The organism is Paenibacillus sp. S29 (genome assembly GCF_049319765.1).
Lineage (GTDB): Bacteria > Bacillota > Bacilli > Paenibacillales > Paenibacillaceae > Paenibacillus > Paenibacillus polymyxa_B.
The window spans coordinates 346,030-403,700 of record NZ_JBMOUI010000003.1 but is presented as its reverse complement, the minus strand read 5'-3'; the positions used below and the strand labels follow the sequence as shown (position 1 = coordinate 403,700).

The 57,671-nt window shown below is 45.9% G+C and carries 59 protein-coding genes (2 of these 59 only partly in view); all 59 read right to left on the bottom strand.

The window, feature by feature from the left end:
* Window positions 1–945 carry the 5' portion of an aspartate kinase gene (gene dapG, locus ACL9RM_RS07350; protein WP_013309940.1) on the bottom strand. 273 nt of this gene lie to the left of the window's left edge, so the window shows 945 of its 1,218 coding nt (coding positions 1–945); the start codon lies at window positions 943–945; the stop codon falls past the left edge of the window.
* A 23-nt stretch (window positions 946–968) separates the two neighbouring features.
* Window positions 969–2,006 carry an aspartate-semialdehyde dehydrogenase gene (locus tag ACL9RM_RS07345; RefSeq protein WP_165175626.1) on the bottom strand — a complete coding sequence of 346 codons (1,038 nt, stop codon included), beginning with the start codon at window positions 2,004–2,006 and terminating at the stop codon, window positions 969–971.
* A gap of 134 nt (window positions 2,007–2,140) precedes the next feature.
* A complete protein-coding gene (locus tag ACL9RM_RS07340) occupies window positions 2,141–2,734 on the bottom strand; it encodes a dipicolinate synthase subunit B (RefSeq protein ID WP_029517031.1) in 594 nt (197 codons plus the stop codon).
* A complete protein-coding gene (gene dpsA, locus ACL9RM_RS07335; protein ID WP_250261595.1) occupies window positions 2,731–3,630 on the bottom strand; it encodes a dipicolinate synthase subunit DpsA in 900 nt (299 codons plus the stop codon). Before dpsA ends, ACL9RM_RS07340 begins: the two co-directional genes overlap by 4 nt.
* 184 nt (window positions 3,631–3,814) lie before the next feature.
* A complete protein-coding gene (gene dut / locus ACL9RM_RS07330) occupies window positions 3,815–4,261 on the bottom strand; it encodes a dUTP diphosphatase (RefSeq protein WP_013309936.1) in 447 nt (148 codons plus the stop codon).
* Window positions 4,239–5,504, bottom strand: coding sequence for a M16 family metallopeptidase (locus tag ACL9RM_RS07325; protein ID WP_250268113.1), 1,266 nt, complete (start codon window positions 5,502–5,504; stop codon window positions 4,239–4,241). The genes dut and ACL9RM_RS07325 overlap by 23 nt, the downstream gene beginning before the upstream one ends.
* Before the next feature lie 66 nt (window positions 5,505–5,570).
* Window positions 5,571–6,575 carry a polysaccharide deacetylase family protein gene (locus tag ACL9RM_RS07320; protein ID WP_250268112.1) on the bottom strand — a complete coding sequence of 335 codons (1,005 nt, stop codon included), beginning with the start codon at window positions 6,573–6,575 and terminating at the stop codon, window positions 5,571–5,573.
* Window positions 6,576–6,805: 230 nt separating this feature from the next.
* Entirely contained in the window at window positions 6,806–8,908 is a 2,103-nt protein-coding gene (gene pnp / locus ACL9RM_RS07315; protein ID WP_250268111.1) for a polyribonucleotide nucleotidyltransferase, read from the bottom strand.
* Between the two features lie 214 nt (window positions 8,909–9,122).
* Window positions 9,123–9,392, bottom strand: coding sequence for a 30S ribosomal protein S15 (rpsO, locus tag ACL9RM_RS07310; RefSeq protein WP_007430074.1), 270 nt, complete (start codon window positions 9,390–9,392; stop codon window positions 9,123–9,125).
* A 132-nt stretch (window positions 9,393–9,524) separates the two neighbouring features.
* Window positions 9,525–10,463: a bifunctional riboflavin kinase/FAD synthetase gene (locus ACL9RM_RS07305; RefSeq protein WP_250268110.1), complete on the bottom strand. Its 939-nt coding sequence runs from the start codon at window positions 10,461–10,463 to the stop codon at window positions 9,525–9,527.
* A gap of 58 nt (window positions 10,464–10,521) precedes the next feature.
* Window positions 10,522–11,457: a tRNA pseudouridine(55) synthase TruB gene (gene truB, locus ACL9RM_RS07300; protein WP_250268109.1), complete on the bottom strand. Its 936-nt coding sequence runs from the start codon at window positions 11,455–11,457 to the stop codon at window positions 10,522–10,524.
* Window positions 11,454–12,431, bottom strand: coding sequence for a DHH family phosphoesterase (locus ACL9RM_RS07295; RefSeq protein ID WP_061829438.1), 978 nt, complete (start codon window positions 12,429–12,431; stop codon window positions 11,454–11,456). The genes truB and ACL9RM_RS07295 overlap by 4 nt, the downstream gene beginning before the upstream one ends.
* A 51-nt stretch (window positions 12,432–12,482) precedes the next feature.
* Window positions 12,483–12,833, bottom strand: coding sequence for a 30S ribosome-binding factor RbfA (gene rbfA / locus ACL9RM_RS07290; RefSeq protein ID WP_010346342.1), 351 nt, complete (start codon window positions 12,831–12,833; stop codon window positions 12,483–12,485).
* Between the two features lie 20 nt (window positions 12,834–12,853).
* Window positions 12,854–15,409, bottom strand: coding sequence for a translation initiation factor IF-2 (gene infB / locus ACL9RM_RS07285; protein WP_061829439.1), 2,556 nt, complete (start codon window positions 15,407–15,409; stop codon window positions 12,854–12,856).
* Window positions 15,402–15,725, bottom strand: a complete 324-nt coding sequence (locus ACL9RM_RS07280) for a L7Ae/L30e/S12e/Gadd45 family ribosomal protein (RefSeq protein ID WP_025720915.1) — start codon at window positions 15,723–15,725, stop codon at window positions 15,402–15,404. Before ACL9RM_RS07280 ends, infB begins: the two co-directional genes overlap by 8 nt.
* On the bottom strand, window positions 15,718–16,026 hold the full coding sequence (gene rnpM / locus ACL9RM_RS07275) for an RNase P modulator RnpM (RefSeq protein WP_007430067.1): 309 nt from the start codon (window positions 16,024–16,026) through the stop codon (window positions 15,718–15,720). The genes ACL9RM_RS07280 and rnpM overlap by 8 nt, the downstream gene beginning before the upstream one ends.
* Before the next feature lie 23 nt (window positions 16,027–16,049).
* Complete coding sequence (gene nusA, locus ACL9RM_RS07270; protein WP_013309927.1) at window positions 16,050–17,147, bottom strand: transcription termination factor NusA; 1,098 nt, start codon at window positions 17,145–17,147, stop codon at window positions 16,050–16,052.
* 100 nt (window positions 17,148–17,247) lie between these two features.
* Window positions 17,248–17,709 carry a ribosome maturation factor RimP gene (rimP, locus tag ACL9RM_RS07265; RefSeq protein WP_061829440.1) on the bottom strand — a complete coding sequence of 154 codons (462 nt, stop codon included), beginning with the start codon at window positions 17,707–17,709 and terminating at the stop codon, window positions 17,248–17,250.
* 312 nt (window positions 17,710–18,021) lie between these two features.
* Entirely contained in the window at window positions 18,022–22,338 is a 4,317-nt protein-coding gene (locus ACL9RM_RS07260) for a PolC-type DNA polymerase III (RefSeq protein WP_250268108.1), read from the bottom strand.
* A 202-nt stretch (window positions 22,339–22,540) separates the two neighbouring features.
* The gene (gene proS / locus ACL9RM_RS07255) at window positions 22,541–23,989 is read right to left on the bottom strand and encodes a proline--tRNA ligase (protein ID WP_069291738.1); all 1,449 of its coding nucleotides are present in this window, start codon (window positions 23,987–23,989) and stop codon (window positions 22,541–22,543) included.
* A gap of 51 nt (window positions 23,990–24,040) precedes the next feature.
* Window positions 24,041–25,312, bottom strand: a complete 1,272-nt coding sequence (rseP, locus tag ACL9RM_RS07250; RefSeq protein ID WP_061829443.1) for an RIP metalloprotease RseP — start codon at window positions 25,310–25,312, stop codon at window positions 24,041–24,043.
* 106 nt (window positions 25,313–25,418) lie between these two features.
* Window positions 25,419–26,558 (bottom strand): 1-deoxy-D-xylulose-5-phosphate reductoisomerase, encoded by a 1,140-nt coding sequence (locus ACL9RM_RS07245; protein ID WP_250268107.1) that lies wholly within the window; start codon window positions 26,556–26,558, stop codon window positions 25,419–25,421.
* Between the two features lie 145 nt (window positions 26,559–26,703).
* Entirely contained in the window at window positions 26,704–27,495 is a 792-nt protein-coding gene (locus tag ACL9RM_RS07240) for a phosphatidate cytidylyltransferase (RefSeq protein ID WP_250268106.1), read from the bottom strand.
* Window positions 27,496–27,512: 17 nt separating this feature from the next.
* Window positions 27,513–28,280, bottom strand: a complete 768-nt coding sequence (locus ACL9RM_RS07235; protein WP_023988210.1) for an isoprenyl transferase — start codon at window positions 28,278–28,280, stop codon at window positions 27,513–27,515.
* 84 nt (window positions 28,281–28,364) lie between these two features.
* Window positions 28,365–28,919: a ribosome recycling factor gene (gene frr / locus ACL9RM_RS07230; RefSeq protein ID WP_029517013.1), complete on the bottom strand. Its 555-nt coding sequence runs from the start codon at window positions 28,917–28,919 to the stop codon at window positions 28,365–28,367.
* On the bottom strand, window positions 28,919–29,647 hold the full coding sequence (pyrH, locus tag ACL9RM_RS07225; RefSeq protein ID WP_013309918.1) for a UMP kinase: 729 nt from the start codon (window positions 29,645–29,647) through the stop codon (window positions 28,919–28,921). The genes frr and pyrH overlap by 1 nt, the downstream gene beginning before the upstream one ends.
* Before the next feature lie 121 nt (window positions 29,648–29,768).
* The gene (tsf, locus tag ACL9RM_RS07220; protein ID WP_013309917.1) at window positions 29,769–30,419 is read right to left on the bottom strand and encodes a translation elongation factor Ts; all 651 of its coding nucleotides are present in this window, start codon (window positions 30,417–30,419) and stop codon (window positions 29,769–29,771) included.
* Window positions 30,420–30,550: 131 nt separating this feature from the next.
* Window positions 30,551–31,249 (bottom strand): 30S ribosomal protein S2, encoded by a 699-nt coding sequence (gene rpsB / locus ACL9RM_RS07215; RefSeq protein WP_013309916.1) that lies wholly within the window; start codon window positions 31,247–31,249, stop codon window positions 30,551–30,553.
* Window positions 31,250–31,502: 253 nt separating this feature from the next.
* A complete protein-coding gene (locus ACL9RM_RS07210; RefSeq protein ID WP_250261632.1) occupies window positions 31,503–32,150 on the bottom strand; it encodes an endolytic transglycosylase MltG in 648 nt (215 codons plus the stop codon).
* Window positions 32,147–32,779: a hypothetical protein gene (locus tag ACL9RM_RS07205; RefSeq protein WP_250261633.1), complete on the bottom strand. Its 633-nt coding sequence runs from the start codon at window positions 32,777–32,779 to the stop codon at window positions 32,147–32,149. The genes ACL9RM_RS07210 and ACL9RM_RS07205 overlap by 4 nt, the downstream gene beginning before the upstream one ends.
* A 41-nt stretch (window positions 32,780–32,820) precedes the next feature.
* Window positions 32,821–33,141, bottom strand: a complete 321-nt coding sequence (locus ACL9RM_RS07200) for a hypothetical protein (protein WP_061829447.1) — start codon at window positions 33,139–33,141, stop codon at window positions 32,821–32,823.
* A 79-nt stretch (window positions 33,142–33,220) separates the two neighbouring features.
* Entirely contained in the window at window positions 33,221–34,630 is a 1,410-nt protein-coding gene (locus tag ACL9RM_RS07195) for a DUF342 domain-containing protein (RefSeq protein ID WP_250261643.1), read from the bottom strand.
* A gap of 44 nt (window positions 34,631–34,674) precedes the next feature.
* Window positions 34,675–35,463, bottom strand: coding sequence for a FliA/WhiG family RNA polymerase sigma factor (locus ACL9RM_RS07190; protein ID WP_016820968.1), 789 nt, complete (start codon window positions 35,461–35,463; stop codon window positions 34,675–34,677).
* A 14-nt stretch (window positions 35,464–35,477) separates the two neighbouring features.
* Window positions 35,478–35,891: a hypothetical protein gene (locus ACL9RM_RS07185; protein WP_025722357.1), complete on the bottom strand. Its 414-nt coding sequence runs from the start codon at window positions 35,889–35,891 to the stop codon at window positions 35,478–35,480.
* 2 nt (window positions 35,892–35,893) lie between these two features.
* Window positions 35,894–36,391: a chemotaxis protein CheD gene (locus ACL9RM_RS07180; RefSeq protein WP_010346358.1), complete on the bottom strand. Its 498-nt coding sequence runs from the start codon at window positions 36,389–36,391 to the stop codon at window positions 35,894–35,896.
* On the bottom strand, window positions 36,384–37,010 hold the full coding sequence (locus ACL9RM_RS07175; protein ID WP_250268105.1) for a chemotaxis protein CheC: 627 nt from the start codon (window positions 37,008–37,010) through the stop codon (window positions 36,384–36,386). The genes ACL9RM_RS07180 and ACL9RM_RS07175 overlap by 8 nt, the downstream gene beginning before the upstream one ends.
* A 3-nt stretch (window positions 37,011–37,013) precedes the next feature.
* Entirely contained in the window at window positions 37,014–37,475 is a 462-nt protein-coding gene (locus tag ACL9RM_RS07170) for a chemotaxis protein CheW (protein ID WP_007430046.1), read from the bottom strand.
* Between the two features lie 62 nt (window positions 37,476–37,537).
* Window positions 37,538–39,634, bottom strand: coding sequence for a chemotaxis protein CheA (locus ACL9RM_RS07165; protein ID WP_250268104.1), 2,097 nt, complete (start codon window positions 39,632–39,634; stop codon window positions 37,538–37,540).
* Window positions 39,635–39,667: 33 nt separating this feature from the next.
* Window positions 39,668–41,212, bottom strand: a complete 1,545-nt coding sequence (locus tag ACL9RM_RS07160) for a chemotaxis protein CheB (RefSeq protein WP_250262087.1) — start codon at window positions 41,210–41,212, stop codon at window positions 39,668–39,670.
* Window positions 41,213–41,242: 30 nt separating this feature from the next.
* Window positions 41,243–42,130 (bottom strand): MinD/ParA family protein, encoded by an 888-nt coding sequence (locus tag ACL9RM_RS07155; protein WP_250261647.1) that lies wholly within the window; start codon window positions 42,128–42,130, stop codon window positions 41,243–41,245.
* On the bottom strand, window positions 42,127–43,569 hold the full coding sequence (flhF, locus tag ACL9RM_RS07150; protein ID WP_250268103.1) for a flagellar biosynthesis protein FlhF: 1,443 nt from the start codon (window positions 43,567–43,569) through the stop codon (window positions 42,127–42,129). Before flhF ends, ACL9RM_RS07155 begins: the two co-directional genes overlap by 4 nt.
* Window positions 43,566–45,599, bottom strand: a complete 2,034-nt coding sequence (gene flhA / locus ACL9RM_RS07145; RefSeq protein WP_016820963.1) for a flagellar biosynthesis protein FlhA — start codon at window positions 45,597–45,599, stop codon at window positions 43,566–43,568. The genes flhF and flhA overlap by 4 nt, the downstream gene beginning before the upstream one ends.
* Before the next feature lie 23 nt (window positions 45,600–45,622).
* Window positions 45,623–46,735: a flagellar biosynthesis protein FlhB gene (flhB, locus tag ACL9RM_RS07140; RefSeq protein ID WP_250261653.1), complete on the bottom strand. Its 1,113-nt coding sequence runs from the start codon at window positions 46,733–46,735 to the stop codon at window positions 45,623–45,625.
* Window positions 46,735–47,520: a flagellar biosynthetic protein FliR gene (gene fliR / locus ACL9RM_RS07135; RefSeq protein WP_061829455.1), complete on the bottom strand. Its 786-nt coding sequence runs from the start codon at window positions 47,518–47,520 to the stop codon at window positions 46,735–46,737. Before fliR ends, flhB begins: the two co-directional genes overlap by 1 nt.
* A gap of 10 nt (window positions 47,521–47,530) precedes the next feature.
* The gene (fliQ, locus tag ACL9RM_RS07130) at window positions 47,531–47,800 is read right to left on the bottom strand and encodes a flagellar biosynthesis protein FliQ (protein ID WP_007430038.1); all 270 of its coding nucleotides are present in this window, start codon (window positions 47,798–47,800) and stop codon (window positions 47,531–47,533) included.
* Window positions 47,801–47,837: 37 nt separating this feature from the next.
* Entirely contained in the window at window positions 47,838–48,593 is a 756-nt protein-coding gene (gene fliP, locus ACL9RM_RS07125) for a flagellar type III secretion system pore protein FliP (RefSeq protein WP_061829456.1), read from the bottom strand.
* The gene (locus ACL9RM_RS07120) at window positions 48,590–49,123 is read right to left on the bottom strand and encodes a flagellar biosynthetic protein FliO (RefSeq protein WP_023988197.1); all 534 of its coding nucleotides are present in this window, start codon (window positions 49,121–49,123) and stop codon (window positions 48,590–48,592) included. Before ACL9RM_RS07120 ends, fliP begins: the two co-directional genes overlap by 4 nt.
* Before the next feature lie 12 nt (window positions 49,124–49,135).
* Window positions 49,136–49,501, bottom strand: coding sequence for a response regulator (locus ACL9RM_RS07115; protein ID WP_010346372.1), 366 nt, complete (start codon window positions 49,499–49,501; stop codon window positions 49,136–49,138).
* A 29-nt stretch (window positions 49,502–49,530) separates the two neighbouring features.
* Window positions 49,531–50,841 (bottom strand): flagellar motor switch phosphatase FliY, encoded by a 1,311-nt coding sequence (gene fliY / locus ACL9RM_RS07110; protein WP_069291729.1) that lies wholly within the window; start codon window positions 50,839–50,841, stop codon window positions 49,531–49,533.
* Window positions 50,831–51,829 (bottom strand): flagellar motor switch protein FliM, encoded by a 999-nt coding sequence (fliM, locus tag ACL9RM_RS07105; protein ID WP_029516998.1) that lies wholly within the window; start codon window positions 51,827–51,829, stop codon window positions 50,831–50,833. Before fliM ends, fliY begins: the two co-directional genes overlap by 11 nt.
* 43 nt (window positions 51,830–51,872) lie before the next feature.
* Entirely contained in the window at window positions 51,873–52,346 is a 474-nt protein-coding gene (locus tag ACL9RM_RS07100; RefSeq protein ID WP_023988194.1) for a flagellar basal body-associated FliL family protein, read from the bottom strand.
* On the bottom strand, window positions 52,343–52,567 hold the full coding sequence (locus tag ACL9RM_RS07095; RefSeq protein ID WP_013309896.1) for a flagellar FlbD family protein: 225 nt from the start codon (window positions 52,565–52,567) through the stop codon (window positions 52,343–52,345). Before ACL9RM_RS07095 ends, ACL9RM_RS07100 begins: the two co-directional genes overlap by 4 nt.
* A gap of 60 nt (window positions 52,568–52,627) precedes the next feature.
* Window positions 52,628–53,437 carry a flagellar basal-body rod protein FlgF gene (gene flgF / locus ACL9RM_RS07090; RefSeq protein ID WP_250268101.1) on the bottom strand — a complete coding sequence of 270 codons (810 nt, stop codon included), beginning with the start codon at window positions 53,435–53,437 and terminating at the stop codon, window positions 52,628–52,630.
* Between the two features lie 103 nt (window positions 53,438–53,540).
* The gene (locus tag ACL9RM_RS07085; RefSeq protein WP_061831868.1) at window positions 53,541–53,921 is read right to left on the bottom strand and encodes a TIGR02530 family flagellar biosynthesis protein; all 381 of its coding nucleotides are present in this window, start codon (window positions 53,919–53,921) and stop codon (window positions 53,541–53,543) included.
* The gene (locus tag ACL9RM_RS07080; protein ID WP_250268100.1) at window positions 53,918–54,451 is read right to left on the bottom strand and encodes a flagellar hook capping FlgD N-terminal domain-containing protein; all 534 of its coding nucleotides are present in this window, start codon (window positions 54,449–54,451) and stop codon (window positions 53,918–53,920) included. Before ACL9RM_RS07080 ends, ACL9RM_RS07085 begins: the two co-directional genes overlap by 4 nt.
* A gap of 19 nt (window positions 54,452–54,470) precedes the next feature.
* Window positions 54,471–55,928: a flagellar hook-length control protein FliK gene (locus ACL9RM_RS07075; protein WP_250268099.1), complete on the bottom strand. Its 1,458-nt coding sequence runs from the start codon at window positions 55,926–55,928 to the stop codon at window positions 54,471–54,473.
* Window positions 55,929–55,954: 26 nt separating this feature from the next.
* Window positions 55,955–56,938 (bottom strand): magnesium transporter MgtE N-terminal domain-containing protein, encoded by a 984-nt coding sequence (locus tag ACL9RM_RS07070; RefSeq protein WP_069291726.1) that lies wholly within the window; start codon window positions 56,936–56,938, stop codon window positions 55,955–55,957.
* Window positions 56,939–56,985: 47 nt separating this feature from the next.
* Entirely contained in the window at window positions 56,986–57,429 is a 444-nt protein-coding gene (gene fliJ, locus ACL9RM_RS07065; RefSeq protein WP_013309890.1) for a flagellar export protein FliJ, read from the bottom strand.
* Between the two features lie 10 nt (window positions 57,430–57,439).
* On the bottom strand, window positions 57,440–57,671 hold the 3' portion of the coding sequence (fliI, locus tag ACL9RM_RS07060; RefSeq protein ID WP_069291725.1) for a flagellar protein export ATPase FliI. Its footprint extends 1,088 nt past the window's final position; the window shows 232 of its 1,320 coding nt (coding positions 1,089–1,320); its start codon lies beyond the right edge, outside the window; it ends in the stop codon at window positions 57,440–57,442.

The window sequence follows — 57,671 nt, the reverse complement described above, 5'->3', positions numbered from 1 at the left end:
CACAGTATAAACTGCCCCCGATGGCGTTACGTTAATAAAGTCAACGCTAATTCCATGTTCAGCCATAGATTTGAATACTTGTAATTGCAAGTGCTCCAAACCCGGCTTTAATTCAACATTAATCTGAGTGACATTGCCGACATACGCAATACCGGTCACGAAACGGTCTACGATGTCTGCCTGCACGTCTTTAAAGCCTTCCGGGTGGGTAACTAACGTACCTTCTCCTTCGGAGAAGGTAGAGCGAACACGGACCGGGATATTAGCCTGCATGGCGATTTCAACAGCACGAGGATGGATAACCTTTGCTCCCTGATGAGCCATATTACAAATCTCCGTATAGCTAACATGTGTAAGTGGCTTTGCGTTTTCCACAATGCGCGGATCGGCAGTCAATATACCATTTACATCCGTATAAATATCAACCATATCCGCATGTAGAGCAGCACCCAGAGCAGTAGCTGACGTATCGCTGCCTCCCCGACCCAAGGTAGTCATATCACCGTCTGCTGTTTGTCCCTGAAAACCTGTCACAATGACAACTCTGCCTTGGTTCAACTCTTCAACAACACGGTCTGGCTTTATATCCAAAATACGAGCATTGCCGTATTGATCATCCGTAATAAAGCCCGCCTGTGCCCCAGTTAGCACCGTAGCAGGAATACCTTCCTTCTCCATCAGGCTGCATAATGTAGCAGCAGAAATGATTTCACCACAGCACAGCAGTAAATCCCGTTCGCGCTTCGGAAGACTGTCGCCGTTAGACGCCGCCCAATCCAGTAGCGTGTCGGTGGCATAAGGCTCTCCTTTTCTCCCCATGGCCGACACAACAACAACCAATTGAAGATTTTGTTCCAGCTCCCGCTTCACATGTGCCAGCACAAGTTGACGTGCTTCAGGTGTGGACAGCGAGGTTCCCCCAAATTTCTGCACCAAAATACCCATTATTCTTCCCCCATATCGGAACGTTACTCCGCGTTTGCAGCAATAATTTCCGCGATTTGCACCGCGTTCCATGCTGCTCCTTTGAGCAGGTTGTCGGATACGACCCACAAATTCAATCCACGGCTATTGCCCAAATCACGGCGTACACGCCCCACAAATACGTCAGGTTTTCCTGCAGCATCAGATGCCAGTGGATAAAGCTGAGCAGCAGGATCGTCCACCAGCGTTACTCCTGGTGCCGAAGCCAGCAGATTGCGGATTTCTTCTAAATCATAATCTTTTTTAAGTTCTACATATACAGATTCCGAGTGACCGTATACAACAGGAATACGCACACACGTTGCTGTTACGTCCACAGATTCGTCACCCAGTATTTTTTTCGTTTCACGTACCATTTTCATTTCTTCCAGTGTATAACCATTGTCCTGGAATTTATCGATTTGCGGGATAGCATTGAAAGCAATCTGATGCTTTACTGGCAACGAGCCTACTGGCAACAGATCAGGCTGAACTTCATCTCCGTTCAGAATCGCTGCGCTTTGACGATTCAATTCATCAATAGCTCGGCTTCCAGCGCCGGAAACGGCCTGGTATGTGGATACAATGATACGAGAAATGCCATACTGATCATATAATGGTTTCAAAGCAGCTACCATCTGAATGGTGGAGCAGTTCGGGTTCGCAATAATTCCTTGATGCTCGGCAATTTTGTCGCTGTTCACCTCAGGCACTACAAGAGGAGCTGTCGGATCCATTCGGAATGCGTTGGTGTTGTCAATGCAAACTGCCCCATGACGAACAGCATGCGGCGCCAATTCCTTACTTACGTCTCCACCTGCACTAAACAAAGCAATGTCGATTCCTTCAAAGCTGTCGGGGGTAGCAATCTCTACTGGAATTTGCTGACCTTTAAAGCTAATTAACGTGCCGGCAGAACGAGGCGAAGAAAGAAATTTGATTTTGTCCACAGGAAAATCCCGTTTTTCCAGCAGATTTACGATCTGTTCTCCTACAGCGCCTGTCGCTCCAACGACAGCTACATTAAACTTTCTATTGCTCATCTGGTGTATCTCCCCTTCTCGACTAAAAAACCATTTTTTATTCTGAAAGCATCCACCGCCAACAAGAAATTAGACCCGATACAATATCGAATCATCTTCTAGGCGAGGGATGCTCAGCAGTTAACTATAATACTTCATGGGGTCTTGCGTTCCACAATCATCGGCTGAAGCTGTTTGCCCTGCAATGCTTCATAAGCAGCCTCCGGAATCAACTCCATGTTAGCTACAAGCGAGTTCGGCTTTTTAACTGGATTGTCCTGTCCGAACGGCACAAAAAAGATATTTTTGGCTACGAGTAATTTGGCGATATTGGCAGCATTTAGACCCAGTCCATCATTAGTAGATATAGCTAAAAGAAGTGGACGACCGTTGCGCAATTGCGCCTTGGCAGCCATCAAAACTGGACTGTCTGTCATTGCATTCGCTAACTTACTCATCGAATTCCCCGTCAAAGGTGCAATCACCAACACATCGAGTATTTGGGAGGGACCCAGTGGCTCAGCCTCCACAATTGTAGAAATGATATCATTCCCTGTTATATCTTTCAACTGTTTTTGCCAACTTTGCGAAGTACCAAAGCGCGTATCCGTTGTTAGTACTGTATTGGATATAATAGGAACGACCTTCGCACCCTCATCAACAAAGCGCTGTATAACAGGCATTACCTCTTCAAATGTGCAATGTGAGCCTGTAATTGCATAACCTACTGTTTTCCCTTGCCAACTCATTGTGCATCCCCCCGATCAGGATTATCTTCCATTAACAACTGCACCAGCGTATTCGCTATAATGGCACCAGCAGTTTTGGGAGCAACTATACCGGGAAGACCAGGGGCAAGCATAGCCTTGATTCCACGCTTTTCCGCATAACGGAAATCACATCCGCCCGGGGCGGAAGCAAGATCTATAATCACGGTGCTCAATGGCAATTTAGACAGGATTTGCGCTGTGATAATCATAGAGGGTATCGTATTAAAAATCAAGTCAACTCCCTTTGTCTCATGCGCCAAATCCCTTGTCATAAAAGGCTCCCAACCCATTTCCACGGCTCTTGCTGCATCCTCTGCCCGCCGTACTCCAACCTTCACTCTGGCTCCCAACCCCTGTAGTGCTCTTGCCATGGTAAATCCAGTCCGTCCCATGCCTAGAACCATACAATCTGCACCGTGAATCGTAAAATCAGTATGCTGAATGGCCATCATCAGTGCGCCTTCGGCCGTAGGTATAGAGTTGTATATGGCCACATCATCTCTCTCCAGCAGCTCTACTAGCTTTAACTCATGTCTGGTACAAATTTCTTTTAAGTACGTCCGCGCCATCCCTGTATATACAACGCAATGCGGTGGAAGAGCAGCAGCATGTTCATTCAGAAACTGGAGCTTCTGTGCTCCGAAAAGTGCATTTACGTTGCCTTCCTCATCGCATCCCACCACCGGCAAAATCAGTGCGTCTGACGATTCCAGCAGCTTGACAGACATTGGTTCTAGTGTCACTCCTTTGAGTGGTACTTCAAGCTTGTCAAAACCGACCACACTGACGGTAGCATCCATGTCCACACATTTGCGGATTACCTCAAGCTGCCTCGCATCGCCACCCAAAACAACGACGCGTATTCCTGTTAGCATCCGGATCACTCCTTTCCGAGACACGATATGCTTTTAGTCTATGCGAGTGCCCGGAGAGGGGTGAAAAAACACAAAAAAAAGCCGCCCCTTGATGAGGCGACCTTTATATGCATACTTACTCTTAAGCAAGTAAATTTGAAGCTTTTACAAAATAGACATTCTTACATTGCAAACCAACCATAGCTCAGCGTCCTGTATGGCCAAAGCCTCCAGCACCACGCACTGTTTCAGATAATTGGTCTACTTGTTTCAGCTCTACCTCAGGTACAACCTGAAATACCATTTGTGCAATTCGCTCATTGCGCGTAATCGTGAACGATTCTTCGCCCAAATTAATAAGAAGTACCTTGATCTCCCCACGATAATCCGCATCAATCGTTCCCGGTGTATTGAGACAGGTAATACCATGCTTAAGAGCCAGTCCACTTCGCGGACGGATTTGTGCCTCCAATCCCGCTGGCATAGCTATTGCAAATCCAGTTGGAACGAGGCAACGTTTGCCGGGTTCCAGTACCAGATTTTCCTGTACTGCTGCATACAAGTCAAACCCTGATGCAAGCTCTGACATTTTGCGGGGCAGCTCAATATCTTCATTGCCCGCAAGTCTGTTAATTTCCACGTAAGTTAACAAAATAGTCCCTCCTCATATCCTTTACCGCTGAATCACTCGCTCCCACCATCGACAGGGCAAACGGCTCCGAGAACATCCGATCCAGCACTTTGTTCACATCATTTGCCGTCACATGCTCGATATGTTCGATCATTTGATCCAGCGTATAATGCTGACCGAGCATTAATTCATTTTTTCCAAGCCGATTCATCCGGCTACCTGTACTTTCAAGGCTTAAAATCAAACTTCCTTTTAATTGTTCCTTACCTTTACGAAGCTCATTAGCGTCCAAACCGTTGACAGCCACTTCTCGTAAAAGCTCCAGCGCCAAATCCAGCACGTCCTTTGTTTGCTTAGGAGCCGTACCTGCATAGATCGTGAACAACCCACTGTCCGCATGAGAGCTATGATAGGAATAGACCGAATAAGCCAGTCCACGCTTTTCCCGAATTTCTTGAAACAAACGTGAACTCATGCCGCCGCCGATCGCGTTATTCAGCAAAACCATAGCATACTGGAGCTCGTCACCCGCTGCAAATCCAGGCAGGGATAAACAAATATGATTTTGCTCCGTTGCTTTCTCATGATACAACAGCTCACCGTTAAACACAGGTACTGTCAGCGGCGAAACGGTTCCATGATTATCAAAATGTCCAAAATGTCGCTCCAACAATTCTACCAAGCGATCGTCAACATTACCAGCCACACTGATAACTGTATTGTCGATTGTATAATGCTCCTTCATATAATGACTGAGGTGTGAGCTATCCATAGCAAGCAGGTGATCTTCGGTTCCGAGAATCGGATAAGCCAGTGGATGTTCACCATAGGCCGCGCGAGATACAAGATCGTGCACCATATCATCCGGTGTATCCTCGTACATGGAGATTTCCTCCAAAATCACATTCTTCTCTTTTGCCAATTCTTCCTGATCTAGTTTGGAATTAAAAAACATATCAGACAGCACATCAACTGCGATCGGTAGATGCTCATCCAATACTTTGGCATAATAGCATGTATATTCCTTCGAAGTGAAAGCATTAACATTTCCTCCGATGGCATCGAATTGCTCAGCGATTTCCTTAGCGTTAAAACGCTCTGTTCCTTTGAAAAGCATGTGTTCGATAAAATGAGAAATACCGCTATTGTCCGGCGTTTCATTCCGGGAGCCAGTTTTAACCCAGATACCGAAAGAAACTGAACGTACGGTTGGAATTTTTTCAATGACCACTCTTAGGCCGTTTTTAAGTTGAATTCTTTCCACGATTGGCCCTCCTAAACTGAATTGCATACTTAGCCATAATGTTCAATCCTAACAGAAAAAAGACGTTCACTCAACCGGAGCAGGTAGTTGCCGATCAGGGGAAAGTGTCTGACTGACAGTTCCGAGCACAAGTCCCTTACTACGAATAGCATGAATCATGCCTTTGAGAGCAGCCGATGAGGAATCTGTTGGGTGCATCAATATCAGGGAGCCTGATTCAACCTTACTGCTGATTTTGTTAATCACCGATTCCGGTGACGGATGTCTCCAATCTACAGTGTCCAATGTCCACAACACTGTTTTGAGCCCACGTTCTGCTGCTATATCCACCGTTTGCTGATTAAAATCACCCGATGGAGGGGCAAACCAGTTATTTTTGATACCCAAAGTTTCTTGAAGAAGCACTTGAGTCTTTTCAATTTCTTGTGTGGCTCTGGCCCGACTCAGACGACTCATATTTGGATGAGAGTATGCATGGTTCGAAAGCTCATGCCCTCTTTTTTGAATCTCCTTGGCGAGAACAGGATTTTTTTTCAACCAACTTCCATCAAGAAAAAATGTAGCCTTGACCTTTTCCTGATCCAACGTGTTCAGTATCGGCAGGATAAATTCATTCCCCCATGCTACATTGATCATGAAAGATACCATCGGCTTTTCGGGATTCCCCCTGTAAATTGGAACATTACCAAGCTGATTTAAATGTATTTTAGGTGCCAATTGCCGATATACATATTGAATGGGTCGATCCGGAGATGCAATCGCTTTGCGATAGGTAGCATCCAAATCCACCTCCAGTCCGTTATAGCCTGGAATAGCCTTCCATACCCTGTCGATCTTGGCATCAACTGGTTCCCGCCGCTGACGTGCTGCTTCTGTTCTTAGTCGCTGCATAAGCGCATTGTCGGGCAAAGCTGCTATCGCCATCGTGGTTACAGCCTCTGGCTCTTTAACCCCTGTAACGTCTCCATTGCGTAATTGACTAGCATAGTCACGAACCCCACTAAACTGCCCGATTACGAGTGTGATGGCTAAACTGGCTACCACCCACACTGCTCGTTTTGCCCTACTCATAATTCCTTCATCCCCCCGCCCGTTTGTCCACATTGTATGCGGCGAGGACAAGAACTATGACGTAGCAAGCTCTAGAAGCTCACTTGGGTGCAGCTTGTGCATATGTATGAAAAAAGAGCCAGAAACGTAGCTCTGCCTCTTTCCTAAAGCTTAAACAATGCTATTCAAATCCCTTGTACTGTTAATACGAAAAGCTACTCCTGCCTTTCTAGTCTGCAACATGCAGATACCTAGGATTTTGCAGGTGCTTCTGCAGTCAGAACAGCCTTACGGGACAGATTGACACGACCTTGTTGATCAATTTCGGTTACTTTCACCGTAATTGTATCCCCAATAGCAATTACATCTTCAACTTTGGCTACACGCTCAGTAGACAGTTGAGAAATATGAACCAGACCATCTTTGCCCGGTAAAATTTCAACAAATGCACCGAATTTCTCAATCCGTTTTACTGTACCGATGTAAATCTCACCGATCACGACTTCCTTTACGATACCCTCAATAATGGAACGTGCTTTTTCATTCATCTCTTGATTTGTGGAAGCGATGAACACACGACCATCTTGTTCAATATCGATTTTCACGCCGGTTTCTTCGATGATTTTGTTGATGATTTTACCACCAGCCCCAATAACATCACGGATTTTGTCCGGGTTAATGTGCATCGTCATAATTTTTGGAGCATACGGAGACAACTGCTCACGCGGCTTCTGGATCGCTTCCATCATTTTGCTAAGAATGAACAAACGTCCTTCTTTAGCTTGCTTGAGCGCATCCTGTAAAATCTGGCGGTCAATACCGTTAATTTTAATATCCATTTGAATGGCAGTTACGCCTTCCGCGGTACCAGCAACTTTAAAGTCCATATCGCCCAGGTGGTCTTCCATACCTTGGATATCAGTCAATACGGAAACATGGTCTCCATCCTTAATCAATCCCATGGCTACACCTGCAACCGGAGCTTTAATCGGTACACCTGCATCCATCATAGCCAGTGTACTTGCACAAATACTAGCTTGTGAAGTCGAACCATTCGATTCCAGTACCTCGGAAACCAGACGGATGGTGTATGGAAATTCAGTTTCGGAAGGAATTACTTTGGAAAGCGCACGTTCACCAAGAGCACCATGTCCGATTTCACGACGACCTGGCGCACGCAAAGGACGAGCCTCACCTACGCTGAATGGCGGGAAATTGTAATGATGCATGAAGCGTTTTGTTTCTTCCAGATCAATACCGTCCAAAATTTGTACATCACCCAATGCACCAAGTGTACAAATGCTAAGTGCTTGCGTTTGACCGCGTGTAAATAAGCCCGAACCATGAGTACGCGGCAAAATGCTAGTGTCGCTTTCAATCGGACGAATTTCGTCAAGCTTACGACCATCAGGACGCACTTTATCATGCGTGATCAGACGACGTACTTCTTCCTTAACGATATCATAGAGAACTTCGCTCACGTCGCTCAAAAGCTCAGGTGTCTCTATGTATTGTGCTTCAAAATGGGCAACTGTCTCTTCGTTGACTGCATCAATTGCCTCTTGACGAGCATGTTTTTCTGCAATTTTAACAGCTTGCATTAAACGTTCAGCTGCATAAGCACGTACTTCACTGTTCACTTTTTCATCAACAGCATGCAGTTTAACCTGCATTTTCTCTTTACCTGCTACTTGCACCAATTGTTCAATAACTGCCACAATGTTCTTAATCTCATCATGACCGAACATAATAGCTTCCAGCATAACTTCCTCTGGAATCTCATTGCCTTCGGCTTCTACCATCATGATGGCATCTTTCGTTCCGGCTACAACCAGGTACAGATCGCTTGCATTCTGCTGTGCAATATCCGGGTTAATCACAAATTGCCCGTCTATACGTCCTACAGCGACTCCACCGATTGGCCCATTAAAAGGCACATCCGAAATGCTAAGTGCTGCCGAGGTTCCGATCATTGCTGCAATTTCAGGTTCGCAATCCTGATCGACACTCATAACCAGATTCAACACCTGTACATCATTCCGGAAACCTTCCGGGAACAATGGGCGAATTGGACGGTCTGTCAAACGGCTGGACAAAATCGCTTTTTGACTCGGACGTCCTTCACGTTTAATAAATCCGCCAGGAATTTTCCCCACAGCATACAATCTTTCCTCATAGTTTACGGTCAGTGGAAAAAAGTCCAAATCTTTCGGTTCACGGGAAGCGGTCACGGTACAAAGCACAACTGTTTCTCCGTAGCTCACTTTAACTGCCGCATTGGCTTGTTTCGCAAGACGTCCTGTTTCCAACACCAGCTTTCTTCCGCCGAGCTGCATTTCTACGCGTTGCTCCATGGTATCCCTCCATTTCATTTCATTGTAAAAGTTCTATACATATCCAGTATTTCCTGCGCAGGTCTTATTCATAAGAAGCTAGCAGACAAATCAGGATATGTAATTCAAAAAAAGATTCCTCATTTCAAAAAAGAACCCGGCTGCTGTCCGCCGTCGCCTTAGCAGGGACAAGCGGTGAACAACCAGGCTTCTTTTCTCATTACATGTCTGAAAATTAACGACGCAGTCCGAGACGCTCGATCAACGCACTGTAACGTTTAACATCAGTCTTCTTCAGGTAAGCCAAAAGTTTACGACGCTGACCGACCATTTTCAACAACCCGCGGCGGGAGTGATGGTCTTTCTTGTGCGAACGAAAGTGACTTTGCAAGTTGACGATGTTTTCAGTAAGGATAGCGATTTGTACCTCTGGTGATCCTGTATCGGATTCATGAGTTTTGTACTCCTCGATCAATTGCTGTTTACGCTCTTGAGTCAATGCCATCCTGTTCACCTCCTTCATTATAATCGCCATTAGCCTCGTAGCCGCCGGTGAAAGCGGACAACCAAGCTAAGGTTCATCGTTGTTTACACAACATAAGTCAGTATAACACAGCGCCTGTCTTATGTAAATAAATTAGCCTAATAGCTTTTTAGCCGTTTGTGCATCATTGCCAATTTGGTTGATCAGCTCATCCACCGAAGAGAATTTGCGTTCAGGGCGGATATAGTGGTGAAGCTCCACAAGAACAGACTCTCCATAAATTTGCTGATTAAAATCAAATAAATGTACCTCAAACGACGGATTCAGCACACCTTCATGAAAAGTAGGCTTAACCCCTACATTCATTACACCGTTTATCCAACGATCCCCTACAAGCGCCCGTACAGCGTACACACCCTTAATCGGAATCACGTAAGTGTCATCCAGTTTGAGATTAGCGGTCGGAAAACCGATCGTACGTCCGCGCTTCTCTCCATCCATTACAGTACCCTGGATACGATAAGGACGTCCCAACCAGCGAGAGGCATGTGCTAGATCTCCGGTCTGTAAAGCACGGCGAATGCCAGAGCTGCTCACCTTGTCCCCATCCAGTTCGAACGGTGGTACGGTGTGCACCGACATCAGCTCTCCTCCCAGCTTCCGAAGTGTATCCTCATGCCCGGCTCCCCGGTGGCCAAACCGAAAATCAAAGCCTACTACCGCTGTTCGAATTTGCAACGGAAGCAGCACGTCGCTCATAAACGCCTCAGGGCTGACCTTGGAAAATTCTTCGTTAAAACTCAAAATATAAAGTACGTCCACACCCATATCAGCCAGAATAGTCTGCTTGTCCGCAAGCGGTGTTAAATAACCTTCATAATCGCTTTTTTTCATGACTTCCTTCGGGTGAGGATGAAATGTCATGACAGATACCGGCACCTGCTGTTCACGAGCCAGCGCAACGGCCTTACGTATCACGCTTGCGTGTCCCAGATGAAGACCATCAAACTGACCGATCGCCGTGACCTGTGGACGTCCCCATTGCTGCAAAAGCTCATCACTCAATGGATAAGATAACGATACGGTAATCATTATTAATTCACCTGCATTTCACATCATTTGACTAACTTCGTCAAAATTATAGCACAATTCAAGGTAAAAAAACTTTAATGGGAGCGATCGCGTCTGATTCATCCCGACCATATATGCCTAAAAACGTTTTATCCTCTTTATACAAACGGAAGGGCTGGTTGTCCGTCACAGGTGGTGAAATCATATTCAACGACAGGCGTTGGCCTTGCAGAGCCGCAGTTACCTTGGCTTCAGCCACTATATGCTCAGGCATATAGTCAATCGCCTGATCCGTTGTAATAAGTCGCTCTCCAAGACTGCCATCCGCAACGAAACGCTCTATTTCTTCGAAAGTCAGACAACGTTCCGCAGGAATTCCCGCAGACATGGTTCGCTCCAGCTTGACCATCGTGGAAGGATATCCTAATTCACGACCAATATCAACACATAGTGTACGGATATAAGTACCTTTGGAGCATAAGGCACGAAAAGAAATATCCACATACACCCCCGTCTCCGCGAATCCCGTCATTTCCAACTCGTAAATGCTCACTTCACGACTTTTGCGCTCCACGGTTTTGCCTTCTCGAGCCAGTTCATATAGACGTTTGCCGTCCACTTTTAGCGCGGAGTACATTGGAGGTACTTGGGAAATCATACCAACAAAACGCTTCAGGACCGCTTTGACTTCCACTTCCGTCACCTCTACGGGACGTTCACTCTCTTCCGTGATTTTCCCAGTCAGGTCTTCGGTATCCGTGGCAATTCCTAATCGCAGTGTAGCCCGATATTCCTTGGGCCGCTCCTGCATGTATTCCACCACACGGGTAGCACGTCCCAGACACAAGGGCAAAACACCGGTTACCTGCGGATCAAGCGTTCCAGTGTGTCCGATTCTCTTCATACCTAATAAACGGCGAGCCTTGGCCACCACATCATGAGAGGTAAATCCAGCAGGTTTATAGACAGGTAGAATGCCTTCCCAAGTTGCCTGTTCCTTTTTTATTGTGTTCATAGCTCAGATTTCACCCGCCCTACAACTGTCTCAATGATATCTCCCAGCTTACCCTCTAGCCGGCAGCCAGCTGCACGTACATGTCCACCGCCCCCAAATGATTGAGCCAGCGCAGCTACATCAACATTCCCTGCCGATCTCAAGCTGGCCTTGACCGCTTGATCATTAATAACCTTAAAGAAAATGCCTACTTCAACTCCACGAATATTTCTTGGATAATTCACGATGCCTTCCAAGTCCTCATTTACAGCACCACAATCCGTCATGTCGTCAGGGGTTACTACGACCCAAGCAACTTTTCCATCCTCCGACATCGTGAGCGTTTGCAATGCTTTTGTTAACACCTTCATTTGTGGAAAGGTCATTTCCTCGAGCAATTTCTCGGATAAAGATGGACCATCTACACCGTAAGCAAGTAGCTGTGACACAGTAGACATCACTTTCGGTGAAGTGTTCGAGTAACGGAAACCTCCTGTATCCGTTAGCAACCCTGTATATAAAGCCGTAGCTATTTCGACATCCCAGGTTACTGCAAACTCTTTCAGTAGGTCAAAAAGAATTTCTGCTGTTGCCGCAGCATCCGGCTTAATCACATTAACTGTACCGTAAGCATCATTGGTTGGATGATGATCAATATTCAGGATAATGGCATCTTCCGAAAAAAATTGCTCTGTCAAACCAACACGACGGTAATCCGCACAATCTACACAAATGATCCGGTTGTATTTCCGTTCTGGCGGTTGCTGGCTCATATCCATAATCTCATCGGCATGCCATAAAAAATCCATACGTTTGGGAATAGGCCCCTCATTCAGCATGGTAAATTTCTTCCCCAGACATGAGAGAAGCCAGCCCACCGTTACGGTGGAGCTGACTGCGTCTCCGTCCGGCTGTACATGCGATACGATCAGGTAATCATCATGCTCCAGAATAAATTCCTTCGCTTGTTGAAGCGCCTGTTCATAGGTATGCATTGCCTTCTCCTTTACATTCAGTTCATGGTTCCTTCAGACAAACTAAAAGTTTTATTTTTCATCCTTGTCGATATCACTCAGCAGTTTTTCAATTCGACTGCCGTAAGCAATAGATTCGTCAATTTTGAAAATCAACTCAGGGATATGGCGCAGCCGTATCCGTTTGCCGAGTTCAGAACGAAGATAACCGTTCGCTTTGTCCAATGCCTTCAGGGAAGAATTTTTCTGTTCTTCATCCCCGAGCACGCTCAAGTATATTTTCGCTTGGGACAAATCATTTGTAAGATCGACACCCGTTACGGTGATAAAACCGATGCGGGGGTCTTTTAATTCAGTTTGTATGAGTTGGCTGAGCTCCTTCTTGATCTGCTCGCCAACCCGACCTGTACGTATTTTAGCCATGGATGCTCACCTCTCTGCCGTTAGCGCTCCACTGTTTCCATGACGAACGCTTCAATAATGTCGAGTTCCTTAACATCATTATAGCCATCAAGGGTAATACCGCATTCGTAACCTTGGGCAACTTCTTTTGCGTCGTCCTTAAAGCGTTTCAGTGAGTCGATTTTACCTTCAAAAATGACGATGCCGTCACGAATCAGACGTGCTTCTGCTGAACGGGTAATTTTACCGGATGTCACCATACAACCAGCGATCGTACCGACTTTAGTAACTTTGAATACGTTACGTACTTCAGCATGCCCAATCACATTTTCTTTATATTCAGGATCCAGCATGCCCTTCATGGCTTGCTCTATTTCTTCAATGACATTGTAAATGACACGGTGTAGACGAATGTCCACTTTTTCAGCTTCCGCTGTAGATTTCGCCTGGTTATCCGGACGAACATTAAAACCAATGACAATAGCATTGGAAGCTGCGGCCAAAATAATATCGGATTCGGTGATTGCTCCTGCACCACTGTGAAGAATTTTAACGCGCACACCTTCGACTTCAATCTTGTTCAAGGAACCTTTCAACGCCTCGACGGAACCTTGTACGTCACCTTTAATAATGACGTTCAGATCCTTCATTTCGCCATCCTTGATGTGTTGGAACAGGTCATCCAGTGTTACGCGGGTATTACTGCCCAGATCAGATTGGCGTTGCGTGATCGCACGTCTGTCAGCAATAGCACGAGCTTTGCGCTCATCCTCAAACACCATGAATGGATCGCCAGCAAGTGGAACTTCTGTCAAACCAGTAATTTCAACTGGAGTGGAAGGACCCGCTTCCTTAAGACGACGACCTTTATCGTTGACCATGGCACGCACACGTCCGAAGCAGTTACCCGCTACGAAAGCATCGCCGACTTTCAGTGTACCGTTCTGAACGAGGATACGGGCTACAGAACCGCGGCCTTTATCCAGTTCTGCCTCGATGATGGTACCACGTGCCCGTTTGTTCGGGTTCGCTTTGTACTCGTTCACTTCAGCTACGAGCAGAATCATTTCGAGCAGGTCTTCCAGACCCATTCTTTGTTTCGCGGAAACGTTGACGAAAATCGTATCGCCGCCCCACTCTTCAGGTACCAATTCATATTCAGTGAGTTCTTGCTTCACTTTATCCGGGTTGGCATCCGGTTTGTCGATCTTGTTCACAGCTACGATAATTGGCAGACCTGCTGCCTTCGCATGGTTAATAGCTTCGACCGTCTGTGGCATAACACCGTCGTCAGCTGCAACCACGATAATCGTCATATCTGTCACTTGAGCACCACGTGCACGCATAGCGGTAAAGGCTTCGTGACCCGGTGTATCCAGGAAAGTGATTTTTTTGCTATTAATTTCAACTTGGTATGCACCAATATGCTGTGTAATACCGCCAGCTTCGCCACCGGTTACATTAGTCGAGCGAATGGCATCCAGCAAAGTTGTTTTACCATGATCGACGTGACCCATAATCGTTACAACTGGTGGACGTGTTCTCAGATCTGCAGGATCATCATTTTCTTCCACGGTTTCAAAACGATCTTCTTCGACCGGAATTTTCACTTCTACCTCGACGCCAAAGTCTCCGGCAAGCAAGAGGATGGTATCCATATCCAGTTCCTGGTTAATGGTCGCCATCGTTCCGAGCATAATCAGCTTTTTGATGACTTCTGATGCATCCTTATGAAGAAGCTTGGCTGTTTCGCCTACGGTCATCTCACCACGCACAATAATTTTCTTAGGCGTGTTGTCGATTTTCTCGCGACGTTCCTGTTGTTGACCTTTACCACGATTGTTAAATTTCCCGCCACGATTACTGCCACCGCGATTATTGCCTCCACGACCACCGTTACCACCGCGTCCGCCGCCTTGACGGTTATCGTCAAAACGTCCTTGACCGGAACGGTTACCACCGTTGTTGGAGTTACTGCCTGTACGGTTGCCACCACTACGGTTCGCATTGTTGCTACCTGTGGAGGATGATGTTCTTACAGCCGTACCACCCTGACTACTTCCCTGAGGGCGTGAGTTAGTGCTTTGGTTACCTTGAGGACGTGAACCTGTGTTGCCACTAGGACGCTGTTGTCCTCCCTGTTGTTGACCATTACTGCGGTTTTGTGTACTTTGCTGACCAGTGGGTCTGCTAGTACTTTGTTGACTGCGGTTTTGACCGCCCTGCTGACTGCTTTGCGCTTTAGGAGCGCTGCTTCGGTTACTGTTTTGGTTGTTGTTTGTCCTATTCATACTTACCTGCTTTTCCTGTTGATTTTTGGTTTGCTCAGTTGAATGATTACTATTCTGGCTTGAACCGGCCTGATTCGAGCTTACTTGCGCCGTACCTGCTCCGCCTTGCTTGGCCGCAGCATTGGATTTAATATTCTTAAAAAAACTTTCCACTTTACCTACGGCATCATGTTCCATGACGCTCATATGGTTGTTCACGGGAATATCCAGCCGTTTAAGAATGGTGATAATTTCTTTGCTGCTCATGTTCAACGATTTGGCGTATTCGTATACCCGCACTTTGTCTTTGCTTTCTTGTTTACTCAATATACTCCACCTCCGACATTATCCCCGCATGTTTCTTGATCAATTTCGCGAATCCTTGATCCGTCACAGCCAGCACAACCCGTTCAGGTTTGCCGATACTGCTTCCCAAGCTTTCCCGGTCAAATCCTATCAATAAGGGGATTTTGTACGTCCCGCATTTGTCGCGGAATTTCTTTTGAGTATTCATTGAAGCATCTTTCGCAAGAATGACCAGCTTGGCTTCTGAAGACCTGATCGCTTTAAAAACGATCTCATCACCTGTTAGCAGCTTGCCAGCTCTCATGGCAAGACCCAATCCAGACAGCGCCTTATTCATCCTGCACGCTGCCTTGTGCCGCCAGGAATTCTTCCTCGACGGCAGCAAAATCACGACTTAGCTGCTCATAAATATCAGGATGAACCGAGTGCTTCAATGCTCGATCCAGTGCCTTGCTCTTTTGAGCCAGCTTGAAGCAGGCGGCTTTGCCGCACAAGTAAGCGCCGCGTCCCGACTTTTTGCCAGTCAAGTCAATCAACACTTCGTCTTCAGGGGTTTTGACGACACGGATCAACTGCTTCTTTGGCATCATTTCATGACAGGCCACACATTTGCGCAAAGGTATCTTTCTCTGTTTCATGCATTAACCCCCCTACACTCCGCTTAATCTACAGAAACGGAATCCTGATGCATTTCATCGGTGGATGTTCTCGGTCTGCCGAGTTCTTCCTCCGCCTGTGTTTCACTCTTAATATCAATTTTCCAGCCCGTAAGCTTAGCAGCAAGACGAGCATTTTGCCCTTTGATACCAATAGCAAGAGAAAGCTGATAATCAGGCACAATAACACGCGCCATTTTCTCTTCTTCAAATACTTGCACTTCGAGCACCTTGGATGGGCTCAGCGCATTAGCCACGTATTCATCAACATTATCGGAATAACGTACAATGTCGATTTTTTCGCCACGCAGCTCATTTACAATAGTCTGTACACGTGTTCCTCTAGGACCCACACAAGAGCCAACCGGGTCAACCTCGGCGTTACGGGAATGAACCGCGATTTTAGAACGGAAGCCTGCTTCACGCGCTACGGAACGAATCTCTACAACACCATCAAAAATTTCAGGCACTTCGAGTTCGAACAAACGCTTAAGCAGACCCGGATGTGATCGGGACAGCATAATTTGCGGTCCTTTGGTTGTGTTTTCTACTTTGGTAATATAAGCCTTGATTCGATCCAGATGGCTAAATTTCTCATTAGGCATCAATTCACCTAACGGGAGAACCGCTTCCACCTTACCAAGATCAATATAAATGTTACGCGGGTCTTGGCGCTGTACAGTTCCTGTTACAATATCTTCTTCCTTGTCCACAAACTTGTTGTAGATCAGTCCCCGTTCCGCTTCGCGGATACGCTGGGTCACGACTTGCTTCGCAGTTTGTGCAGCAATCCGTCCAAAATCACGTGGTGTGACTTCGATTTCAGCGATATCTTCCAACTGAAAATGCGGGTTAATCTCACGGGCCGCAGGCAACGAAATCTCGGTGCGAGGATCCAATACCTCCTCAACGATCAACTTGCGGGCATATACCTTAATGACTCCCGAGTTGCGGTTCATATCAACACGCACGTTTTGTGCGGTATTGAAATTCCGTTTGTAACTGGAAATCAAGGCTGCTTCAATGGCCTCAAACAGCACATCCTTGCTGATCCCCTTTTCTCTTTCCAACTCGTTCATTGCTTCAATAAAATCCATACTCATGGATTACTGCTCCCCCTTTCAAATGATGCACCTGCGTACTGGTCGGCACACGAGGCAAAAAACATGTAGTACATGTCAAACAGCAACAGTCAAATCTGAATTAAAATATGATCGCGAGCCTTGCACCAGCTACCTTGTCATAAGGTATGGCATGCTTCTTTTGTCCGCTTTGAACGGTAAGTTCCCCGTCTTCAAAAGAAAGCAAACGACCTTCGAATTCCTTCAGGCCGTTGATCGGCTCGTATGTAGTAACGAATACGTTTTTGCCTACCGCTTTAGTAACGTCCTCCGCTTTTTTCAGCGGTCTTTCGGCGCCTGGTGAAGACACTTCCAGAAAATATGCTGTAGAAACAGGGTCATTTTCATCCAACTTTTGACCCAGATATTCACTGATCATACTGCAGTCGTCCAGATCAATTCCTCCGTCTTTGTCCACAAAAACGCGAAGAAACCAATTGCTGCCCTCTTTGACATACTCGACATCGACCAGTTCAAAACCATGCTCATCGAGGAAAGGTTGGGCCATTTCTTCTACTACTGATTTGATCTTTGGTGTGCTCAAAGATTATAACCTCCAAAAGTGAACTTTCCTGTGGTGAAAAAAAGACGCCCTATTACCATGGACAATGCTTCTCCATCACCGGCTTTTTCATTTTCATTTGATGTAATGTTCATTTCGGGCTCACTGCAAATAAACCGGCGTACCGGTTTCGTGCCCAAAAATAACCTTTTCACGTTGTAACTGTATATCAAACAGTAAAGAGTGGGTTTCCCCACTCTTTTAGCAACGGTTTTATCTCCATGATTACCAAAAAAATTATAACATAACCATAGTTATGTGACAAGTGCCAGAGCTTGACTACTGTGGTTCGGATTAAAACAGAGACAGCTGATTACTCTCTGGCAGACCTCGAAAGCAACCCATCTGGGACAGCATTTCGACAATGGTTTTACTAGCTTTCGATTTTTGTTGAAAATCCTCGACAGACAAAAATTCACCATGTTCACGGGAGGCTGCGATGTTACGTGCTGCATTGTCTCCAATTCCCTGAAGAGCTCCGAATGGCGGAATGAGTGAATCTCCATCCACCTTGAAGCGTGTAGCTTCAGAACGGTACAAATCAATGGATTTAAAACTAAACCCGCGAGCCGTCATTTCCAGAGCCATTTCCAGGATCGGAAGCATCCCTTTTTCTTTGGGCGGTGCCTGAAAGCCGAGTTGCTCGATTTCGACAATCTTCCGTGCGATTGCATCATATCCCTGACAGCACAGCTCAATATCAAAATCGGCTGCACGTACTGAAAAGTAAGTCGCATAATACTCAATCGGATGATACAGCTTAAAGTACGCTGTGCGCACTGCTGAAATAACGTAGGCCGCAGCATGCGCCTTCGGAAACATGTACTGGATTTTCAGACAGGAATCAATATACCACTGTGGCACCTTGCATTTTTTCATTTCCTCAATCCATTCAGCACTAAGCCCCTTACCTTTACGTACGCTCTCCGTAATTTTAAAGGCCAGACCTGCGTCCATCCCTGCCTTGTAAATCAAAAATAGCATAATGTCATCACGGCAACCAATTACAGTCTTGATGTTACAGGTATTATTCTTAATCAGTTCCTGTGCGTTCCCCAACCATACGCCCGTGCCGTGAGACAGTCCGGATATTTGCAGTAAGTCAGCAAAAGAACTTGGCTGCGACTCTACTAGCATTTGGCGTACAAACTTCGTTCCCATCTCTGGTACACCATAGGTAGCTACAGGTGTGCGGATTTGCTGGGGTGTTACACCGAGCGCCTCCGTGGAGTTGAACATGCTCATCACCTTAGGATCATTCATTGGAATGGTCGTAGGATCGACACCAGTCAAATCCTGAAGCATCCTCATCATGGTCGGATCATCATGACCCAGAATATCGAGTTTGAGTAGATTCGCATCAAAAGCGTGATAATCAAAATGCGTTGTTTTCCATTCCGAGCTTGTATCATCGGCGGGGTACTGTACCGGCGTAATATCCTCGACCTCAATATAATCGGGAACAACGACAATTCCGCCTGGATGTTGCCCGGTACTGCGTTTGACCCCTGTGCAGCCCGAAGCCAGCCTGTTAAGCTCAGCCCCACGCCATTTTTTATGATGCGCCTCTTCATATTTCTTTGCAAAGCCAAAGGCTGTTTTCTCGGCAACTGTACCGATAGTTCCAGCACGGAATACACTTTTCTCACCAAACAGTACTTTCGTATAGTTATGTGCGACAGGTTGATATTCGCCAGAGAAGTTCAAGTCAATATCGGGAACTTTATCTCCCTTAAACCCAAGAAACGTTTCAAACGGAATATCCTGTCCCTCACCCTTCAGTTTGCCACCGCATTTGGGACAGTTTTTGTCCGGCAAGTCAAATCCGCTCGGCACACTACCGTCCAAAATCCATTCGCTATGTCTGCATTCAGGATTACCGCAAATATAATGTGCAGGCAGTGGATTAACCTCGGAAATACCGAGAAAGGTAGCGACCACAGAAGATCCAACAGAACCCCGTGAACCTACCAGATATCCATCCTTATTAGACTTTTTAACCAAACGCTCGGAAATGAGATAGTTGGCAGAGAAACCGTATTTAATAATCGGCTCTAGTTCTTTTTCAAGACGGGCTACAACCACTTCGGGCAATTCCTCACCATAGATGGATTTAGCTGTCTCGTAGCAAGTGTTGCGGATTTCCTCGTCCGCCCCATCCAGCAAAGGTGTGAACAGCTTGTCAGGGAACAGCTCCAGCTCCTCAAATCGATCCGCCAACTCACTGGTATTCTTCACAACGACTTCATAGGCTTTCTCCTCGCCCAAAAACTCGAATTCTGCCAGCATTTCGTCTGTGGTGCGTAAATGCGCATCTGGCTTACGAATATCTTTTAGCGGGCTAAATCCCGTAATGCCGTGTATCGTAATATCACGGTACAACTTATCGCGAGTTTCCAAATAGTGAACATTGCCTGTAGCAATTACGGGCTTATCAAGTCGCCGTCCAATTTCGCATACTTTGCGTATTGCCGTTTTCAGAGCATCAGGCCCGCTTACCAGTTGTTTTTCTACTAAATGCATATACATCGTCAAAGGTTGAATCTCCAGCACATCATAAAACTGTGCAATTTCCTCGGCCTCTTCCTCGGACTTGTTTAACACAGCCTCGAAGAACTCTCCCTTTTCGCAACCAGAAATAATAAGCAATCCGTCTCTCATTTCTGACAATTTGGATTTAGGAATACAGGGCACACGCTTGAAATATTCGGTATGAGACATCGAAACCAGCTTGTACAGATTTTTTTTACCAATCGGATTGAGGGCATAAATACAGCAGTGAAAAGGACGAACGGTCGATAAATCCTTACCCACATAATCATTCAGACGATCGAGCATTTTTAAACCCTTAATTTGTTCCGCATCATTCAGCAAGCCATTCAGCACTTCAGTCAGTGCGACTGTATCGTCAATGGCTCGGTGATGACTTTCTAGCGCCACTTTATATTTGGTCGTCAGCGTATTCAGACGGTGGTTTTTCATTGTTGGAAACAGTAAACGAGCCAGTTCTAGCGTATCCAGTACCGGATTGGTCATTTCAGGCAAACCCATATTTCGAAGGGTCGCCTGGATAAAGCCAACATCAAATCGCGCATTATGGGCAACCAATACAGCATCGCCAGCAAAAGCTACAAACTCCTTCATAACAGGTTCTACATCCGGCGCGTCCTTGACCATTTCATCGTTAATGTTGGTCAGTTGCTGGATATTGTATGGTATGCGCTCATGCGGATTAACAAAGGTAGCATAACGATCAACTTCTTTGCCATCATGCATTTTTACAGCCGCAATCTCAATGATTTTATTCTGTGTAACCGATAAACCGGTGGTTTCAATATCAAAAACGACATAAGTCGCTGTTTTCAAATTTAATGGCTGTGCCTGCATTACAACCTCAACAGCATCATTAACCACATTGGCCTCAACACCGTATATCATTTTAATGCCGTTTTTCTTTGCAGCCTTAGCTGCATCAGGGTAGCACTGCACACCGCCATGATCAGTGACCGCAATCGCCTTGTGCCCCCATTTGGCAGCTGTTTTGACGTATTGATCAATCGAGGCAACAGCATCCATAGCACTCATCTTTGTGTGGAGATGGAACTCAACCCGTTTTTCCTCTGCATTATCCTTACGTGTGGGTGGAGCCTGTACTTCAACTAGATCGGAAGGAATCATAACCAGCTCGGGAATTTGCATAAAACGATCATATTCAACTCGCCCCCGCACTTTGACCCATTTCCCGTTAGCCAACAAACTGAGGATCTTTAGATCTTCTTTAGTTTTAGCAAACATTTTCATTTGCAGGGAATCACTAAAGTCGGTCAAATAATACGTAAACAACGTACTGCCATTGCGCAATTCTTTACTATCCAAACCGAAGATTGTTCCTTGTAAGGTGACTTTTTTCTCTTCGTCCTGAATATCTTGCATCGGAACAGCTGGTTCTTTGATGTCATAACCAAATTGAAGCCGTACGTCTCCTTCTTCTTCATCCAAAGGCGGCATTTCGGATTCCATACTTTCCATCATCTGCTGAATAACTTCGCGTTCTTCCTGCATCTTCTTTTCTTGGAATTGCTGTAATGCCTCCTGGTTACTTTCACCCACTTGGACTTTAATGCGCATAGAGAGTCCGAAATATTTATCGTAAAATTTGATGATAGCTTGATCTATCTGTTTTTTACGCGCCAGTTCCAATGACATACTGTCGCTCATCGTCAGCAATAATAGACCGTCTTCCCACTCGTGCACAGCCCGATTCATCCAACCGTTAACAGATGGGATCTCACGATGCACCCACTCTAGAAAAAGTTTCCAGTATTCACTGATGATATCACCAGGCTGAATCTGCTCACTATACTGAAAACGGAACGTAATTTTTGCGATGTGACTCATTTTTTCCTGTACTTGAATACAGAACGTACGATACACCTGAGCGGGGACCAGTGTCTCCTTGGCAATGGTGATATTCCAATCCTTATTGGTACGGCTAATCTCCACTTGATCAATCCAACCGTCCAAAAAATAAGGTTCAACCACTCCAGCTGGCATCCCAACTTGCTTCATCAGCAGTTCCAGCCGCTTTCTCTTTTCTTCAGCTCCGCCCATGGCTCTCCCCCCAATTTTAAATCTACCATTCTAAAAACATGAAAAGCTTCTGCGTCAAAAACATCTCCGACCGCAAAAGCTTTTCGTAGCCCTCTTCAATCCTTCTCACAACGACATAGATCCTTCGGAACATTGTCCCGTAACAGCTACCATGTCAGCAAAAAGAATGAAGTGAGTATAGTGATATTGCCCTACATCTATATTAATACGCCCGTGCAAACACTACTGTATGCTTGGCAGGTTTGCCACAACACAAACATGTGGACTTTTGCTCGGTTGTTTTAAACGGTATGTTACGGCTTGTAGCACCTGTTACTTCTTTAACTTTGTCTTCACATTCTTCAGCTCCGCACCAGCCTGCCAAAGTAAAGCCGCGTTTTTCTTCCATGAGAGTCTTCATTTCATCCAGCGTATCGACGGAATAGAAGTTTTCTTCCATGAAATTTTTCGCACGATCAAACATCTCCTGCTGTACCTGTGCGAGCATCGCGTGTACTTCCTCAACCAGATTATCCTGCTGCACGATTTTTTTCTCACCGCTGATGCGGGATACGAGCACACAGACACCGTTTTCCATGTCACGAGGTCCGATTTCCAGACGAACCGGCACACCGCGCATTTCATATTCATTAAATTTCCAGCCTGGACTTACATCGCTGCGGTCGTCCATTTTAACACGCACTCCCGCTTGTTTCAACTCAGCAAATAGTTCATCTGCACGAGCGATAACGGCATCACGCTTCTTAGGTGGTCCAATTGGAACCATAATAACCTGCGTAGGCGCAACTTTAGGAGGCAATGCCAGACCACGGTCATCTCCATGTACCATAATCAGTGCACCGATCAAACGTGTACTTGTTCCCCATGAAGTCGTATGCGCGAATTCCAAGTTGTTTTCACGACTCAAATATTTAATGTCAAATGCAACGGCAAAATTAGTCCCCATATAGTGGGAGGTCCCAGCTTGTACCGCCCGTCCATCCTTCATCATCGCTTCCAGTGAAAATGTATCCTTCGCACCTGCAAACTTTTCAGAAGGTGTTTTCTGTCCAGTAATAACCGGAATAGCCAGAACTTCCTCAATAACCTCACGGTATACTTCCAGCATTTTCATCGTTTCTTCACGTGCTTCTTCTTCTGTTTCATGGGCCGTGTGACCTTCTTGCCACAAAAATTCACTTGTGCGCAAGAAAGGCAGCGTGCGTTTTTCCCAACGCACTACATTAGCCCATTGGTTAATAAGCACAGGCAGATCACGATAGGATTGAATCCATTTGGAGTACATATGACCAATCATCGTTTCCGAAGTCGGACGAATTGCAAGACGCTCTTCCAGCTTTTCCCCGCCAGCCTCGGTTACCCAAGGCAGTTCAGGATTAAACCCTTCAACATGCTCTTTTTCCTTTTGAAAAAAGCTTTCTGGAATGAACATTGGAAAATAGGCATTACGGTGCCCTGTTTCTCTGAAGCGCACGTCCATGGCTTCCTTGATATGCTCCCAGATTTCAAAACCATCGGGGCGGAATACAATACATCCGCGAACAGGGGAATAATCCATCAGTTCTGCTTTTTTAATAACATCAATATACCATCGGGAAAAATCTTCGCTCTGCGGCGTAATTTCCTCGACAAACTGTTTATCGTTCGACATAGAAATGCATGTCCTCCCATACAGACCGTTTTTATATAAGTCCGTCTCTAATTAACCATTAATTAAGCGTAAAATATCGTTATACGTGACCGCAATCATAAGCAGGAATAGCATAGCAAAACCAACGAAATGGACCATTCCTTCCCTGCTCGGATCGACGGGACGCCCTCTTACCGCCTCCACACCCAGGAAAACAAGTCTGCTTCCATCCAGCGCCGGAATAGGCAGTAAATTAAATATCCCCAGGTAAAGACTCATTATGGCAGTCCAATACGTCAACTGCTCAATCCCCTGCTTGGCAATTTGCCCCGTCACTTCAAAAGTACGTACCGGGCCTCCCAAGTCATTGATAGAAAATCGTTGAATGAGCTGGCTAAATCCTTGGAAAATAATATCGGTCGTTCTGACCATGGATTGTCCGGCAAATTTGAACGTTTCACCCACACCTGCTTGGCGTTTTGGAAGTTCAGGCACAATGCCCACCTTGCCACCCTTTTGTCCTTCCATTGCACGAGGTGTAATAGTAAGATCAAAGGTCTTATTATCACGGCGAACCGTCCACTTCATTGGCTTGTCTTGAGAATCCGCAATCAGTTTGATCATGTTTTCAACATTCGCACCAATGGCTATTCCATTCACCGATTCGATGATATCTCCCTTATGCAAATCAGCTTCAGCAGCAGGCATACCTGCTGTAATTTCACTAATTTGGACATACGTCGGGTTGTCCACTTGTATGCCGACCATCTGAATATGCAGACCAAACAAAATAAAGGCAAGAATAAAATTCATCAGTGGTCCAGCAAAAATAGCCATCGCACGCTGTCCTACTGTTTTACTCCCATACTGCCGATCCTTGGGTGCAATCTGAATGGATTGACCTTTGGTTACCATCATCGCTTGCGGGTGTACAGTGTATTGCTGATCTTCGCCATCTACATCCAATTTTAAAGTTAACGACTGTTCCAGATCAATATCCAACACTTCGCCACGCACCACATTCTTGCGATTATCTAGTTGATCCAGATAGATGGTCTTCACGACGTCATCCGTTACGCGTACAGCAATCGTTTGTCCGGTCTCAATTTCATTGACCTCCGGATCCTCTCCCGCCATGCGGGCAAAGCCACCGAACGGCAACAAACGCAACGTAAATCGCGTCTCGTTTCTTTTATAAGAAAACAGTTTCGGACCGAAACCGATCGCAAACTCCCGTACCAGAATCCCGGCGCGCTTGGCAAAATAATAATGCCCCCATTCATGCACTGTCACTATGACGAAAAACATGAGCACCGTCATCAACACTATTTGAATCGTTTCCAATCGTTTCCGTTCCCCTTTCAATGAGATCGAGTTTGTCTTCCTAGATTATCATTATTCTCCGATCCCGCACAAGAGAATCACATTTCGTTTCTAACCCAACATTAGCCTACAATTCCGCAGCTATGCTACGAGTCTCTCCGTCACATGCTTCAATCGCAGACAGATCAGGATTAGCCACATTGACATGCCGCTCCAGCACACGTTCAATAATAGCTTCAATATGCAGAAAAGAAATTTCTCCACGCAGGAAACGGGCAACAGCAATCTCATTAGCTGCATTAAATGCGGTCGGTGCTGTACCACCCATTTTACCACATTCGAAGGCAAGCCTTAAACAAGGAAAACGATTATAATCCATTTCCTTAAAATGGAGTCTGCCCACTTCAGCCAGTGACAACGGCTTCGCCGGGGACTTCATACGCTCAGGATAAGTCAATGCATATTGAATGGGTACTCTCATGTCCGGATTCCCAAGTTGAGCAACAATGCTTGTATCCTGAAACTCAACATAGGAATGAATAATGCTTTCCGGATGAAGCAACACATGAATCTGCTCATAATCAAGTCCGAATAGCCAATGCGCCTCAATGACTTCCAGCCCCTTGTTTACCATCGTTGCTGAATCAATTGTAATTTTGGCCCCCATTGACCAATTGGGATGCTTGAGTGCATCTTCCACTGTAACTTCACGCAACTGTTCTCTTGTCAAATCTCGAAAAGAACCCCCTGATGCTGTGAGAGTAATATGTGCCACATCTTTCATACGCTCACCATTCAAGCATTGGAAAATAGCTGAATGCTCACTGTCAATCGGCAGCAACGGCACTCCTTTCGCCCGAGCCCGCGCTGTGACCAGATGACCAGCAGTAACCAGTGTTTCCTTATTGGCCAAACCGATCTGTTTTCCAGCCTCAATTGCGGCCAGCGTGGAGTGCAATCCGACACTGCCCATTACAGCCGTCACAACCATATCCGCCTCTGTGTTCGCAGCAAGCTCAACGAGTCCTTCATTTCCCCAATACAGTTCCATTCCAGAAGGCAGTAAAGGACGAATTTCATCCGCCAACTGCCGAGTACCCACAGACACTTTTTTGGGTTTATAAAGATGCGCCTGCTCAGCAAGTAACTTTATATTAGAACCACCTGCTAAAGCCTCAACAGTAAACTGATCCGGGTGCATGGACACTACATCCAGCGTTTGAGTTCCAATAGATCCGGTTGAACCAAGTACCGTAATTCTTTTCATGATGCACCTTCCTATCCTGAAAATCACTTTTATCCAGGAGCTCATTGATTATTATTCAGGCAGCTATGCTACTGGTTCCAACCTTCTAGTAGCGCAGAGTGAGCAGCATAGAGATTAGCCTGAGCATAAACTGTAATCAATAGACTCATGGAAGCAGCATCAGCATATGTACAAATGGAAAAACGACAATCCAGCTGTCGCAGCGGTCTAGTATACCACCGTGCCCTGGCAGCAGATTACCGGAATCTTTAATGCCGTACACTCGTTTGTATGCAGATTGTACCAAATCGCCCAGTTGTCCCACAACTGCACATGACAAACCGATGCCGATGGCTTTGCTCCATGGCAGCAGTCCACCCGATAATCCAGCGAATACAAGAGCTATAACCAACGCTAAAACAATGCCGCCAATGGATCCTTCAACCGTTTTGTTCGGACTGATCGCAGGCCATAATTTCGTCTTTCCTGCCAATTTGCCTACAAAATATGCCCCTGCATCACTTGCCCAAATACAAGCCAATAATAAAAATGTCCATAACAGTCCATGTTCCATATGACGTGATTCCGCAATATACGAAAATCCAAACCCTATATAAACGGTACCAAGAAATAATATAGCTACCGTTTGAATCGGGATTTTATTTTTTGTTCCTACCGTGATGATCATAAAAGCTATCATTACCAGCCAAAGCATACTGGCAAAGGGTAAGGGTGAGTGCAAACCAAAAGATTCATAAGGGAATACAAAAGCTAATATGCTTACGTATCCAAGTATTGCTGTACCTCCAAAAGGAGATACCTGCGTCATACGTGCGAACTCATAAAATCCGATTAGGGCCATCGCCAATATAAGCAAATGGTAGGCCAAGCCGCCCCACAGGACCATCGCCAAAAAGAATATGCCTGCCAGAATACCGGTAATTAATCTCTGTCTCAACGGCTTTCATCCTCCATTTACTTCAGTCCGCCATACCGCCGTGTTCTTTGCTGATATTCGATCACTGCTTCGTATAAGTGTTCTTTCTTAAACTCAGGCCAATAAATATCAGTAAACCACAACTCACTGTAGGCAAGCTGCCAGAGCATAAAATTACTAAGTCTAAGCTCACCGCTTGTTCGAATCAGTAAATCAGGGTCTGGCATACCACTAGAAAGCAACGTATTACCGATCAGCTCAGATGTTATATCTTCTGTTTTAAGCTTCCCATCCGCAATTTGACGGCCCAATGTTTGCATGCATTCTGTGATTTCCAACCGACTTCCATAATTTAATGCAAAATTAAGAACAAGTCCGGTATTATTTTCAGTTCGTCGAGTCGCTTCAGTCAGCGCCTCAACGGTATGGGAAGGTAAATGTTCCTTATTGCCCATCATACGCACTTGCACATTTTTTTCAATCAGCTCATCTAGCTCAATAGCCAGAAATTCCTGCGGTAAGCGCATTAGAAAATCAACTTCGTCCTTTGGACGCGTCCAATTTTCAGTTGAAAATGCAAATAAAGTCAAATACTTAATACCCAGTTCATCCGCTGCAATTGCTGTGCGTTTCACTGCCTTCATTCCATTTTGGTGCCCTACAATCCGCGGCATTCCAATCCGTTTGGCCCATCTGCCGTTCCCATCCATGATGACAGCAACATGCTGCGGAATATTGTCTTTTGAAATGGCCGGTGTTTGCTGTTTTTGTTCCCCGTTCCACCAAGACCGAACCCGTTTGATCATTCCAGTTCCTCCAGCATTCTCTGAAAATGTGCCTCAGGCTTGAAAAGAGACAAACCCCACCGTAAGGGAGGGGCTGCCAATCTTTTAAACTTCCATAATTTCTTTTTCTTTTGCAGCTAAAACTTTATCCACTTCAGCGATAAACTTATCAGTTGTTTTCTGGATATCTTCCTGATGTTTACGAGATTCGTCCTCGGAAATATCACTTTTCTCCAATTTTTTGATGTCATCATTGGCATCACGACGAATGTTACGAATAGCGATCTTCGCTTCTTCACCGTTCTTCTTCGTCAACTTCACCAAGTCAGTTCTGCGTTCCTCCGTCAAAGCAGGAATGCTCAGACGAATGGTGTTACCATCATTCGAAGGTGTCAAACCTAAATCGGATTTTTGTATAGCGCGCTCGATATCGGCCAAGGAAGATTTGTCCCAAGGCTGAATCATCAAGGTCCGGCTGTCAGGTGTATTGATATTCGCCAGCTGGTTGACTGGAGTCATTGCACCATAATACTCTACCTGTACACGGTCCAGTAAAGCTGGTGTCGCCCGTCCTGCACGCAAAGATGCAAGATCACGTTGCAATGCTTGGATTGCTTTTTGCATGCGTTCCTCAGCACTCTTTTTCACAGATTGTGGCATTAATTTACACTCCCTTTGACGATCGTACCAATTTTCTCACCCAGCACGACACGTTTAATGTTACCTTGCTCTGTAATAGCAAAGACAATCAACGGAATATTGTTATCCATGCACAACGAGGAAGCGGTAGAATCCATGACACCGAGATTTTTGTTGAGCACATCCAAATACGTAAGCTGCTCATATTTCTCGGCTGTGCTATCTTTAAACGGATCAGCAGAATATACGCCATCCACTTTATTTTTAGCCATCAGAATTACTTCCGCTTCAATTTCAGCAGCACGTAGTGCAGCAGTAGTATCAGTCGAGAAAAACGGATTACCTGTACCTGCTGCAAAAATAACAACCCGACCTTTTTCCAAATGACGGATAGCTCTACGGCGGATATAAGGTTCAGCAATCTGTTGCATCGCAATGGATGTTTGTACACGAGTAGGTACTTCAATCTGTTCCAAAGCATCCTGTAAGGCCAGTGAGTTCATCACTGTTGCCAGCATACCCATGTAATCTGCCGTGGCCCGGTCAATTCCGTTGGCACTTCCAGCAATACCACGCCAGATGTTACCGCCACCACACACGATAGCAACTTCTACTCCCAGTTCCACCACGTCTTTGACTTGTTCGGCAATGGACGCAATCGTATCCGCATCAATACCGTAACCGTTAGGACCTGACAGCGATTCACCACTAACTTTCAGGACAACACGCTTAAACACAGGTTTTTCCAAATGATCACCCTCCAATATCATTTATACTTTATGTAACAGGATAGGTGTCCTGTTGCAAGAAAAGGAACACTGATGTGTTCCATTTCCGTTTTTTCCATATGCAATTACCGTTCGTTGGTAATTATTGTTTCACTTGAGACATAACTTCTTCGTAGAAGTTATCTTCTTTTTTCTCCAGACCTTCACCCAGTTCAAAACGAACAAAGCGACGCAGAGAGATGTTTTCGCCAATTGTACTGATTTTTTCGTTGATAAGCGTGGAGATTGTTTTGTCTGGATCTTTGATGAAAGATTGCTCCAACAAGCAGAACTCCTCATAGAACTTACCAATGCGGCCTTCAACCATTTTTTCAACGATTTTCTCTGGTTTACCTTCGTTCAGAGCTTGTGCTTTCAGGATTTCTTTTTCTTTTTCGATTTCTTCCTGTGGTACTTCTTCACGACGAACATAACGAGGGTTCGATGCAGCGATATGCATTGCAATGTCGCGTACAAAATCTCTGAACTGGTCTGTTTTAGCTACGAAGTCTGTTTCGCAGTTTACTTCTACCAGTACGCCGATACGGCCGCCAGCATGAATGTAGGATTCAACAACACCTTCAGTAGCAATACGACCTGCTTTGTTGGCTGCAGCTGCAAGTCCTTTTTCGCGCAGAACTTCAACCGCTTTTGTCAAATCACCGTTTGCTTCTTCAAGCGCTTTTTTACAATCCAGCATTCCTGCGCCTGTTTTTTCACGAAGCTCTTTTACTGCGCTAGCATTAACTGCCATATTATTTCCCTCCAAATTTGATTTTCAGTGGTATACCGTGCTTTATTCCTTAAAAAAAGGGTAGTGAGAGGTTATACACCTGCCAACCACCCTTTTCATTTAATTCATATAGGTATTTCCTAATGGAAATATTATGCTGTAGTTTCTTCGCCTTGGTTTGCTTCCATAACTGCATCAGCCATTTTACCTGTCAGCAATTTAACAGCGCGGATTGCGTCGTCATTACCTGGGATAACATAGTCGATTTCGTCTGGATCGCAGTTTGTATCAACGATACCTACGATTGGGATACCCAATTTGCGAGCTTCAGCAACCGCGATACGTTCTTTGCGTGGATCAATGATGAACAGAGCACTTGGAAGGCCCTTCATGTTTTTGATACCGCCCAAGAATTTTTCAAGACGATCTTTTTCTTTGCGAAGAATGATAACTTCTTTTTTAGGAAGAACTGCGAATGTACCGTCTTCTTCCCAAGCTTCCAGTTGTTTCAAACGGTCAATACGTTTTTGAATCGTTTGGAAGTTAGTCAGCGTACCACCCAACCAACGTTGGTTAATGTAGAATTGACCAGCGCGTGCTGCTTCTTCTTTAACGGAATCTTGTGCTTGTTTCTTAGTGCCTACGAACAGAATTGTACCATTCTCAGCTGCAATGCTTTTTACGAAGTTGTAAGCTTCCTCAACCTTTTTCACTGTCTTTTGCAAGTCAATGATGTAAATACCGTTTCTTTCAGTGAAGATATAACGATCCATTTTCGGGTTCCAGCGACGTGTTTGGTGACCAAAGTGAACCCCAGCTTCCAAAAGCTGTTTCATGGAGATTACTGCCATCTTCACGCACCTCCTAAGTTTGGTTTTTTGTGTGTCCTCCGCCGACATCATTTTTCATAAAGACTTTCCATTGGAAAGCACCCTCTACAAAATTAACCGACGTGCGTTTTTAACACCGTCAATTAATATACCATAACACTTGCATCGTTGCAACCAACTTTTCGACAATAGTTGGAACAAAGCAAAATGTGACGTTTTACGCCTCTTATCGAACTTGTCAGCATGAATAAAAGCCGTCCACTTCCCGGTCTGGTCAGTTGGACGGCTTTTTCGTAATTTTAGTAATAATAGAACTGAAATCCTCACCTTTAGCAAACTGATAGGTACCCGTACGAATTTTGGTATTGATTTTTTGGGCCTTAGCTGCTGCCTCAAATGCACTAGCATCCGACACAACCCCTGCCCGTTGCAATCCTGATGCCACACTTCTCAAATTGCTTCCCGATGCAATGCTATACTGCACTTGTGGGGTGGCAGGCTGCTTGGGGATGTTGGGAGTCGTTGTAGTGCCAGACCTTTGAGTTTGCGGCTTATTCGGACTTTGTGGAACCGATGCGCTGGTCGAAGGTTTAGAAGCCGCCGAGGATGTGCTATTTGCAGGTACCTTTGGTGTTGACGGCGTTTGAGCTGGTTTAGCCTTTTGGGGTGCAACCGGAGTTTTGTTGCCTTCCTTGATCACCTTATTACGCCATTCCTCTTCTGTCATTTTCGGATCAGAACTGTCACTGATCTGAAGATTTAATTCGGCAGCTGCCTTTTCTAATTGCTCTCGCGTCATGTTTTTTGGGTCTGTTGAAGATTGCTGCGATTGTCCCTGACCGATCATTGCCAGTTGCAACAGCAATGCCCCCATTATAAGGCCCGTACCCATGCCTAGCATAAATGAACGGTTTTTGATCACGTTACATCCTCCCGCTCCGCGAGTTGCAATATAAGCTGTACTTCCCCCCGCTGGATGCCTGATTGCTTGGCTATATAATCCAACGACTTGCCTTGCTCATGCAGCGCAAACAACTCTTGATAACGATCACGGATGGACTCTACTTCCTGCTCAGTTTCAGCGTCTTGCAATACTGTCTGCTTCTCCATAGTTACGAGAGGAGCTTCTGAATCAGAATAGCCTTCCTGTACAGACACTCCAGGTTGCGGACTTTGAAATTGACCGTAAGCAACCGCTGCCTGATGAGAAGTTACTGTATGTTGTATTTCCTTAGATACAGGCTCGGTTTGCATAGAAACAGTAGCAAACATAGCCTGGCGCTCAAGCTCCACGATACGGTTCCGAAGCTCAGCTACTTGTTCCTGTAATGCCGCCTGTTTAACTGTATGCTCCTGCTTCATACCAGATACGAACTCAATCAGCTCGTCATTGTCGTTTTCAATATCGGCCATATACTGCTCCAATGTGGTCTCGACCTTTTGAACGACGGCCTCTTCTGTTCCCCGGCCTGGCTGACGCTTAGGCAGAAGCCAGGCGTAGACAACAGCTGCAGCGCCCAGCAGAACAATATAAATCCATGGTTGATCCACTGCCCATCGTCTCCTTTAATAACGCTTCTCCACCTGTCGGATCAGAGCGAAAAATCAATATGATGTCCCTTGTACGGATGCTCTGCCGGATGCTCCTTAGGCACCTCAGTCTCATCTGATTGGGAACGGCTCTGCTGGGAAGAATCTCTGCTCTGCCCTCCCGTTTGCCGCTCACCGACGAATGTTTCTGCAGACTGATCTATGGCGCCGCTTCGTTGACGCATGTTCTCTGTCTCCAGCGCGGCCTTTTGTCCAAGCAATGCTTGATCATTCATCGGCCGCTGCTGGGACTCACTTTGGTATTTTCCTGCTTCACTGGTGCGAGGTACGGCAATTTGCAATTCAACAGCCTTCAAGCTCATTGGACCACACCCTTTCCGATTGGGCATCCGTATCTGTCTTTCAAGGAATACAATGTTGAATGATTAACAGTGTGCTGAATTACACGTAGGAGGACATGCTGATGTCTCCCTCATGATAATAAAACGCCATTCTTTCCACTGAATCTTTAATAAATTTTGTATATCTGCCGATAACTATTTTAGAGCCACCGTAAATCACATTTTTCACTTCTACCCGTGCCCGGCTCGTATCCTCTAATGTTCGTTCAATTTCAAGCATTCTGGACTTGGTTTCCAAAAGCTCCTGTTCATTAGATTTTTTAGTAGATGTCAGCTTGATTCGCATAGCCATTCTTTCAGGTGCAAGCTGTCCGGCGGCGGCAAGTTGATCCAATATGGTAAGGGCCTTATTCGTTTTATCCTGGCTGTCTGTCTGCTGCTTCAAACGTGCGCGGAGTTCTGTCAGTTCATCGCGCAGTTCAGGAAGCACACCCACTTCGATAACAGTAGCTGTGGACATCGTATTACCGATGGTACGAGCCACTACCTTTTTACCAGCTTGTACACTGCCACCTACGATAAGCCCTTTGGTCCCCTCGCAGAGTACATTTACACTCGCTTTAATCTGGGAATGCATGATGCTCTGGGATACAAGTATATCGCCTCCCGCAATCACGTTACCATCTTGTATGAATGAGCATTTGACATTTTGTGCAGCTTTCACGAACCCCTTATGGTATCCGATAATACCGCCACTGATTTCCACTGAACCTTCCGCCTCAATTTCAGCGCCTTCCACACCACCGATGACACGAATGTCGCCAGCCGCCCGAACGCGAAACCCTGTCAAGACATTCCCACGAATGACGACGGTTCCAACAAAATCAATGTTACCGACACTATAATCGACGTCCCCGTTCACTTCATATACGGGGAACACATTAAGCTTGCCCTTTTCAGTCGTAGTCACCAGTCCGTCAATAGCCGCATACATGGCAACACCTTCCGGATGGATCACTACATTTTTTCCAACTTTAAAACGCGCCTCTCTTCCTGGAAGAAAAGGAATTTCCTCTCCGGTTACAGCAATCCCCGGTACACCCGGCAGAGGATCAACTCGTTCGGCAATCAGTTGTCCACGTTTTACATTTCTTAAACGAGTTAGTTCTTTATAATCCACCCGTCCATCTACGGTTTCAAGTGGCTTATGTGCATCTTCGCCAGTCACAATATCAGCCAGATTAATTTTTCCGTCTGTGCCATGGATCGGCTGCTTTCCCTGAGCAATGAGTAATTTTCCGAAGAAATGATCTTCCGGATTTGCCGCAAATACACGAATTGCATCGGTCATTAAACCGTAGGATATTTTTTGATTGCTTAGAAAACGCTCTAATTCTTCCACAGAACAGGCAAAGCCTTCTTCACGTTTGGCAAACTCCAAGTAGGCTGTTTGTTTGTCAGGTGAGACAACCACTTTTAAATACTGGTCCAAAGCATATTGCTTCTCCACAAGGGTGCTCCTTCCGTCTAACTGTTACTGTAACCTCCCGTACGTTAATCTTTACGCATTAGCAAATCCCGTTGTTTGTCCAATGTCGCTCTTAGACGTAATATTGCTTTGGAATGCAACTGTGAAATTCGCGATGGAGATAGCGACATGACCTCAGCGATTTCGCTGAGTGACAAATCCTCGTAATACAATAAAGAAACAACGATACGTTCTTTTTCAGTCAATTTATCAATGCCTTGTGCAAGGGCATCACGAAGTGTAAATTCATTGACCTTATGATCCGGATTTTTCGCCTTCTCGTCCACCAAAAGGGAAAGCCGTGTTTCCGATTCCTCTTCACGGATCGGGTCCTCCAGTGAGACAATCGACATAACAGCGACTTCCTGGATCATACTTTGAAACTCTTTTTCAGAAACGTCCAAATAATGGCTCATCTCTTCGTCGCTTACCGTGCGTAAATATCTTTGTTCCAAATGCTGGTAGGCATCCTCGATTTTTTTTGCTTTTTCCCTAACTGAACGAGGAACCCAATCCCCTTGACGAAGACCATCCAAAATCGCTCCGCGAACACGCCAAGAAGCATAAGTCTCAAACTGCAAACCACGCTCATAGTCAAATTTCTCTAAAGCGTCAATCAAACCCATAACGCCGTTACTCGCCAGATCATCCTTGGATACATTTTTGGGCAAGCCTACTGCAAGGCGGCCCGAAACATATTCCACAATATGGAGATACTTTTCAATCAACTGTTTTTTTGCTTCCTTGTCACCGTGTTCTTTCCATTGCTCCCATAGCTCGGAATGGTTTAAATGAGCGGCTTTACGCTCGTTCATCGGCTTCACCCTCCTTATTTGTCTGTCAGGTGACGAACGGCCTTGGCCAATTCTTCAGGGTCCTTGTTGGAAACCAGCTTAGGTGGGTTTAAAGGCGCGAAACCATTGTTCCCTTCGTCCGTCTGCTCTGGTTTCGGTTTCAGCAATTCATTCAGGTTTTCATTCTCGTCTGGTGTCGTCAGGTCCAGATTCCCCCCTACGCCATCTACCTGAGAGCTTGCCCGGCTTTGGGCATTCCCCAGATCTGGCCGCGCTACAACACCTAGTGTCCAGCGCAGCACAAATGCAAGTAGGAACCAAAAAACGAAGGCGATCAAGCCACGAATTAAGCTCGTGGTCAGCAGATTGCTGCCAACGGACAACACAAAAGTCAGAATAAATCCGACTACTCCAGACCAAAGATTAATGCGTAAGCTGCCAAATAACATGTTTATAATTCCTTTACACCTTTTTGTACGCTTCGAATATTCAAAACGCCAGTTTCAGAGTCCAACTCAATCGTTCGTCCATAATTGCCGCCTGTGTCCTCCGCAATCAAGGGAATACCGAGATCTACGAGCATCTCTTTGCATGATTCTACATTGCGTGGACCAATGCGCATGGTATCTCCACTACCGGCAAAGGCGAACATCTGCGCTCCCCCTGCCATTTTGGCAATCAGTCTGCGTCGTTCAGCACCCAATTTCAGCATCCGCTCAAATAACTCGGGCAGCGCCGTATCGGCGTATTTAGCAATATTCAGTTGCCCTTCACGTGCAATATCCGAGGATGGTAGCATCACATGTGCCATACCTGCCAGTTTCAAGTGAGGATCGTAGAGAGTCAATCCGACGCAAGAACCAAGTCCTGTCGTGCGAATCGAGTTCGGGTTACTGGTAACATTTAAGTCAGCCATACCGACTTTAATGATGCTTTTATCCTCAATCATCGTTCATCGGGACTCCTAACGACCTAAAGATTTTCCCGAACGATTCTGGATCAGGAATCAGGAAAAATTGACCCTCTATCTGATTCTGCCCTTCCAGAAACGATGTGTCAATCAATAATGCAGCATCTCCCATCTGCCCAAACTGCAACAGTCCATAGCTGAGAATTGCTCCTGCCATGTCCAACGCCAGCGCAGGGACTGTTGGATACATAGATAAACGCGTAAAGTCTGCCAGCGAAGACAAGTATGAGCCTGCTAAAATGTTTCCGATCTCCGACAGGGCTGAGTGCTCCATTTCGTTAAAACTGTCCTCGGCATCTGAAGGAATATTCGCCAAACGGGAAAGTAAGCCTTTTGCCGCCTGAGGCTGCAATATGAAGAATAGATTCCCGGGGGCTTCCCCTTCTACCCTAAAAAATATGGCGACAACAAGTTGCTCATAGCCGCCGACTTTCTCGGCAATTTCCTCAAAGGGCAGCATTTGTACTTTGGGCACACCCATATCGACCGGTTTATTGAGAAGCCGGGAGAGCGCTGTAGCAGCGTTCCCCGAGCCAATGTTGCCGACTTCTTTCAACACATCCAACTTGAAGTCTTCAAGATTTCCGAGATTTTCCATATATTAATCCTCTAAGCCTTCCAGTTGGTTCATCTCGCTACGATTCAGGACTTCAGACAAGTTCAGCATAATCAACAAGCGCTCTTCACCAATCTTAGCAACTCCGCGAAGGTATTTAGCCTTAACTCCGCCAATCACTTCCGGTGGTGTCTCGATATTGTCAGTATTCAGGTCAATAACGTCATTCGCTGAGTCAACGATAAAGCCGACTTGCATTTCACCCACTGCAACGATAATGATGCGAGTTTGATCGGTATATTCAGCTTCAGGTAATCCAAACCGGCCACGAAGATCAATAACCGGAATGACTACGCCTCTCATGTTGAATACGCCTTTAACAAAATCGTAGGTTCTTGGAACCCGTGTAATCGGCACCATGCGTTCAATAGATTGGACTTTTTCTACTTCAACACCGTATTCCTCTTCACCAAGCTTAAATACGATAACTTTAATTTCTTCTCCCATGTCTAAAAAACCTCCTTATTGATGTCAGCAACTTCACATTTCTTTCATTTTTGATGAAGACATTATTTAATGAAAACATTTGGGTCGATGATCAAAGCAACCTGACCGTCACCCAGAATCGTGGCGCCTGAAATTCCTTGGATGTTTGGAAGGTATTTGCCCAGATTTTTAAGGACAATTTCACTTTGTCCCAAAAAGTCCTGTACGGAAAGAGCTGCCAGACGGTCTCCCTTGCGGATGACCACGACCTCTGTCTCTTCTTCTTCATCTTCATTGAAGTCCGGTACTTCGAACAGCTGACTCAAGGAGATGAGCGGGATATGAGAATCGCGGAAAGCAATCATTTTATTGCCATGTACTGAACGAATTTGTGTTCGCTTGACGATCGCAGTCTCCACAATGGAGGACAATGGAATCGCATATTTTTCAGAACCGATCTGTATCATCATGGCTGCAATAATGGATAGGGTCAGCGGCAATTGCACAGAGAAATTAGTGCCTTGGCCCAGTGTAGAGTGAACCGTAACATTACCACCCAAAGCGGTGATTTTGGATTTAACAACGTCCAAACCGACACCACGTCCTGATACGTCTGAAATGACTGCAGCTGTACTGAAGCCCGGAGCAAACAATACCTGATAGGCTTCCTCGTCGGTCATGACCGCTGCTTGCTCTGCCGTCAAAATCCCTTTAGAAATAGCACTGTTTAGTACCTTATCGCGATTAATACCATTTCCGTCATCTTCAATCTCGATGAATACGTTATTTCCGCTATGGAAAGCACGCAAGTGAACCGTTCCTGTCTCAGGTTTACCAGCTGCAATCCGGTCGGCTACCGACTCAATGCCATGATCCACGGAGTTCCGAAGCAAATGCACCAGAGGATCGCCAATTTCGTCGATAACAGTGCGGTCCATTTCAGTCTCTGCTCCAGTAATAACCAAATCAAGTTTTTTATCCAGCGATTTGGCCAGATCGCGCACCATACGCGGGAAACGATTGAAAACAGTATCTACTGGTACCATCCGCAATTTAAGAACGACGTTTTGCAAATCGCTGCTCACACGACTCATGTGCTCTACCGTTTCTGTCAGTGCTGGATTGGAAGCTTCACTTGCCAACTGCTCTAACCGCACACGGTCAATGAGCAACTCGCTAAATAAGTTCATAAGTACATCCAGGCGTTCAATATCTACGCGAATCGTACGGTTATGCGTAGGCGCAGCTGCCTTAGCTGCTGGTGCTTTACCTGCTGCTGGCTTAGCCACAGAGGCCGCAGCTGGAGACTGCGGCTGGGATGGAGCAAGTGGTTGCACGGCAACAGGTGCTTCCTGCACCGCAGCAGCCTCAGCCAGTCCAGCAGTAACTTCGCTCATTTGTTTAAGCGATTCCTGATCTAGTTGTACCACTGAGACAGTGTCAATTTCAGAGATACCCGCGATTTCCTTTTCCAGCTCCCCAACTTCTTTCTGCGTTATGTAATATAACGAGAAGCTTTGCTCGAATTTCTCCTGCTCAATATCCTGTACCGACGGATAGGCCTTGACGATTTCACCAGAGTTTTCCAGCGTGTTGAACACCATAAAGGCACGTGCCGCTTTCAACTGGCTCTCTGAGCTGATTGTTACCTGTATATAGTGAACACGATGTCCTTCAGAAATAGATTGCTCCAGTACAGAATACTGGAACTGATCCAAGACAAGCCCAGCACTATCGTTTTTGTCCACTTTTTTAGATGGAGACTCCTCAGTGGCAGCATTTGTGCCGGACTTTTGGAAATCCCCACTCACGATGGATTGTAGTGAAGATACAATAGAGGAGACATCCGCTTTCCCGTCGCCTCCCTCTGTAATGTGCTGCACCATGGACTCCAAAGCATCCAATCCTTTAAATAAGGTATCGAATATAAATTCATGCATCGCCAGCTTGTTGTTACGTACCAGATCAAGAACGTTTTCCATTTGGTGAGTTAGCGATGCTAGGTCTTCAAATCCCATCGTAGCAGCCATTCCTTTGAGGGTATGGGCAGAACGGAAAATCACCTGAACGATGCCTAGATCGGTTGGATTGCTTTCCAGTTGAAGCATTTTTTCGTTAAGAGATTGCAGATGATCATTCGACTCATCAATAAACATGTTTAGATATTGGTTCATGTCCATTGTGAGACACCTCCTCCATGAGTTACACTCCGATTATTTCACAACTTGTACAAGCTTGGGGGCGATCTCCTGCATTGGCAGAAGGTGACGCACACATTTTAACTCTACTGCTGAGCGGGGCATTCCGTACACTACACAAGTTTCCTCATTTTCAGCAAATGTGGATTGTACCCCAGCATCATAAAGCTTTTTCATCATTTTGGCCCCATCGCTCCCCATTCCAGTGAGCAATACTAGATGCCGCTCCAACGAGGTTAACGAGAGCAACGATTCAAACATCGTATCTACGGAAGGACGGTGACCATTGCGAGCTTCCTCCATCTTCAGTGACACAGTGTATTTACCACCGGCTCCTGGCACAATTCTTAGTTGATATCCCCCTGGGGCAATGTAGGCCGTTCCAGTCTCCAGCGTCATTCCCTGCTCAGCCTCCACAACTCGGAGTGGACTTAACGTGTTCAAGCGTTGTGCCAGCGAACGAGTGAAGTTTGGCGGCATATGCTGAACGATAACGATTGGAGCAGGAAAATCACCAGGAATGCGTTCCAACAGCGTCTTAAGCGCCCGCGGACCGCCCGTAGAACATCCCACCGCCACCAGTTTGCGAAAGCTGGACGTATGCACACCTTTTTTAAGAGAAAATCCTTTAGGTGCGGCAGGAACTGTAGGTGCCGTTACTGGAGGCGTAGCAGCCGCTGGAATAGGAGTAGCTGATGAACTCACCGTCTTACGGGGCTCTAGCTTAACCAGCCCTGCTTTATCCTTACCATGCAGCGATTTGTCAGCGGCCGTATTAGAACTGTTTAGTTTCCCTGGTGTTCGTCCCATCCCCTTGGACAAGTCTTCCTTCTTCTGAACAGTAGATGCTTGGACTGACTTGCTTGGCTGAGCAGCTGGCTGTTCTATGCGCCCCGCCGTAACAGATGTTCCAGACTGTTGTCGTTTCGTTTCCTGCTTGGCTGCTGCCGGGACGGACTTGCCAGCATCACGCTTCGGCTGAGTTGATACAGCAGGTGAAGGAGCAAGCGGAACAACAGGTGGCTTGTCTGTCGAAGCTTGACTGCCTGCTCGTTTCTCAGTCACCGCCTGTCCTGTAGGCTTTTCCTGTGGCGTTTTTTTCGCTTGTTCCAATGCAGCTTTGCGCTCATTAGCTTCCTTGCGCTCCAGGCGGCTCCGCACTGCTTGCATAGCAGTGTGCATCTGTTCCAGCAGCGCCTTGCTCACTTGCTCGATATCTTGCGCATGAGCAATGGAAGGCTTTCTTATAAAATCGAAAGCTCCTGCCTCCAGAGCCATGATGGTCTCCTTCATGCCTTGTTCATTTATGCCTGACAGCATAATAACAGGTAGCGGATGGGCTGCCATAATCAATGGCAATGCTTCAAGACCATTCATTTCAGGCATCTCGACATCCATGGTGACCAAATCGGGCTGCAATTCCTTCACTTTCTCTACAGCCTCTTTGCCATTGGCGGCTGTACCTACGATGTTGAACGACTCATCCCTTACAATTAAATCTGTAATAATTTTGCGCATAAAGGCCGAATCATCTACAACCAGCACCCGGTAAGCACACATGTTAAACACCTCTGTTTCCTCTCATCAAATTCAATGTACAGAACGTCGCAACCATTTTTGCATAAATCCTTTAATTCCACTCAATGCACCTGATTGCGGAATCTGTGGCATTGCTGCAAAACGGTGTGCCAGATTCAATACATCTCTTGAAGCCGCACATCCCGGAAAAGCAACCATAAAAGGTACTTGCCTTTTGACTGCTTGCATGACATGAGTATCATCACTGATATGCCCAAGCAACGGGATTTCGATCTCCAAAAAGCGTTTCGCAACCAGTGCGATCTTATCGGCAACTTGACGGGCCTCATTATCGTTATCGGCACGATTGACTATAATTTTGAATACCGTATTCTTTTGCAACCCGCTGACGACTTTAATTAGCGCATACGCATCTGTTAAGGACGTCGGTTCCGGTGTGGTTACGACCAGGCATTCGTCAGCTGAAGTGATGAATTTAAGGTTTTCTTTAGATAAACCTGCACCTGTATCAAATAGAATGTAATCCATATCTGCCGCCATTTTTTCTACTTCTTCGGCAAAATAATTCAGATCGTCATCCGATAACGTAAACAATTCGCTTAAGCCCGATCCTCCAGCAATATAAGGCAAACCACCTATACCCGTTTGAATAATTTCATCAATTGATTTCTCACGTTTCAACAGGTGAAGAAGATTGTATTGTGAATTGGCCCCCATTAATACATCAATATTGGCCATACCGATATCAGCATCAAACACAAGTACCTTTCGACCAAGGGATTGCAGAGCCAGAGCAAAATTCAGCGTAAAATTGGATTTGCCCACCCCGCCTTTACCACTGGTGATCGTTATAATTTTGGCTTGACGATTACGTGGGGGCAATCGATATTTATCCAAGGAAGAAGCCATTTGTCTAAGTGATTGGGCTTGGTCACTCATATGGAATCTCCGTTAGCTCCTGATGATGCTTTGGGTCCAAGCAGCATGCTTGTCACCATTTCTGTATCGGGATGAAGCAGGTCGTCAGGAACATTTTGTCCATTGGTAATATAGGCCAGTTGCATCGGAAATTGATGCAAAAGATTAAACATTCCACCGCAGCTACCTGTCTCGTCCATCTTAGTAAATACAACCTTACCAAGACCAAACTTACTGAAATGTCCAGTTATATTGAGCATATCTTTGCTTTTGGATGTCAGGCTGAGTACCAGATATGTCTCACTTTCATTAATAGGCGAAAGCAGACTTTGCAGTTCCGAAACAAGTAATTCATTACGGTAATTTCGTCCTGCGGTATCCATGAGGATCAGGTCACAATGTTCCAGACGTTGAATGGCTCTGTGGACGTCACCGGGAGACTGCACAACTTCAAGCGGTACATTCAAAATCGTAGCATATGTACGCAGTTGTTCGACGGCTGAAATCCGGTACGTGTCAGAAGTAATAAATCCAACTTTGCGATGATGCTTAAACAACTGCTCTGCTGCTAACTTGGCAATGGTTGTCGTTTTCCCTACTCCGGTAGGACCTGCCACATACACAATTTTGGTATCTTTAGAGATCCCTTTGTCTAGTCTTGTCTGAATAAAACTGGCCACTTCCTCACGAAAGGCTTGTTCCCAATCAAAAGTTTCAGGCGCAAAAGGATGCTCACTCCGGCGCATATATACCTGTTCGAGCCAATGCTCCAGTAAATCGCGTTCCACTTCCTGCTCCAGCACACGCTCACAAATCTCTTGCAGCGGCTCCGGCCAAGTACTTTCCAATGAAGAATTTCGGGAAAACCGAGTCATCATAGCCTTCATTTCCCGCAATTCATTAAGCAGAGCCTGATTTTCCTCTGCTCCGCTCTTGTCTGGAACACTTACTTCAATGGGCTGTTTAAACAGTTCACTGGATGATTTCATGTTCGAAAGCAATGCTTCATGATCAAGTGCTTGAGACATAGTCTCCAGATTATTAGCAGGCCTAGATAACAAATGCTCAGTTGCTGAAGCTGCCTGTTCTGCATCATTCGTTAATTCAGCTTGTTCTTCTTTGAAACCACCCGTCATCTGCGTTACCCGCCGATAAGCTTCTGGAGCAGCTTGTCTGGGAACCACAGGCATAAATGATTTTTCTGGCTGTTCAGGAGCATTCATTGAAGATGAAGCCGCCTGGGCAAGCTCTTGTGAAGATGGTCCAAACCGTCGTGGCTTTTGAGGTTGCTTCTCCTCTACCGCAGCTACCACTTCGATTTTCTTTTTACTGAACATTCCCATGAAACCGCCGACCTTCATTTCCTTTGTACTTAAAATGACGGCGTCTGTTCCTAAGTCACCCCTGATTTGCAGCATAGCTTCTGGCATGGTATCCACTACATATCGTTTCACTCTCATAAGTTCACCACCCCGACACTTTGAATTTCAACGTTCGGCTCTAGCTCACTGTACGACAGCACCGGGACATCCTGCATAGTCCGCTCCATCACTTGCCGCAAATACATCCGAATTGTCGGTGACGTCAACACAATAGGCTGCTGTCCTGATTGAATGAGACGGTTGATTTGCTCCATCATCCTTTGATACACCGTTTGCGTAGACACCGGATCAAGAGCCAAATAGCTACCTTGCTCCGACTGTTGCACGCTTTCAGCAATTTTCTTCTCCAATCCTGGTCCCACTGTAATAACGCGTAACGTCTCCCCTTGTTGGGCAAATTGCTGCGTAATCTGGCGGGACAACGCCTGACGGACATATTCAGTCAGCACGTCGGGATCTTTTGTATAAGTACCGTAGTCAGCTAGCGTTTCGAAAATAGTCACCATATCGCGAATGGAGATTTTTTCTTTCAACAGCTTGGCTAACACTTTTTGTACATCCCCAATCGCAAGCACAGAAGGAATAAGGTCGTCCACCAGCACTGGATAATTCTCTTTGAGATTGTCGACCAGCGACCGTGTTTCCTGTCTGCCAAGCAACTCATGAGCATGTTTCTTGATCGTCTCCGTAAGGTGAGTAGCTACAACTGAAGGTGGATCAACTACGGTATAACCCGATAGTTCCGCAACATCTTTGGTGTTTTCATCAATCCAGAGCGCGGGTAATCCGAAGGCTGGTTCCGTCGTTTCGATTCCTGTAATAGAATCATCGTCGTATCCTGGACTCATAGCCAGGTAATGATTTAACAGAAGCTCCCCGCCGCCCACGGTATTACCTTTAATTTTAATGACATATTCGTTAGGCTTGAGCTGAATGTTGTCCCGAATACGAATGACCGGCACAACCAAACCCAGCTCCAAAGCACATTGACGACGGATCATAATAATCCGATCCAATAAATCCCCGCCCTGCTGTGTATCCGCCAGCGGAATTAACCCGTATCCAAATTCAAATTCAATTGGATCTACCTGAAGCAGATTAATGACACTTTCTGGACTACGGACTTCTTCAATTTGTTGCTCCTCTTCCAGCTGTTCATCAGCTATCTGCTTGCGTTCCATATTGCCCTGCATTCTTCGAGCTGCGAAAAACAGCAGAATCGCCAGTGGAAGAGTTGTAATGATATGAATAGGCGTGAAGAGACCCAATAATGCAATTGTGGCAGCCACAATGTAGATCAGTTTTGGATAAGAAAAGAGCTGTCCAGTTAAATCCTCTGCCAAGTTGCCATCCGACGTAGCCCGTGTAACAATCAAGCCTGACGCCGTGGATATGAGCAGTGCGGGAATCTGGCTGACCAGTCCGTCACCAATGGTGAGTACAGAATAAGTCGACAGCGCCTCTTGAAATCCTTTTCCCTGAACGGCCATACCGATAATAAAGCCGCCAACCAAGTTAATGATCAAAATGATAATACTAGCAATGGCATCCCCTTTAACGAATTTACTCGCACCATCCATCGCTCCGTAAAAATCAGCTTCCCGTTCGATTTTACTGCGGCGTTCACGGGCTTGCTGCTCATTGATCAAACCTGCATTCAGATCAGCATCAATACTCATTTGTTTACCCGGCATCGCATCCAATGTAAACCGTGCGCCTACCTCAGCAACCCGCTCAGAGCCCTTGGTGATAACAATGAACTGTACGACCACGAGAATGAGAAAGACAACAAAACCGACGGCAATTTGCCCTCCTGCAATCCAACTACCAAACGTAGCAACTACTTCCCCTGCATGTCCCTCACCTAAAATAAGTTTGGTTGTAGAGATATTAAGTGCCAAACGAAACAATGTTGTAATGAGTAGCAATGAAGGAAAAATAGAAAACTGTAAAGCTTCCTTCGTATTCATAGAAACGAGTAGAATCATCAAAGCAATAGAAATATTAATGACGAGTAGGATATCCAGCAGCCATGATGGGATCGGGAGAATCATCATAAGAACGATACCGATGACGCCTGCAAGGACAGTTATTTCTTTTATTTTCACGGGTCTCTAGCCCTCCGATCCCTTTATTTCACTTTACCTTTTAATTTATATACATACGCCAGCACTTCGGCAACGGCCTGGAACAGATCAGCTGGTATCGCATCCCCGATTTCGGCTCTTTGAAACAGCGCCCGCGCCAGCGGCTTGTTTTCCATCGTTATTACGCCGTTTTGCTTGGCAATTTCTTTAATTCGGAGCGCAACGTAATCTTGCCCTTTCGCAATAATCTGCGGCGCTTCCATCTCCGAACCGTCATATTTCAAAGCCACAGCAAAGTGCGTAGGGTTGGTGATGATGACATCTGCATTAGGAACCTCCTGCATCATACGCTGCATAGCCATACGGCGCTGACGCTCGCGAATTTTCCCTTTGATCAGCGGGTCACCCTCCATTTTCTTGTATTCATCCTTGATGTCCTGTTTGGACATTCTCAGGTTTTTCTCATGCTCATAACGTTGATACATATAATCCAACACCGCTAAAACGAACAGCACCACACCAATTTTGAGTCCCAGTTCCATTGTTAATGAAGCTGTAAAGCTCAACATCTGATCACCGGACATTTCAGCCAGTTTAGGTAGGTCAGCCTTTGTTTTCCAGAGTACGCTGTACACCAGATAACCAATTACGGTCATTTTTAAAACAGATTTCAGGAATTCAACTAATGATCTCATGGAAAAAATGTTTTTGAATCCTTTAATCGGGTCAAGCTTGCTAAACTTGGGCGTAATCCCCTCTCCAACTAATAAAAAACCGATCTGCATGTAATTCGCTGCTATCCCGATGACAATAGCCCCAATAAAAATAGGCGCAAGCATAATCAAGATTTGCACGCCGTACTCACCCATCATCAGCAGCGTTGCATTCGGCGTTACCTCCATAGAGAGCCGATTCACAAAAATATCTCGAAATAGTCGAACTGCATGGTCCTTAAAATACCCGCCGAAAATCATGAGGCAAAAAAACGTAACCAGCAGGACACCAGCGGCGGGCAACTCCATGCTTTTGGCAACCTGCCCTTTTTGTCTTGCATCCTGTTTCTTTTTGGGTGTAGCTTTTTCCGTTTTTTCCCCTGAGAACAACTGCAGGTTCATAGCATATTTAAATGACAAACTACGTTCCTCCAGACCAGACATTAAGGACGATTACCCATAATATCCAACAAATTGCGCATGGATTCGAACATCACAGAAAACAATTTCTCGAATATAAAAGCAAAACTTGGCATGAGAAGCAGTAACATGAACAGTCCCACAAAAATTTTAAGCGGTACACCAATGACAAAAATATTAAACTGGGGAGCCGTTTTAGCAAGAAATCCGAGTCCCACATCCGTTAAAAAGGTAGCCACTACAATGGGAGCAGCAATTTGAAAGGCAAGCATAAATGATTCCGCAAAAGAACGTACCAGGAATTCAGTTACACTGCCACCATACAGCTTTACAAAAAAATCATTTGTCAGCGGTACCCAATCATAGCTGTATAAGATAGCATTTAGCAGATGATGATGCCCGTTTATGCTCAAAAAAAGCAATACAGCTATAGCAAACTTGAAATTCCCTGTTAAAGGCGATGAAGCTCCTGTCATTGGGTCAAGCACATTAGCCATCCCGAAGCCCACCTGAAGATCAATAAAGGAGCCTGCGGTTTGGATCGCTGTCATAAACAGATATGCGGTAAAGCCCAGCAACAACCCAATCAGCACCTCACGAGCAACTAACAAGACATACGCCGCATCTGCCGGTACCTGTTGATGCGTACCGTAGGTTAGATACACGACCAAAGCTAGAAATCCTGAAATTCCAACTTTAAAGATATTAGGTACCCCGCGGGTTGAAAAAATAGGCGCTACTACAAAAAATGAGGTAATCCGACAAAAAATCAGAAGAAAAACAGGGAAACTCTGTAACAATATGTTCATAACATTCAGCCTAACCTATATATTTGTACAAATTGTCCAGAATGTTATACGTAAAGTCCACTAAAGTGGTCAATATCCAGGGCCCGAACAAAAGCAATGCCAGCAATACGGCGACAATCTTCGGAACAAAGGCCAGTGTTTGCTCCTGAATTTGGGTTGTCGCCTGAAAAATGCTGATAATCAAACCCACGACTAGCCCCAAAATCAGCATCGGAGCACTCACCTTGAGTACAATGTACACCGCTTGCCCAGCCAAGGAAATAATAAACTCCGAAGTCATTGCCGTCCTCCTTGATTGCTGTCCTTGCATGAAATATTCATGTGTTAAAACTCAGAAGCAATGATTTGACAACCAAATACCAACCATCTACAAGTACAAAGAGTAGTATTTTAAAAGGAAGTGAAATCATTACCGGTGGTAGCATCATCATCCCCATAGCCATGAGTGTACTCGCTACTACAATGTCAATAACTAAAAACGGTATAAAAACCATAAAGCCCATCTGAAATGCCGTTTTCAATTCACTGATTGCATAAGCCGGAACCATCACCGTTAGTGGAATATCCTGATAATTCTTTGGTTTTTCCATCTTGGTGTATTTCATAAAGAGTAGCAGATCCTTCTCACGTGTATGAGAGAACATAAAGGTCTTGATCGGTACCGATGCCTTATCCAGCGCCTGAGACTGTGTTATATCCCCCTTGAGATAAGGCTGAAGTGCAGTTTCATTCATAGCTGAGAACGTCGGTGCCATAATGAATAAAGTGAGAAACAAAGCCAATCCGACAAGCACCTGATTAGGCGGCATCTGCTGGGTTCCCAGCGAAGTTCGCACAAAGCCAAGCACAATCACAATTCGCGTAAAGCTTGTCATAAGTACAAGCAACGCGGGCGCTACACTAATGACAGTAATAAGTAAAATAATAGACAGCGAGGTGGCACCGGGCTGTCCTTTGTCCGAATTGCCGACTTGAATATCAATGTTCGGAATCGGTTCCGCAGAGGCCGCCGTCACCGAAATGAAGCTGAACAAGACAAGCAGCAAACATGCAAGTATAATCTTTTTTCTCATGAATCTCCCGACCGATCTGTAGTATTCTCCTCATTGCGCAGCTTTTCAAGTTTATCCTTGCGATTCGGCATTTGCCGAAGCTTGGATTCAAACATCTCATGAAAAGATGTCTCCTCTTCAGGCTGCTGCTGTGCCGCGTTGTTCCGGCGAAGCTTATCCGCAATTTTAGCGAATAGCGGGGCAATCGGGCCGCGCTGCAGAGAAGCTTCTTGCTCCAGTGCGGCCAAAATTTGCTCCACTTCTTCAGGATCGGATACTTTGTCAACAAGCCGGATATCTTCTCCCACACCAATGAGGTACACACTGCTACCAACTTCAACAAGCTGAAGGGATTTATTGGGACCAAGTCCCACGCCTCCCAGTATGCGAACGGAGCGGTTGCTGAACCAGCTCTGATTTCTTTTACTCAAAAACCGTATCAAGTACACGATCAGTACGATGATAAAGATTAGCACGAAAAGGACCCAGGCAATGTTGCCTATATTGCTGGATGTACTCAATGCGTCAGAGGCACCCTGTTGTGTATCCATACTGGGTGCGCCTTACACACCCAGTGTTTTGTTGATGGCTTCGATAACCCGATCCGATTGGAAAGGCTTAACGATAAAATCTTTTGCGCCAGCTTGAATGGCATCAATAACCATTGCTTGCTGACCCATCGCGGAACACATGATAACCTTTGCGTTCGCGTCAATTTGTTTGATTTCCTTCAGAGCGGCAATGCCGTCCATTTCAGGCATCGTGATATCCATCGTAATCAGGTCCGGACGAAGCTCCTTGAATTTTTCAATGGCCTGTGATCCGTCCTGGGCCTCTCCTACTACTTCAAATCCATTTTTGGACAGGATGTCCCGAATCATCATTCTCATAAATGCAGCATCGTCCACGATCAAAATACGGTTTGCCATCTGAAATAAATCCTCCCTAAATTATGCTTTTATTGTAATTTTTGAATACGGTCCCATTGGCTTACAATATCTGTTACACGCACGCCAAAGTTCTCGTCGATTACGACAACCTCGCCCTTGGCAATCAGTTTGTTGTTAACCAAAATGTCCACCGGCTCCCCGGCAAGCTTGTCCAGTTCAATAATTGAACCTTGTGAGAGCTCCAGAATATCTTTAATTTGCTTTTGGGTCCTTCCTAATTCTACGGTGACTCTAAGGGGAATGTCCATCAATAAATTTAAATTGTTTTCATCCACTTGCGCAAATGCACCGGACTGCAAGTTAGAAAATTGTACAGGTTGTACATTTACATTACGTCCTGGTACTGCACCGTAGTGATGAGGCGTTCCGTAAGGAGCTTGCGGCGGTACCCCAGCTGGCATTCCATAACCCGGTGTTCCATAGCCTGGAGCGCCCTGCTGTCCATATCCCGGGTCTTGAGGATACATCGGCGGTTGTTGCCCATAGCCTGCGTCTTGCGGCGCCTGCGCGGCTGCAGGCGGCTGCTGATAGGCTGGTGCAGGTGGTTGCTGCGGAACGCTAGCTTGTTGCGGCGCTTCGGGAGCAGCTGTTGCAGCTACCTGTTGTGCGGACGCTTGCGGTTGTTCTTCATCCTCTCCGCCATTCATTAGGATGCTCACCATTTTTTTGGCGAAATTAACAGGCAACAGTTGCATCAGCGTAGAGTCAATGAGATCCCCGATCAATAACCGGAAGGATACTGTAATGAGCGTCTCTTCATCCGGCAGACTGGATACTCCATCACCGTGCATAGGATCCAAAATATCAATCCCTGGTGGAGAGATATTAACAAAACGATTAAACATGGTAGACATAGAGGTCGCCGACGATCCCATCATCTGGTTCATCGCTTCCTGCACGGCACTGATGTGAATTTCATTCAATTCTTCATCCGCTGGGTTACCTTCACCACCAAGCATTAAGTCCGCTATCACTTGTGCATCACGCTTTTTGATTACGAGTGAGTTAATACCCTCGAATCCATCGACATAATTTACATGTACAGCTACGTGTGGCTTTGGAAATGCAGTTTCAAATTCAGAACGGGTAATAATTGAAACTTTAGGTGTCGTAATATCCACCTTTTGACCGAGCAGTGTGGAAAGAGCCGTAGCTGCGCTGCCGAACGTTATATTACCGATTTCCCCGAGAGCATCCTGCTCCAGAGGAGTCAGAAAATCGTCAACGGTCTTGTTGGCGGGAGTAGAATCCGTCCCCGCTTCAGACTGTTTCAGCAAGGCATCGATTTCCTCCTGGGACAAATAGTCTTTACTCGTCAATTTCTTCAACTCCTTCGTTGACAATTTCATCAATTTGTACGGCAACACGATCTCTTACCATGCCGGGACTTCCCATAAACTTCAATTTCTCGCCTACCCGGATGGATAGTCCTTCTTTGACAGGCTTGTTCAATGAAATGACATCCCCTACCGAAAGACCCAGAAACTCGGCTACATTTATCCGGGATTCACCCAACTCCGCAATAATAGGGAGCTCTGCTTTGGTGACCCGTAATCTCAAGGCGTCGATCTCTTCGGGCGCCCTTGATTTCTTTTCGGATGTAAACCACTGGTGCGTGGACAGTCTGGCCATAATGGGTTCCAATACCACGTGCGGGATACAGAGGTTAATCATCCCTGTGGTATCACCAATTTTGGTACTAAGCGAAATCAGAGCAATCGTTTCATTCGGCGAAACAATCTGCATAAACTGCGGATTCGTTTCCATCGCCTCTAGGCGCGGTTCAATGTCCAGTACCGTTTTCCAAGCCTCTTGCAGGCTATCAAAGGTACGGCTGAAAATTCGCTCCATGATCGTCGTCTCGATTTCGGTCAACGCAGTAACCTTTGACGGTGCCGAACCTGTTCCTCCGAGAAGCCTGTCCAACATGGCATAAGCAACGTTCGGGTGAACCTCAAGCACCATACGGCCTTCCAGCGGTTCAGCTTCAAAAATGTTTAGAATGGTCATTTTCGGAATGGAGCGAATGAATTCATCATAAGGAAGCTGCTCCACCTGAACGACATTAATTTGGACAAAAGTACGAAGCTGCGCTGAAAAATATGTGGTCAGATACCGCGCAAAGTTCTCGTGTATCCGCGTCAGACTCCGTATATGATCCTTGGAAAACCTAAGCGCTCTTTTAAAATCATAAGCGCGAACTTTCTTTTGGGTATCTTCCTTTTTAAGTTCTTCCGCATCCATTTCACCGGACGAAAGAGCTGCTAAAAGGGCATCAATTTCCCCTTGTGACAGTACATCCACCAATGTTATTCACCCCCTTACGTGTTCCTGACAAGTTCACCTGGAATCAAATGGCTGCCAGCAAAAAGTCTGTAATTTTGGCGTTCCCCAGGTGACCTTCAGGGAGCGACTTGTTGATGAGATCCGTCAGCTTGTCACTGAACTGGTCCCGGCCTTTAGCCGTTCTGAGCTCATCAGGTTTGGTGTCTGCAAGCAATTGAATAACGATGGGCTTAATACTGATGTCTTTAATTTTTTCAAAAGATTCTTTTGCTTTGGCATCGTTCAATTGAAAAGATAGGTTCATCTGGACAATGTAATCTGCGTCTGCCAAATTTGTTTTGATACCGGTAATTTCAGAGCTCACTTCCACCAATTCATCTGCTGACAATCTTGGAAGTTGTTCTGCTTGAGCAGCTTGCGCATTCGGTATGACTTCCGACTTCTTCCCGCTAAGCGCTGGTATAAGTACAAAGGCCGCGCCTGCAATCAAAGTAATCGCGAGTAAAATTGTAATGAGCCATGGCAGCATCTTCTTCATTCGTCTTCCTCCATTTGTTGCACTTTTATCGTGGCGGCATGCATGCCGATTTCACGGCTGTAACCCTTGATCAAGGAGACGACATCTGCCGCTTTTTCCAATACAATCAACCGTTTCCCCGTCACCAAAGTGACGTATGTATCCGGTGTTTCCTCCACAGTCTCAATGAGCAGCGCATTAAGCCACATAGGCGAGCCGTTCAGCCGCGTTAACGGGATCATCGTAATACCAACCTCCTGATAGGTGCGGAGGAGCCTCTACTCCTCCGCGTTTAAATGAGATTATCGTTTCAAGTTTACAACTTCCTGAAGCACTTCATCCGAGGTCGTAATGATACGCGAGTTCGCTTGGAATCCACGCTGAGCTACGATCATTTCGGTAAATTCGCCTGTCAGATCAACGTTGGACATTTCCAGCTGACCTGAGATGATAGCTCCACGCCCCTCTGAGTTGGCTGCTCCAGGCTCAAGTGCATCAATGTTGGAGTTGACCGTAGTACGGTACAAGCTCCCTCCGATTTTTTCCAGACCTTCTGGATTCGTGACTCTGGCTAATCCGATTTGCGTGCCATTATCAACTGTTCCGTCATCCAATTGTTGTACAATTGTACCGTCCTGCGAGATGGAGAACGCTGTAACATTGTCAGCAAGTGTGATGGGATCTCCACCCGCATCTCCTACGAAAAATCCATCAGAAGTAACCAGGTTTCGGTTCGCATCTACGTGAAAATCACCCGCACGAGTTAGATAAGGAACTTCCTGTGCATCATTCATTTTGACCAGGAAAAATCCGTCACCGTTAATACGTAAATCCGTTGGGTTGTTCGTAGTCATTGCACTACCTGGAAGGTGCAGTGTATCAATTGAGCTGACCGACACTCCCAAACCTACCTGCTTGGCATTTTGCCCGGCAGTTGTTGTTCCGTCTGGTGCACTTGCGCCTGAACTCGTTTGGCTCAAGATATCCTTGAACATCACTCGGCTGGACTTGAAGCCTGTAGTATTTACGTTTGCAATGTTGTTACCGATAACGTCCAGCTTCGTTTGAAAGCCCTTCATGCCCGATACACCTGAATACATTGATCTCAACATTGAGTATAAATCCTCCTCTGATTGGTTGCTTAGTTGACCGCATCAGTCGATCCGCGGCTTTTTCATGGCTTTCCTATTCGGGCCAGCCACTTCGTATACATTTTCATGAAATAATTACAGCACTATCTATCTGCGTAAATACGTTATCCTCCATGGATTTCTTATCCATCGCGGTAACAACTGTTCGATTAGGTACACTTACAATCAAAGCCATATCCTGCATTAAAATCAATGATTCTTTGGCGCCTTTGGCAGCTGCTTTATCCACAGCAGAGTTAATTTTCGCCATTTGGTCACTTCTCAACTCTATTCCCCGCTGCTCCAGACGCTTGGCTGCATGGTTACTCAGCTTGAGCACCTGATCCTGCAACACCTGACCGAACGGTCTGGCATCCTTCGATACCGAATTTACTCGGTTTTTTGAGATTGCTGCCGGGGGCACGTTGGCGGGAAAAAGGCGTCCGACCGTTATCCTGTCATTCATGAGTTCTCACCGCTTCCATTAGAGGAAGAAGATGAAGTATCCGATGTATCTGTAGCGGGAGTCGTTGTGTTAGCCTGGCTCACTGATGTTACATCTTTTAATGCCACCTCAGCCGCTCCCATTTTGGCATACTGCACACCGTCACGAATAACGATGGAATCCACGATTCCACTTTTCACTGTACCCGCACCTGTTTCACCTGTAATGGAGTCTTTTTTACCTGCCTCAATCCAGCTGACTTCTTTTCCTATCAATCCGGAAGCCGTACCTAAAGATTGTCCCAATGCATTCAACTGCGTAGAAATGTTCATCAGTTGTTCTACCGAGGAAAACTGGGCCATTTGAGCGATAAATTCTTTATCCTCCAAAGGCTGCATCGGATCCTGATTTTGTAGCTGGGTGATCAAAATTTTCAAAAACTGATCTTTACCCATCGTTTTAGTATCCTTGGCACTTGCTGTTTTGACATTATTCACATTGTAATTCGGCCAGACGTTACTGGTGGATACATTGTTGTCTGTAGTCGTCATTGTGTTCTCACCTCCATCATTACGCTTGTGCTGTAAAGGAGCCTGTCAGATTCATATCATCTGCGCGTTGTTCAGCTGTCCAGTTACGAAGTTCCTCTGCCATTTCAGCTACCTTCATAGCATCTTCGCTCTCTTCTCTACCTCGAGCTTTGGAACGTTGATTGGATTGCTGCTGCTGATTAGCTCCAGATCCGCGTCCATCCTGATACATATGGGAGGAAAGCGACTCATTGTGCGTTACTTCTACCTTATCTACCTGGATACCCTGGCTCTGGAGACTCGAACGCAGCTGCGACATTTGCTGTTCCAGCAAATCCTTCGCTCCGCTATGCTCAGTCATGAACTGGGCAACCAGATGACCATTTTGCATTGTCAGCTTAACTTCCAGCTGGCCCAGATGATCTGGACGAAGCATGATAGTCGCTTCCGTCAAACCAGTGTGTTTTACAATGTCAAGTTTCTGCACTACAAATTCGGTCATCTCCTTGGCAAATTGCCGTACATGTACGACTGGTTGAGCCGGAGCCGAAGGTGTTGTTCCTTGCGTTTGTACCGAAAGCTGTCCCGCAGTCGTGATCACTGGAGTCTGATTGTCAGTTGCTGTCGAATTCGCTTGCTCAGTTGCATCTACGAATGCACTCGCTTCATCTGTTACAGTCGTCTTAACTGCAGACTGAACGAGAATATTAGTTGATGAACGTTGCCCTTCTGAACCTTGTTGATTAGTTTCACCCTGACTTGCTTGCTGCTGAGAAGCAACAACCTGTTTGTCTGTAGTAGCTGTAGCTACGGTCTGAGTACCATTTGCTCGATTTGCAGAAGGCTGAACTGCTTGTGAATCCCCACCATCAGCAAGTTCCACAGCTTTCATTACACCATTCCACTGCTCATCGGAAATAGCTCCCGTACCTGCCGTTGCGCTTTGGAGCGATTGTAGTAACTGTGCCACCTGGGACTTTTGGTCTCCAGAAGCCTGCTCTGCTACATTGGCAAGTTGTGACAAAGCATCCTGTAATGCAAATCGAAGAGTAGCCGGGTTGGCTGCCAAAGCTGTTAAGCCTGTCGCCTCTGTCGTTTCTCCACCGTTTAACTGTTGATTTGTTCCGTCGCCTTGTAAAAACTGTTGTACTTGCTGAATCCACGCTTGCAGAGTTGCAAGCAGAGCAGGATCAGCAGCTACTTGATCATCCAGCTTTTCAAGATTTTGCAGCAAAGGAGCCAGTGTTTCGGCCAGCGGCTCGGTTGGAGCTTCCGTGGATTCTCCAGTTGCAATAAGCGGAAGTACCATAACTAATGGAGAACCGTTCGCATCTGTGCCTGCTGAGCCCGTTTGCCCGCCTGTCATCATTTGCGTAAGTGTTTGATTAAAAGCACCCGTGGTTGCTCCAGCAGCTGTCGCTGTAGTCGTTGTTGAGGCCGTTGTACTGCTAGCTGTCTGACTGGTGCCGAGCGATACACTTTGAGAAATAAGGGTCATTTATTTTTCACCTCCCTTCATTTAAATTACTTACTGCCCATCAGTTTGTTCAAAATTTTTGCGGTCTGAGCAGCATCCTTGGCAGACATATTTTGTAGTAAAGAACCACGTGTCGAATCATCTACTGTATTTAATATGTTTAATGCCTTGTCTGGACTGATTTTGTAAGTTTGTAAAATAAGTTCGGCACCGCTCTTCTTGTCCATGGAAGCAAATGTGCTACTAATTTGAGTGCTTTGCAAACTCTTACTCGTTGTTCCAGCTGTGGTACCTTGATCCTTTTTCAGACGAGACTGCAACGCAGCAACTGACAAATCCGTAGATGGCGTTACGTTTTTCAGAGCCATAGTAATATCGGCTGCTTTTTTAGCGTCCATCTTTTGCAAAATCTTTGCACTGTTGGCAGGGTCCATGTAGCTTAACAGCTGCACAGTCTCTTCCGTGGTCAGATTCTCCATAATCGGTGCCGCTTTACTTGCTGTCATCCCTTCATACATGCTAGCAAGATCTCTGGCCTGTTTTACATAAGGATCTTCATTTGTTGTTCCACCTGTAGTTTGCGTACCGGCCTGTCCCGGCTGACTGGCCTGTGACTGCTGCTCCTGTTGCGTTTGCAGCGTATTGACCTGATTCTGCAGTTCAGTAACCTTTTTATCTTGTGTCGTCTTAGCAGCGGTAGCCTTTTTAAGCTCCTCCGTCTGCTTGGCTAAATCTGCCTTTAACTGCTCTATAGTTGCTTCAGAACTTTCAGACTGAGCCTTCTGATCCGCCTCTTTCGTCTGAGTAGCCTTATCTTTCGGTTCAGGTATCCAATTTTTAACAACTGGTATTTTGTTCCCTAACGAAATCATTTCGCTTCTGAAGTCCATATTGAACAATGTAAGCAGGACCCCGACCAGAACGATTGTGAACACAATCGGAATCAGGAAAAACATAAACCGTTCAAATCCCCCGCCTGATTCTTTTCCTAAATCCATATCCAGTTCATTTTCTGCTAACTTCTGTGCCATCGTCTTCCTCCTCAGGCAGCTGATATGCGTATCCTATGACTTTCCGCTTACCGGGCTTTCATGGCAAATCGCACGGAAGCCATTTCATCCAGCTCGTTCTGCTCGCGCAGGAGCATTTCCTGTTGGAATTTCACGTTGGCCTTCTCTCTCGCTTTCAGCCAAACCTGTTCATCCAGCATTTTATCGGTCAAAACGGTTTGTTTGCTTTGCACATTTTGCTGCGCATATTGAACATCCCTATGCTTGCGTGTAATACATTGGTCCAGATGATTAACATAAGCCTGTAATTCCTGAATGGTAGAGAGTGGCGCGCAATCCTCGGCAGCCTTTTGAATGGCTGATATGACCCGATTCCTTTCGCCTACAAGCTGTGTTAATGTCTGCTCCTCAGCCTGCAATTGTCCGACAGCACTGGAAAGCAACCATTCGGCCTGTGACTTTTCGTTGGTTTTCAAGTCTACAACTTTCTGAAAGGAATACTGAAATCTCATCGTTCAACCTTCATCTCCTCGTAAATTCAGAAATCAAACGCTCCCTTACCTCGTCCAGCTCAGCCTTTTCATCTGTTCTTTGTCTTGTAAAATCCCATATATCCCGTATGCGCTCCATGGATTCGTCAATTTCTGCATTTGAACCCTGCTGATAGGCCCCGATATTAATCAGGTCCTCCGAATCTTTGTAAATGGCCATCAAGCGCTTAATGTTCTCGGCAGCATCTATCTGATCTCGTGGT

What these genes read in the sequence shown, in the direction of transcription:
- fliR (WP_061829455.1), bottom strand. Translation starts at nt 47,520, where the DNA reads ATGAACATATTGTTACAGAGTTTCCCTGTTTTTCTTCTGATTTTTTGT.
- ACL9RM_RS07175 (WP_250268105.1), bottom strand. Translation starts at nt 37,010, where the DNA reads ATGGAAAATCTCGGAAATCTTGAAGACTTCAAGTTGGATGTGTTGAAA.
- ACL9RM_RS07165 (WP_250268104.1), bottom strand. Translation starts at nt 39,634, where the DNA reads ATGGACATGAACCAATATCTAAACATGTTTATTGATGAGTCGAATGAT.
- dpsA (WP_250261595.1), bottom strand. Translation starts at nt 3,630, where the DNA reads ATGCTAACAGGAATACGCGTCGTTGTTTTGGGTGGCGATGCGAGGCAG.
- ACL9RM_RS07280 (WP_025720915.1), bottom strand. Translation starts at nt 15,725, where the DNA reads ATGAATAAGGCGCTGTCTGGATTGGGTCTTGCCATGAGAGCTGGCAAG.
- ACL9RM_RS07155 (WP_250261647.1), bottom strand. Translation starts at nt 42,130, where the DNA reads ATGAGTGACCAAGCCCAATCACTTAGACAAATGGCTTCTTCCTTGGAT.
- rpsB (WP_013309916.1), bottom strand. Translation starts at nt 31,249, where the DNA reads ATGGCAGTAATCTCCATGAAACAGCTTTTGGAAGCTGGGGTTCACTTT.
- rpsO (WP_007430074.1), bottom strand. Translation starts at nt 9,392, where the DNA reads ATGGCATTGACTCAAGAGCGTAAACAGCAATTGATCGAGGAGTACAAA.
- ACL9RM_RS07180 (WP_010346358.1), bottom strand. Translation starts at nt 36,391, where the DNA reads ATGATTGAGGATAAAAGCATCATTAAAGTCGGTATGGCTGACTTAAAT.
- truB (WP_250268109.1), bottom strand. Translation starts at nt 11,457, where the DNA reads ATGAACACAATAAAAAAGGAACAGGCAACTTGGGAAGGCATTCTACCT.
- ACL9RM_RS07085 (WP_061831868.1), bottom strand. Translation starts at nt 53,921, where the DNA reads ATGAATGACAGGATAACGGTCGGACGCCTTTTTCCCGCCAACGTGCCC.
- proS (WP_069291738.1), bottom strand. Translation starts at nt 23,989, where the DNA reads ATGTCGAACGATAAACAGTTTGTCGAGGAAATTACGCCGCAGAGCGAA.
- ACL9RM_RS07245 (WP_250268107.1), bottom strand. Translation starts at nt 26,558, where the DNA reads ATGAAAAGAATTACGGTACTTGGTTCAACCGGATCTATTGGAACTCAA.
- ACL9RM_RS07340 (WP_029517031.1), bottom strand. Translation starts at nt 2,734, where the DNA reads ATGAGTTGGCAAGGGAAAACAGTAGGTTATGCAATTACAGGCTCACAT.
- ACL9RM_RS07235 (WP_023988210.1), bottom strand. Translation starts at nt 28,280, where the DNA reads ATGATCAAACGGGTTCGGTCTTGGTGGAACGGGGAACAAAAACAGCAA.
- ACL9RM_RS07295 (WP_061829438.1), bottom strand. Translation starts at nt 12,431, where the DNA reads ATGCATACCTATGAACAGGCGCTTCAACAAGCGAAGGAATTTATTCTG.
- pnp (WP_250268111.1), bottom strand. Translation starts at nt 8,908, where the DNA reads ATGGAGCAACGCGTAGAAATGCAGCTCGGCGGAAGAAAGCTGGTGTTG.
- tsf (WP_013309917.1), bottom strand. Translation starts at nt 30,419, where the DNA reads ATGGCAGTTAATGCTAGCGCAGTAAAAGAGCTTCGTGAAAAAACAGGC.
- ACL9RM_RS07120 (WP_023988197.1), bottom strand. Translation starts at nt 49,123, where the DNA reads ATGGATACACAACAGGGTGCCTCTGACGCATTGAGTACATCCAGCAAT.
- ACL9RM_RS07075 (WP_250268099.1), bottom strand. Translation starts at nt 55,928, where the DNA reads ATGACCCTTATTTCTCAAAGTGTATCGCTCGGCACCAGTCAGACAGCT.
- fliP (WP_061829456.1), bottom strand. Translation starts at nt 48,593, where the DNA reads ATGAGAAAAAAGATTATACTTGCATGTTTGCTGCTTGTCTTGTTCAGC.
- ACL9RM_RS07200 (WP_061829447.1), bottom strand. Translation starts at nt 33,141, where the DNA reads ATGAGCTTGAAGGCTGTTGAATTGCAAATTGCCGTACCTCGCACCAGT.
- ACL9RM_RS07160 (WP_250262087.1), bottom strand. Translation starts at nt 41,212, where the DNA reads ATGTGTGCTTACCGGGTGCTGGTTGTAGATGATTCGGCCTTTATGCGC.
- ACL9RM_RS07320 (WP_250268112.1), bottom strand. Translation starts at nt 6,575, where the DNA reads ATGAGTAGGGCAAAACGAGCAGTGTGGGTGGTAGCCAGTTTAGCCATC.
- nusA (WP_013309927.1), bottom strand. Translation starts at nt 17,147, where the DNA reads ATGAGTATGGATTTTATTGAAGCAATGAACGAGTTGGAAAGAGAAAAG.
- ACL9RM_RS07170 (WP_007430046.1), bottom strand. Translation starts at nt 37,475, where the DNA reads ATGGGAGAAGAAATTAAAGTTATCGTATTTAAGCTTGGTGAAGAGGAA.
- fliJ (WP_013309890.1), bottom strand. Translation starts at nt 57,429, where the DNA reads ATGAGATTTCAGTATTCCTTTCAGAAAGTTGTAGACTTGAAAACCAAC.
- flhF (WP_250268103.1), bottom strand. Translation starts at nt 43,569, where the DNA reads ATGAGAGTGAAACGATATGTAGTGGATACCATGCCAGAAGCTATGCTG.
- ACL9RM_RS07095 (WP_013309896.1), bottom strand. Translation starts at nt 52,567, where the DNA reads ATGATCCCGTTAACGCGGCTGAACGGCTCGCCTATGTGGCTTAATGCG.
- flhB (WP_250261653.1), bottom strand. Translation starts at nt 46,735, where the DNA reads ATGTCTGGTCTGGAGGAACGTAGTTTGTCATTTAAATATGCTATGAAC.
- ACL9RM_RS07080 (WP_250268100.1), bottom strand. Translation starts at nt 54,451, where the DNA reads ATGACGACTACAGACAACAATGTATCCACCAGTAACGTCTGGCCGAAT.
- ACL9RM_RS07185 (WP_025722357.1), bottom strand. Translation starts at nt 35,891, where the DNA reads ATGTTATTTGGCAGCTTACGCATTAATCTTTGGTCTGGAGTAGTCGGA.
- ACL9RM_RS07115 (WP_010346372.1), bottom strand. Translation starts at nt 49,501, where the DNA reads ATGGCAAACCGTATTTTGATCGTGGACGATGCTGCATTTATGAGAATG.
- ACL9RM_RS07190 (WP_016820968.1), bottom strand. Translation starts at nt 35,463, where the DNA reads ATGAACGAGCGTAAAGCCGCTCATTTAAACCATTCCGAGCTATGGGAG.
- rnpM (WP_007430067.1), bottom strand. Translation starts at nt 16,026, where the DNA reads ATGAAACAGAGAAAGATACCTTTGCGCAAATGTGTGGCCTGTCATGAA.
- ACL9RM_RS07070 (WP_069291726.1), bottom strand. Translation starts at nt 56,938, where the DNA reads ATGGCACAGAAGTTAGCAGAAAATGAACTGGATATGGATTTAGGAAAA.
- rbfA (WP_010346342.1), bottom strand. Translation starts at nt 12,833, where the DNA reads ATGGCTAAAATACGTACAGGTCGGGTTGGCGAGCAGATCAAGAAGGAG.
- flgF (WP_250268101.1), bottom strand. Translation starts at nt 53,437, where the DNA reads ATGTTGAGATCAATGTATTCAGGTGTATCGGGCATGAAGGGCTTTCAA.
- fliQ (WP_007430038.1), bottom strand. Translation starts at nt 47,800, where the DNA reads ATGACTTCGGAGTTTATTATTTCCTTGGCTGGGCAAGCGGTGTACATT.
- ACL9RM_RS07305 (WP_250268110.1), bottom strand. Translation starts at nt 10,463, where the DNA reads ATGATTACCGTATCGTTATCTTATCCATTGAGTGATGAGCTTTTGCAG.
- frr (WP_029517013.1), bottom strand. Translation starts at nt 28,919, where the DNA reads ATGCCACAATCTGTGAAAAAGAGTGCTGAGGAACGCATGCAAAAAGCA.
- ACL9RM_RS07260 (WP_250268108.1), bottom strand. Translation starts at nt 22,338, where the DNA reads ATGGGCGGAGCTGAAGAAAAGAGAAAGCGGCTGGAACTGCTGATGAAG.
- ACL9RM_RS07100 (WP_023988194.1), bottom strand. Translation starts at nt 52,346, where the DNA reads ATGAAGAAGATGCTGCCATGGCTCATTACAATTTTACTCGCGATTACT.
- ACL9RM_RS07345 (WP_165175626.1), bottom strand. Translation starts at nt 2,006, where the DNA reads ATGAGCAATAGAAAGTTTAATGTAGCTGTCGTTGGAGCGACAGGCGCT.